The organism is Pedobacter sp. KBW01 (genome assembly GCF_003852395.1).
GTDB lineage: Bacteria > Bacteroidota > Bacteroidia > Sphingobacteriales > Sphingobacteriaceae > Pedobacter.
Genome location: NZ_QAJQ01000020.1, coordinates 173,014 through 215,128, shown reverse-complemented (window position 1 = coordinate 215,128; position 42,115 = coordinate 173,014). Strand labels below are relative to the sequence as shown.

The following is a 42,115-nucleotide window of genomic DNA, read 5'->3' as shown; positions in this document are numbered from 1 at the left end:
AAACTTTTGGGTTCAGTCTAGGTTGGTTAGTTTATTGCCCATAAAACTATATTTATCATAAAGTGCGGTTTGTGTTATAAAACTGTTATCGTAACTGCTTTGGTAAGCAACAGTGCCTACACCAAACTCATTTTTAGTATACTGCAAAACCAGGCTGTAAGTGCGCTGAGTTAGGCTGTTTTTGTTTTTAATTTCTGTTGGTGTCCGGTGTAAGCCAGTTTGATTAATGGTAGACTGCTCAGGCTCGCCCAGCTTATTTTCTTTTTGGCTGGCATCTAAATGCCTGAAGGAAACAAAAGGAGTAATGTCGAAATATTTATATAGGTTAATGGTAGCCGCCGCACCTCTGAAGAATGAATATTCGTTGGCTGAAGTATAAGGGCTCAAACCTAAATCCTTTTTGGCAACGCTGGTTACATCAGGACCTTGGCCAAAAGAAAAAGCCTACCATAAAGTCAATCCCTGGCCAAACTGCAAAGTATAATCGCCCAGAACCAACTTTTTTACCTTGTCCAATTTGGACAGTGTTACGTTGGCAGAAAAGAAATCGAATGGTTTGCCTATAAATTTTTCGCCTGCATCTTTATCAAATGTTAAGGCAGCCGAAATTATCGAAGCATAGTTATAAGGGCACCGTGTTTGAAAGCGTTCAGGCGTACCTAAATAACGGTTCCCTGGCAAATCTGTAAAACCTTTTTGTTTTTCTAAGGTTTGAGCAAACCGCATCATGATATCGTGCTCCCCAGCACCAAACAGCTTGCTTAACTGCAAGCTTTCATATTCAGCTATTTTATTTACGGTAACAAATGGAATTAAATTTTCAATTGTTTTAACATCAAAACCATGAATGATTTGCAATTCATGCACGTCCAGCAACCTTCCATTCTCTTTGGAATAGGCAAAGAAATTGTTGATTTGGAGTGGTGAAATAAAAATCAATGTTTTCAATTCCTCAACCGAGGTATTATTTAAATTAATGGGGTGCTTGCGGTACCTGGTTAATACTTCAACCAGTTCGGTTATATCGTAATCATCAGGAAGGTTTTCGGCAACGTTTTCTACAATATCGCGTATGGCTCTTCCTGTTCTGTTGTTTGTGCACTTGCAATAAATCCGATCATTACAAATACAATGCTTAAAATTTTAAAACGCATAATAAATTGTTTTTCAAGTAAATTGCTTAGGAAGGTAATAGGGGATAACCGGACGATTTTTGTAATTAGGAGCCATACCTACATCACACTTGTATAGCGTACGGTGGGAGTCATTTACTGAATTGGCCCTAAAAGCCAATGTAATAGAAATAACTATTTGATTGCGATTGGTGAGCGCTAAAAGATTACGCAAATAATCTTGATCAGATACATAGCGAGGAAAAAAGACACGTAACAAAAAATACCATACTTTCATAAGCGAGCGTTAATCGGTTAAAGAAAATAGAGGTGATTTTTTGTTCTGTAGAACTAATATAGAAAAAATATTTTTAAAACTACAAGGAATGTAATTCTAAAAATACTTTTAAGTAAGGTTTTATGTTTTAAAGTTCCTGAGATAGATTAACCAGAAAACCTTTTAGCTTTTCTAAAGAATCAATAATTTTCTGATTTTCTTTTACATCAGATTTATTGTTTTTCAGGTAATCTTTAGCGCCCTTTAAAGTGAAGCCTTTTTCATCGACAAGGTTGAAGATGATTTTCAGGTTTTCTATATCTTCTGGAGTAAAAAGACGGTTGCCTTTTTTGTTTTTCTTAGGTTGAAGGATATCGAATTCTTTTTCGTAAAAACGAATCTGTGAAGCGTTTACATTAAACATTTCAGTCACTTCGCCCATGGTATAATACATTTTATTAATGTCTCTTTCTTTATACGGCATATTTTGAGCTTGATTATGAGTGTTTTATATCGATTAATTAAAGTGTTCAAATGTAGCTCGATTTTTCCTTAATAACGCAATAAAATTTTAATTTTGTTCCCTCCAATATTATTGAAATGACAGCAAAAGAGATTAGACAGGCATTCCTTAGTTTTTTTGAATCGAAACAGCATCATGTTGTTCCTTCCGCACCGATTGTGGTTAAAAACGACCCAACCTTAATGTTTACCAATGCGGGTATGAATCAGTTTAAAGATTTATTTTTGGGAGAGGCTGCCATCAAATATTCTCGTGTTGCAGATACTCAACGTTGTTTGCGGGTTTCGGGTAAACATAACGATTTGGAAGAAGTAGGTATTGATACTTACCACCACACCATGTTCGAAATGTTGGGCAATTGGAGCTTTGGCGATTATTTTAAAAAAGAAGCCATTGCCTGGAGCTGGGAACTACTAACCGAAGTTTATAAAATTCCAAAAGAAAAATTATATGTTACCTATTTTGAAGGCGACGAGAAAGAAGGTTTAGCTAAAGATCAGGAAGCTTTTGACCTTTGGAAACAATATGTAGATGAGAGCCATATTTTACCAGGAAATAAAAAAGATAATTTCTGGGAAATGGGCGATACAGGACCATGCGGCCCTTGCTCAGAAATCCATGTTGATTGCCGTACCGATGAAGAAAAAGCATTAGTGGATGGCGCTACGCTGGTAAATGCAGATCACCCTCAGGTAATCGAAATCTGGAATAATGTATTTATGCAGTTTAACCGCTTAAAAGATGGTTCCTTGCAAAGTTTACCAGCCAAACATGTGGATACCGGAATGGGTTTTGAACGTTTGGTACGCGTTTTACAGGAAAAAACATCTAACTACGATACCGATGTTTTTCAGCCAATGATTCAGTTTATTTCTGATAAAGCAGGAATAAAATACGGTGCAGACGAGAAAACCGATATCGCTATGCGTGTAATGGCCGATCATATCCGTGCCATTTCATTTGTTATTGCAGATGGTCAATTGCCTTCTAATAATAAAGCTGGTTATGTAATCCGCAGGATTTTACGCCGTGCAGTACGTTATGCGTACACTTTTTTAAACTTTAAAGAGCCTTTCTTAAACCAATTAGTGCCTTTGCTGGCCGAACAGTTTAAAGGTGTTTTCGATGAGTTGGTTTCGCAACAGGATTTTGTACAGAAAGTGGTTTTGGAAGAAGAAGTTTCTTTCCTACGTACACTATCAACAGGAATTCAGCGTTTTGAGAAATATCAGGCTGTAAATAATAGCGTAGAAGGTAGTTTTGCTTTTGAACTTTCTGATACTTTCGGTTTCCCGATCGATTTAACAGAGCTGATGGCAAGAGAAAAAGGCTGGTCGGTTGATTTAAAAGCCTATGAACAGGCATTAAAAAAACAAAAAGACGATAGCCGCGCCGCTACCGCTATTGATACCAGTGACTGGGTAATTGTAAATGCCGATGATCAAAGCGAGTTTGTAGGTTATGATGACTTAGAAATTGAGACCGAAATTTTAAAATACCGTAAAGTAAAAGCTAAAGGCAAAGAGCAGTTTCAGCTGGTTTTACGCCAAACACCTTTTTATGCAGAAAGTGGTGGTCAGGTAGGAGATACCGGCCGATTAGAGGACCACAGTCGCCAGTTTTGGATTGATATTACCGATACCAAAAAAGAGAATGGCTTAACAGTTCATTTTGCTGATATATTGCCAGATAATCTGGAAGGTAAGTTCTGGGCTGTTGTAGATGAAGATAAACGTGTTTTAACCGAAGATAATCACTCGGCTACACACTTATTACATGCTGCCTTAAAACAGGTTTTAGGTCAGCACGTTAACCAAAAAGGATCACTGGTAAATGCTGATTACCTGCGTTTCGATTTTTCTCACTTTGCAAAGGTAACCGATGAGGAGCTGGCGCAGATTGAAGTGATTGTGAACCAGAAAATCAGACAAAATATTAAGCTGAAAGAGCAACGAAACGTGCCTTATCAGGATGCTATTGAAAGTGGGGTAACCGCTTTATTTGGTGAAAAATATGGTGATTTTGTTCGGATGATTACTTTCGACGATCATTTCTCTAAAGAACTTTGCGGTGGTACGCACGTAAAAGCTACCGGTCAGATTGGTTCGTTTAAAATTGTTTCAGAAAGTGCAGTTGCTGCCGGTGTTCGTCGTATAGAAGCAATTACTGCTGATAAAGCAGAACAATATTTCTTAGATCAAAGGAAAGAATTAGGACATTTAAAAACATTATTGAACGGTAGTAAAGACTTGTCGGCTGCTGTACAAGCTTTGCTTGACGAAAATGCGAAACTGAAAAAGGAGATTGAAAAATCGACTATTGAACGGGTAAATACCTTAAAACATGAAATTGTACATCACGTACGCGGTATTAACGGAATTAATTTAATTGCCAAACATATTGATATACAGAGTGCTGAAGCAGTTAAAAATCTGGCATTCTCTTTAAAAGATATGGTTGATAACCTGTTTTTGGTTTTTACTACAGAAATTGAAGGCAAGCCTGGTATTACGGTTATGCTTTCCGATCATTTGGTTAAAAAAGGATTAAATGCTTCTAATATTGTTCGTGAGCTTGGAAAAGAAATTCAGGGTGGCGGAGGCGGACAGCCATTTTATGCAACAGCTGGTGGTAAGAATCCAGCTGGTTTAAAAGCAGTATTAGAAAAGGCCGAAACTTTTATTCCACATGCACATTAAGCATAGTATAAATGCATAAAAAAAGAGGCTTAAAGCCTCTTTTTTTATTTTAATGTCTGCCATGTTTTTCACGGTGTCCTCTCGAGAATAAACTCGCATTCACATTTCTATCGTGGTGTCTGTTATCTTCCCTGTAGCTTCTATAGTTATTTCTTGATGGATTGTATCTGATTCTGTCGCCACCGCCATAAGATGAACGATAATAGTTTTGATGACTGGCGTACCTTACCCTGTGGTTATTATAGCTGCGATAAGGATTATCACCATACATTACAATTTTTCTACCGTGGTTCAGGTTATAGCCTCTATATCTTGCAGGTAAATATCTTGATCTGGTCCATCTGTTTCCACTTAAGTAAACAAACTGTCTTTGCGGAACACAATAGTAAGACTGTACTTCGGGGAGGTAGTAGTAATTAACATCCTGATAGCCTGCCGGGATCCATGCAGGTTGTGAACCAATATTTACATTAATACTTACCTGAGCGTTAGATTGATTAGACGTTAAAGCCACGATACTTAAAATCGCGGAAAGGAGAAATAACTTTTTCATAATAATCTATTAATTTGTGTGTGTTTAATGTAATTCAAACGTTGTGCCAAAAAATCTATTGTAACAGCTATATAAAAAAAGGAGCGCCTATTCTGGCACTCCTTTAATTTAACTAAATGCTCATATTAGTATTTTTCTTTGTTTTTTTCTTTTCCATGACCTTTTTTATGGCCTTTTCCGTGATCTTCCCCGTTATCTTCTTTTCCATACATTTTTTTAGCCTGACCTGGAGGCATGCCATGCGGGTGTCCTTTTACAACATAATATCTACTATCACGGCTGTCTCTGATAATCAACTGGCCTTTATTACCTTTATACTTTGCATATTTTACTTTATCATTTCTGAAATTTAAATAGGGTTTTGGCGAATTGATCACAACCTTGTAACCGTTGTATAAATCATAGTTACCGTATCTGGACGGCAAAGAGTTGGCAAATACCCAGTCATTTCCATTTAAATAAACAAACTGCCTTTGCGGAACGTAATAATAACTCTCTACATCGGGTAGGTAGTAATAATCTACATGGTCGTATCCCGTTGGACCCCATAAGGGCTGAGAACCGATATTAACGTTAATATTTAACTGGGCTTTTGCCGGCATGCTGAGCAATGAAACCATCATAACTACCGCGACTAAAAATAATTTTTTCATAACAGATTTAATTTATGTGTGTTTAAGTGTTATTTAAAGTATCCAAACTACGTGCCAAACTCATTAAATAAATAAGGAGCATCTTTTTGGGATGCTCCTCTACACGACTAACTAAATATTTTGATTAATGGCGTTCATTTCTTCGTTCGCCACCATTTCTTTCTGGTCTACCATTATCGTTTCGTTCTACCCGCTTAACTACTTTTATATTTCGTGGTCTATTACGTTCGGGACGTACTACAGTTACCTGTTTCTGAGCATAGTTGGGATGGCCTTTAACTACATAGTATTTAGCTTCGCGACTATCTCTTATTACCGCCTGGCGACCACCATAGTTTTTATATGGGCTATACCTGGTAACATAAAAATTGTTTTGCAAATAAGGTTTTGGCTTGTTAATTACCACTTTATAAGAACGATATAAATCGAAGTTGCCATATTGTGCAGGCAAATTGTTCGCCCATATCCAGCGGTTACCATTTAAATAAATGTACTGGGAAGAAGGAACATAATAGTAAGCATCTATATCCGGGAAATAATAATAATCTACATGGTCGTATCCGGTTGGACCCCAAACAGGTTGTGAGCCTATATTTACATTTAAACTAACTTGTGCTTTTGCATAATCTACGCCGAATAATGAAACCATCAGGACTGCGGCAAATAAAACTAACTTTTTCATAATCTTAAATTAAAGGTTTTGTGTGTGTTAATTATTAGGATAGACGGCGCAGATAAAGAGTAGTTTAATTAGGTGATTTGGATTTAACATTCTTTAACGGATTCGTTTTACTCAATACACCGGAGTAATTTTACTCAGTGTATTGAGTAAATTGCCAGTTGTCTTGTATTTTATTGATTGTCAGCTGTTTATTTGTTAGTTAAAGAAAGGTTGTTTTGATAGGGATTTTTAAAAAATTCTCCATCAAGCCTTTTTTAACGAAAGACTAAATAATAACTATATTTGCCTGTAATTTTAACATATAAAGCTTTAATGTCTTTACAAAATAGCAATTTCGAACTCGTTTCAGGACTGGAAATCCACGTTCAGTTAAATACCAATACCAAAATATTTTCTGCTGATAGTGCTGCTTTCGGTGCTTCGCCTAATCAAAATATATCAACCGTTTCGCTGGCCTTGCCCGGTGCTTTGCCAAAGCTAAATAAAGAAGTGGTAGCTAAAGCGGTTCGCATTGGCCTGGCGTTAAATTGTACCATCAACCAAATCAATCATTTCGACAGGAAGAACTATTTCTATGCCGATTTACCTAAAGGATATCAGATTACGCAGGATAATCAGCCAATTTGTGTTAACGGTTTCCTGGAAGTTGAACTTGCTGATGGATCGACAAAGAAAATCGGTATTAACCGCATTCATTTAGAAGAAGATGCAGGTAAAAGTATCCACGATCAGGATGATCAATATTCGTTGGTTGATTTGAATCGCGCTGGAGTGCCTTTAATTGAGATTGTTACGGAGCCTGATATCCGCAGTGCGGAAGAAGCTTCGGCTTTACTGAGCGAAATCAGGAAACTGGTGAGGCATTTAAATGTGAGCGATGGAAACATGGAAGAAGGTAGTTTGCGTTGCGATGCCAATATTTCAATCCGTCCGGTGGGCACAACTGAATTTGGTACCCGCTGCGAAGTGAAAAACCTAAACTCCATGCGCAACGTACGCAGGGCAATGGATTTTGAATTTGGCCGTCAGGTTGAAGTGATTAGCAACGGAGGAAAAATTATTCAGAGTACGCTTAATTTTGATGCTGAAAATGGTACTACTTCACCTATGCGTACCAAAGAAGAAGCAAACGATTACCGTTATTTTTCCGATCCGGATTTACAGCCTATTCACATTTCGGATAGCTGGCTAGCTGAAATTAAATCGGCCATGCCTGCTTTGCCAAATGAGATTTCGAAAAAGATGATTGCGGAGTTTAGCATTAGTAAGGCCGATGCAGCCTTGTTTGCAGAAGATTTAGCTTTACTAACTTATTTTAATGCTGCTTTACCACTCGTAAATACCAAAAAAAGTTTAATTAACTGGCTCATTGGTCCGGTTAGGGCTATTTTAAACGAAAAAGCTATTACCATTGATGTTTATAAGGTTAAACCTGAACAGCTTGCGGTTGCAGTTAATCTTGTTGATGATAAAAAGCTAACTCAACAAATTGCCATACAACAACTATTGCCTGCAATTGAAACCAAAGCGGATACGGATGTAGCAGAGCTTGCCCAGACTTTAAATCTTTTAATTACCGAAAACGGTGATGAACTGGGAAGTTTTATTGATGAAGTGTTAAATAAATACCCGCAACAGGTAGAAGCATATAAAAAAGGTAAAAAAGGCGTTTTAGGCTTGTTTGTTGGCGATGTAATGAAACTTGCCAAAGGAAAAGCTGATGCAAAAAAATTAAACGAATTAATACTTGAAAAACTGAAATAATGAGAATAAAACAATTGAGCCTGATTGTGCTGATTGCAATTGCTTTCACCGCATGTAAACCAAAAGATAGCTTCACGATTGACGGAACTTTCCAAAATCCGGGGGCAGAAAAAAAGGTGTTTTTGTATGGTATGCAAAATAGTAATATGGTTGCAATCGATTCGACTAATTTATCGGAAAAAGGCGAATTTAAGTTTATACGTAAAACCCCTTCTGTAGATTTTTTCAGGGTATCGGTAGGTAACCATGAATTTATGCTGATTGCTAAAAACGGCGATGCAATTAAACTGGAAGCTGATTTGGCTGATAAAACCATGGCGTACAAAATTTCGGGTGCAAACGAGGTAGATAAATTATCGGAGCTTAATGGTATCAGAAATACCTTTGCCAAGCAAGTTGAAAAACTACAGGCTGATTTTGAAGCGAAAGTAGCTACGCAACCGCAAAACAGGGCGACCATTTTAGAATCGATGAAGCCTCAGTACGAATCTTACATCAATCAGTTAAATACGCAGATCTTAAAATTTGCTAAAGACAATAAAGGTACGTTGGCAAGTTTTTATGCCATGAACACTTTAAGTCCGCAGGAATTTGAAGCTGAACTGGTAAAATTTGCTGATGAGGTTAAACAAGATATTAAAGGTAATGCCACTGTAGATGCTTTCGTTAAGCAAATGGCGCAGTTAAAAGCAGTGCAAGTTGGCGAAATAGCACCAGCATTTACCATTAATACTGCAGAAGGTAAACCCGTTAGTTTAGCTGATTATAAAGGAAAATATGTATTGGTAGATTTTTGGGCATCGTGGTGCCAGCCTTGTCGCCAGGAAAATCCGAACGTGGTAAAAGTTTACAATCAATACAAAACTAAGAATTTTGACGTTCTGGGTATTTCGCTCGATACCGATAAAGCAGCCTGGTTAGGTGCAGTTAAAGCCGACGGATTAACCTGGACACATGTATCGGAATTGAAAGATTTTAACGGTGAAACGGTAAAAAAATATCAGGTGCAAGCGATTCCTACTTCATATTTGATTGATCCGGCAGGGAAAATTGTAGCTAAAAACCTTCGTGGAACAGCGCTGGAGGACTTCTTAGCCAAAACGTTACGTTAAAACAAATTTCATGTTAAACTAATTTAAGTAATTAACAATTTCTTAACTTAGGCTTAACTAAATATTGCATCATAGACAGTACTTTCGTAACAAATATTTAACTATGAACAACGCAGGTCAGAAAATATTAATTGTTGATGATGAACCAGATATTCTGGAGCTTATTGAGTACAACCTAAAGAAAGAGGGGTACCAGGTTTTCACCGCAACCAACGGTCAGGAGGGAATTACAGTTGCAAAGAAGGTTCATCCTGATTTGATTATCCTGGATATTATGATGCCTAAAATGGATGGGATTGAGGCTTGCCGTTTAATGCGTGCAATTCCTGAATTCAAAAATACATTTATGGTTTTCTTAACGGCCAGAAGCGAGGAGTATTCGGAAATTGCCGGTTTTAATGTGGGTGCCGATGATTATATCGCCAAACCAATTAAACCAAGGGCTTTAGTAAGCCGCATCAATGCAATTTTAAGAAGAAATGCAGGTACAGAAGAAGTATCAGAAAATAAGCTTGAAATTGGTGATTTAGTAATTGACCGCGAAGCATACCTCGTTTTTCAAGGTGGTAATAAAGTGGTGCTGGCTAAAAAGGAATTCGAATTATTATATCTTTTAGCTTCTAAACCAGGTAAAGTTTACACCCGCGAATCGATCCTTAAAAATATCTGGGAAGACTCTGTAGTGGTAACTAACCGTACTATCGATGTACATATCCGTAAACTGCGCGAAAAATTAGGCGAAACCTATGTGTCGACGGTTAAAGGTGTGGGATATAAATTTGAGCTATCTTAATTGATATTGACCTAAAAATATAAGCCGTCCTAATCTCGCATTAGGACGGCTTTTTTGTTTTGGTTAAGCAAAGTGTTGCTCTTTTTATATTGAGATCTGCGTCTTTATCCATGAGACCCCGAAATAAATTCAGGGCGACGGGTGGCTTAAAAAATAAAATCGTATTTTTGCGCTTCATTAATCACAGCACAGTTTGAAGTTTCCAAATTTTAAAGACCTTATCCTTTTCGAAGACAACGATTTTATTGTCATTAACAAACCTCCGTTCTTAGCATCGCTTGATGAAAGAGGCGCGGCTGGCGAAACCAATGTTTTGCGTTTAGCCAAGCAGTATAGCTATGATGCACAGGTATGTCACCGTTTAGATAAGGAAACTTCTGGAGCTTTAATTATTGCGAAAAATCCTGAAGGCTATCGTCATGCTTCTATGCAGTTTGAAAGAAGAAAGGTAAATAAAACCTATCATGCTGTGGTAGATGGTCATGTGATTTTTGATGAGCTAATGGTCGATTTACCAATCTTAAACGATGGAAATAAGAATGTAACCATTGATAGGGTTGAGGGAAAACGTGCCGAAACCATTTTCGATTCGCTAAAATATTATAAACACTATACTTTGGTTGAGTGCAAGCCTATTACTGGCCGCATGCACCAAATCCGCATCCATTTAGCCACACAAAGGGCTGCCATTGTTGGCGATGATATGTATAAAGGAAAACCCGTATTTCTTTCTTCGATCAAAAGAGGTTACAGGTTAACCAAAGGAGAAGAAGAACAACCCATCATGAAACGTTTTGCACTACACGCTAGGCACCTGGTGTTTAAAGGGCTTGATGATAAAGACATTGTGATCGATGCGCCATATCCAAAAGATTTTGCCACCTTAATTAAGCTTTTGGACAAATTTGACGCTTAACCTTCGTTTTTCTGCTGAAAAGTAAAAATAGAACTAAATGTATATCCGCTTTGTAAATTACCTTGATCAGATTAACCAATACCGGAAATCAAAGATATCAAACCGTAATTTCTTAGTAGTTCTGGCTATTATAGTAGGTGTTTTGGCCGGACTTGCGGCGGCTGCTTTAAAAAGTTTAACCCATCATATCGAAGAGTTTCTTCAATCAGACTGGCATTGGAAATATAAATACTACCTGTATTTTATTTTTCCGATGATTGGGATCCTTTTAACCGTTTTGTATATTAAGTATTTTATACGAAGAACAAAATTCGAAACCGGTTTAACACCTTTGTTATATGCTATTTCGAAGAAATCGAGCAGGGTAGAACCCCACAACATTTATTCGCAGGTAATTACAGCTGCAGTTACGGTTGGTTTTGGTGGCTCTACAGGCCTGGAGGCGCCAATAGTTACCAGTGGTTCGGCCATTGGTTCAAATTTGGGCCGTTTTCTGGGGCTTTCCTATCGCGAAATTACCATGTTGGTGGCTTGTGGTGCGGCCGCAGGTATTGCAGGCGCTTTTTATAGTCCGGTGGCAGGTATTGTTTTCGCAATAGAAATTCTGCTTCCCGAGTTTACTATTCCAGCATTTATTCCGCTGCTTTTATCGGCAGCTACCGCAGCCGTGGTGGCCAGGGCATTTTACACGCAGCAGTTGTTCTTTTTGGTAACTGAGGGTTGGAAAATGGATGCATTGGTTTATTATGTGCTTTTGGCGGGCTTAATTGGCTTGTTTTCCATTTATTTTACCAAAGCGAATTATGCCATTAAAGGCCTCTTTTATAAAATAAAAGATCCTTACACCAAGGTAGTTGTGGGCGGTTTAATGCTTGGCGCTTTGGTATTTCTTTTTCCAACATTATATGGCGAAGGCTATATTACGATGAAAGGCTTACTAAAAGGCGATTACCTGGCCGTAATTAACAACAGTATTTTCGAAGATTACAATAATATCCCTGCGATTGTAGTGTTGTTTACTGTGGTCACCATTTTCATGAAATCCCTTGCTACCCTCATTACCTTAGGTGCCGGTGGTAATGGCGGAACGTTTGCGCCAAGCTTAATCATGGGTGGATTAATCGGATTTATTTTTGCCTATACGGTAAATTTATCCGGTATGGCGCAGTTAAACGTGTCGAATTTTATTGTGGCGGGTATGGCCGCTGCTTTGGGTTCCATCATGCACGCGCCTTTAACGGGTATTTTCCTTATTGCCGAAATTACGGGAGGCTATATTTTAATGGTGCCGTTAATGATTACTACGGCTATTTCTTACGCCATTAACCGTGGTTCGCAAAAACATTCTATTTACACCAAAGTATTGGCTGATAAAGGTGAGCTTTTATCTCACGAGGATAAGGATACTACGGTTTTGAACCAGATGAAATTAAAATATCTGATTGAGAAGAGTTATCCCCAGTTACAACTGAATGATGTACTCTCGCTAAAGATGAATGAAATTGTACAATCGGGTAAAAATATTTGTGCGGTTACCGATGAGACGGGCGATTTTAAAGGTATCATTTACATCGAAAAGCTGTTTAATGAGATGATGGGCAATCCGGATAAGGAAAACTTACTGGCTGCAGATTTGGTACAAGCTGCACCAAACACACTTACCGAGGCCGATGATCTTAAAATGGTACTGGAAAAGATGGAACAGGAAAATGTATGGATTTTACCGGTACTCTCTGAACAAAACCGTTATCTGGGGTTCGTTTCTAAGACTGCAATCTTTAACAAATACAGGGCCTTGCTGATGCGGCAGAATGATTATATGGGTTAGAGTCAATTCATCTTCAGTTATCGTCATTTCGAGAGAAGTGGAGAAATCTTTTGGTGAATATTCTTGATAGATCTCTCCGTTCCGTTGCACTTCAGTCGAGATGACGATTGGTTTATTGACATAAAAAAATTGGAATGCTATCCGGCTAATCTTCAAACATTCCAACTTCAAAACTTTTCAACTTATCGTACTACTCAGCTCTTTTTAAACCAAATTTCTCAATTTTACTGTATAAATGGCTACGCTGAATGTCGATTTCATCGGCCGTTTTAGAAACATTCCAATTGTTTTTCTCGAGCTTGAATTTAATAAACTCGCGTTCTGCATGATCTTTATAATCCTGAAAATTATTAAACGAATCGAAAGTAGAAGCAAGGCTTGAGCCGCCTGAGCTGGCAATCTGAGCACTGGTTGCAGCACCAATGTTTGTTCCACCGCCAGGGTTGGCAAAAGCACGCACATCATTTTCAGTAATTACTTTATCGCTCAAAATAATCAAACGTTCAATCATGTTGTGCAGCTCACGTACGTTACCTGTCCATGGTAAAGCTTGTAAGGCCGACATTCCGCCGTCGTTTATCTTTTTAACCGGCATGCCGTAATCGCCACAAATACGCTCTAAAAAGTTTTGCGCAATTACAGGGATGTCATCAGTACGTTCGGTAAGATGAGGCACATGAATATTAATTACATTTAAGCGGTGGTACAAATCCATACGGAAATTACCATTCTCAATTTCTTTTAATAAATCTTTATTTGTTGCGGCTAAAACACGCACGTTTACATCAATTTCCTTTTCGCCACCAACACGGGTAATTTTATGTTCCTGTAATGCACGAAGCACTTTTGCCTGAGCCGAAAGGCTCATATCGCCAATCTCATCCAAAAATAAGGTGCCGCCGTTAGCCAGTTCAAACTTACCAATGCGTTGTTTTACCGCAGAGGTAAACGATCCCTTTTCGTGACCAAATAGTTCGCTTTCAATTAGTTCTGAAGGAATAGCGGCGCAGTTTACTTCAATTAAAGGGCTTTCTGATCGGTTCGATTTTTCGTGTAACCAGCGGGCAACCAGTTCTTTACCACTGCCATTTGCGCCTGTAATTAATACACGGGCTTCGGTAGGGGCAACACGTTCGATGGTTTCTTTAATTTTCGAAATACTTTCCGATTCGCCCAGTATTTCGCGTGTTTTACTTACTTTACGCTTTAATACCTTGGTTTCTGTTACCAAAGTTCCGCGATCTAAACCATTGCGTACAGTAATTAGTAAGCGGTTTAAATCAGGTGGTTTGGAAATAAAATCGAAAGCGCCTTTTTTGCTGGCTTCGATAGCGGTTTCTACTGTACCGTGACCAGATATCATAATAAAAGGTAAATCGGGCTTAATGGCCTGGGCTTGTTCGAGCACCTCCATACCGTCCATCTTGTTCATCTTGATATCGCAAAGTACGAGATCATAATTCCCTTTTTTGATCATCTCGAGGCCATCAATACCATTATCGATATCTTCAACTTCGTAATTTTCGTATTCCAGAATTTCGCGTAAGGTACTTCTTATCGCTCGTTCATCGTCAATTATTAATAGTTTAGCCATTAGTGCTTTATTCTTTTATTTGAAATGCGAATATATTATTTTTTAATTAATGTATAGTTTTTTGTACAATTTATACGCTATAAACCCAAAAAGCTACGAAAGGTTTTACTGTTTAATGCTTATAATCGAGTTTGAACTTGCTTAAATCGGGCTTATGTTTTTTGCTTCTTTTTAATTCCACTTCATAAATACTTTTGCCCAGGTTTTTCATAAATGGAAAACAAACGGTATCGTATTCATATTTATTGTCGTTAAATATGCCGTCTTCATTACTATGTACGACTGCGGTTAAAAAATATTCGATGCCGTTTTTAAAATCAACGAAGTAAGAATTGTCGATAATATAACCGTAGCTGTCGCCATATTTATTAAAGATCCTGATGTTTGGATCCGGACTAATGTTCTCGCGGCCGTAATAAAGCATTTTAGCATAGGTAGGCCAAAATTCTTTCTGATCATATTTAGGAAAATCGCTTTCTGTTGGATATTTACTCATGTAGGTGTAAATGAGTTTATAATTATCAGCAGTTAATTTAAACCGTTCTTTTGCAGGAAATGCTTCCGGAAAAATCAGTTTTTGCATCAATTTCTGCTGATCGTTAATCGCGAAGGCATTTTTTCCGGCCAGGCTAAAGGGTTTGTTTACCAGTTTATCGGCGCTATCCAGGTAACCTTTTCCCATAGTGAGATTGGTTAAGCTCAGTTCATAATCTTTGGGGTCATACTGTGCCTGCTGATTGTACACCAGTTGACTGCTGTTATAGAATTTAACCGGATTGGAGTGTTTAGTTGATTCGCCTGCATCGCCTATGGCTAAACGGTTTAATATCCGGCTGTCGTTAAAGCCATATGCTTTTAGTTTCTGGTTAATTTCTGCACGACCAATAAATTCAAATAATCGGTTAAATGCATCATTATCACTGGTGAGCAAAATCTTTTTAACGTAATGAGCAACAGATGGCAAACCATTACTGGCGCTCGTATCTTTTAGTACTTTGGTTTGACCTTTAAAAGCACTATCTGTAACCATAATACTTTGTGCGGTTAAACAAGTGCTTTTTAAACGGTTTACTTTCTCCAGCGCAAAAATTACAGCCGCAAGTTTAACGGTACTGGCCGGATAAAAATAGTGATGAGGATCTAAATTATAACTGAAGGTTTTAAAGCTGGGCTTGTTTTGGGCATCGCGGTTAACCTGTGTGTACATAATTTGTATTTGGTTTTTATTCGGATGATTGAGCACAGCCGAAAAAAGTTCGGGTTTCGACTCCATCAGTTTCCTGAGAAACACGGTATCGGTTTTTTGCGCCATGGCAGATAAGCTGATTAACGAAAGTACAACAGTTAAAATTTTTCTCATGTGTTATAATGTGATTCCTAATTTAGCCTTTTCTGTTAAAACGACCATTTTCCATCATCCATTTTACATGTTGGTTAATTTTCTTACATTTGCGGCGCTTTTGGTTTCCGGCATTACGCCCGGAATTAAAAGGGAATACAGTGTAAATCTGTAACTGTCCCGCAGCTGTAAGCTCCTTAACGGGTTTCCAATCATTTGCCACTGTGCCGACTTGTCGGGATGGGAAGGCCGGAAAACCGGGAGTAAGTCAGAAGACCTGCCTTAGCATTATATTTCATAGCTTTCGTGGATTGAAGCTAGGGGTGAGGTACTTACGTTTTTCGTATTTTCATTTCTTTTCTATCTGTTGGCTGTGGGTTAAACTCACAATCAAATGATCAAAATTAAAGGTGTTTTACTAAGCACCAGGTTTTTCTTTTTGCTGGCACCGCTATTGGGCACGGGCATTCTTTTGCCTGCTATTTCAGTCGCGCAGATTGATACCGCAAAGGCCAATCAATTGCAGGATGTTAAAATAACAGAGTATAAAAACTCAAAGGTAAATTTATCGCCAACTCCGGTACAAATACTCATAGGGACGGAATTAAAACGCCTGAACAGTCTTTCGGTTGCCGATGCCATACGCTATTTCGCCGGTGTACAATTAAAAGATTACGGAGGTGTTGGCGGTTTAAAAACTATTAATGTAAGGAGCATGGGCAGCAACCATACTGCTGTTTTTTATGATGGTGTGCAGCTTGGAAATGCCCAAAACGGCCAGGTAGATTTAGGCAAGTTTTCATTAGATAACCTCGAAGAGATTGCTGTTTATGTTGGTCAAAAACCCGAATTACTGATGCCAGCCAGAAGTTATGCAGCAGCCAGTGCACTTTACCTTCGAACAGCACAACCTGCTTTTAATGAAGGGAAAAAGTATGCGTTGGGCGTTGGTTTAAAAACCGGCTCATTCGGATTGATTAACCCGAATATCAGTTATAAACAAAAAATCAGAAATAAAATCTCTCTCCTTTTAGATGCCAGCTATTTAGAATCCAACGGCAAATATAAATTCAGGTATAAAGAACTGGCTTACGATACCACCATTATCCGGAATAACAGCGATGTTAAATCGGCAAGGGTAGAAGCAACGCTGTTTGGCTTATTGCCTGATAGCAGCAAGTGGAACCTTAAATTATACAACTACAATTCGGCACGCGGACTGCCCGGGGCTATTGTTTCGAACAGGTTTACCTTTACACAGCGCCAGTGGGACGATAATAGTTTTGTTCAGGCTTCGTACCAGAATAAAAGAAGTGCCCGCTATAATTTTATGTTCAATACGAAGTATGCATATAGTTTTATACGTTACCTCGATCCCGAATTTAAGCAGCAAAACAGCTTTTTAGACAACCGCTTTACCGAAACGGAGTGGTACATCTCTACTGTTAATCTTTATAAAATATCCCGCATTTGGGAGGTTTCGCTGGCTACTGATTACAGTTTGCAACAGCTAGATGCCAATTTGTACGATTTTGCTTACCCTAAACGTAATACCGGTTTAGTAGCACTTGCGAGCGCCTTAAACCTAATAAGATTGAGTATACAAGCCAATGTTTTAGCAACCCTGATTGCAGAGCAGGTTAAAAATGGTAATCAATCAGCCAACAGGCAGGAATATACTCCGGCTTTAATGGCATCGTGGCAACCTTTTCAAACCAAAGATTTCCGCATTCGCAGTTTTTACAAATCCATTTTCCGGATGCCCACTTTTAACGACCTCTATTACACGTTTATTGGAAACTCCAAGCTAAAACCCGAATACACCAGTCAATACGACCTGGGTTTTACTTACGGACATACTTCAAACGGGAGGCGCCTTGCTTATTTATCCCTTCAGACTGATGCCTATTATAATCTGGTAAAAGATAAGATTGTAGCCATTCCAGGTAATAATTTAGGCAGATGGACCATGGTTAACCTCGATCGTGTGCGTATCAGAGGCTTCGAAACCAATATTCAAACGGTTTGGGATTTAGATTTACAGTTGAAGCTGAAGGCAAGTGCGAATTATACCTTCGAAAAAGCAGTAGATATTAGTACCACAGCCTTCAGGTATGGCGATCAGATTCCCTACATCCCTGTACATAGCGGATCGGCAAGATTTGGAATTGATTATAAAAACCTGGTGTTTAATTATGGTTACATCTATACCGGCGAACGATATAGCCAAAAGGCCAATATAGCCGCGAACTATGTTAAGCCATGGTACACCCACGATTTAGCTATTGGTGCAAATTTTTCTTACCACCAAAGCAGATTCTTCATCAATGCCGAAATCAATAATGTTTTTAACCAGTATTACGATGTGGTACTTAACTATCCAATGCCTGGTCGTAACTACCGACTTACTTTATCCGCTAATTTTTAAACCAATTTAAAATCACGATATGAAATACAAATTACACCACGTTTTAAAACTAACCGGCTTTTTGCTTTTAACAGCCCTGGCATTTGCCTGTAGAAAAGATACCCCGGTAGATGAAGACGCTGAACAGGGAGCCAAAACCCCATCATTAACCGTAAAGGGCTTATATGTTTTGAATGAAGGCAACTGGGGTTCTAACAAATCATCTTTAGATTACTATAGCTATGATGATGGGAAATACACGAGGAATATATTTGGCGCAGCCAATCCGGCTGTTACTTTAGGCCTGGGCGATGTGGGTAACGACATCAAAATTTACGGCGCTAAAATGTATGTTGTTGTAAACGGAAGCAATAAAGTAGAAATTTTAAATGCCAGCAACGCAAAGCAGGTGGCTAAACTGGATATCAACAACCCGCGTTATGTTACCTTTTATAAGAATTTCGCTTATATCACATCTTATGATGGCTATGTAGCCGTAGTAGATACCACTGCTTTGAGTACCATTAAAACTAAAATAACGGTAGGTAATCAACCCGAAGAAATGGCGGTTGTAGGTACCAAACTCTATGTGGCCAATTCTGGTGGTTACAACTATCCAAACTACGACAGAACTGTATCGGTAATTGATTTAACAACCAATACCGAGATTAAAAAAATTGATGTTGCCATTAACCTTCACCATTTAAAAGCCGATAAGTATGGTGATGTGTATGTGATTTCGAGAGGTGATTATGCAGCCATTGCTTCGTCGCTGTATGTAATCGACACCAAAACCGATGCTGTTAAAAAGAACTTCAATGTTCCTGTTAGCGACTTCTGGATTAATGATGATGACGCTTACCTGTTTTCTTACAGCTACGCTACCTCAAAATCAACCTACGTGAAACTTAACGTAAAAGATGAAACAGTTGCAAGTAATAATTTTATAACCGATGGTACTGAAGCTTCAATTACACTCCCTTATGGCATTGCAGTAGATCCAACATCAGGAGATATTTTTGTAACCGATGCCAGGGATTATGTTACTCCAGGTACCATTTACTGTTTCGATAAAGCAGGCAAAAAGAAATTTACGTTTACCACCGGCGATATTCCGGCACACATTGCATTCTTATTTAAATAACATAAACACACACAAAATGAAAAAATCAATAAACTATGCCATGGTTTTCTGTCTGTTCTTATTCAGTTGTAAGAAAGATAACGTACTCGGGCCTGATGTAAATCTACTGGTTAAAACAGATGCAGTACAAGCTAAGGTAGCGGTAGCAACCAATTTTAGCGCAGGTACAAACAATGGCCAGGCTTTTCAGCACGAATGGAAATTAGATGGCAAAGTGGTAAGTACCATTTACAACTATAACTTTACTGCCACAAAAGCCGGTACTTATGTTTTAGCGTACAAGGGTTATAACGAAGCTGGCGAATTTACACATACTTACACCATTACCGTTCCGGTTCCGGTGGTTGAGATTACACCTGCAAGCAGCAAATTTATTAGCCGGATTTTAGATTATTTACCTGCACCAGGGCAATTTGTAAACGAAACTTTAGGTAAACCAGAACAGGCGCAGAAATTAATTGGAAGTACCACTAACTTAATCTCTTTAGGTGGCTTTGGTGGCTACATTATTTTCGGTTTCGACCACTCGGTAGTTAATAACACAGGTAACGATCTTGCCATTTATGGTAACCCATCAGGTGCTCCTTATCATTTTTCTGAACCAGGCGTTGTAATGGTTAGTCAGGATAGCAATGGTAATGGCCTTGCTGACGATGAATGGTATGAATTGGCCGGAAGCGAGTACACCAAAGCTACAACCATTAAAAACTATGAGATTACCTATACCAACCCTAAAGCGTTTGCAAATGTAACCTGGAAAGATAACCAGGGAAATAGCGGCGAAGTGAAGGTTAATAATTTTCACAAACACAATTTTTACCCTGAATTTGCTGCAAATCAGGAAACAATTACGTTTAAAGGTACCTTATTACCGCCATCAACAGGTAAGGTAGGTAGTATTGTGATCAGTTCTCCTTTTGATTGGGGCTATACCGACAGTTATTCTACAGGCGATGATTACAAAACCAATCTGTATAACAGCTTCGATTTATCGTGGGCGGTTGATAAAAGCGGAAACAAAGTTGATTTAAAAACAATCGATTTTGTTAAGGTGTATACTGGCCAAAGTGCCGATGCAGGTAGCCTTGGAGAAATTTCTACTGAAGTTAAAGGTGCAGTTGATTTAGGGATCAAATAAATACGAGCATCTACCTATAAATAACGTCTCAATAAAAGAAGGCCTGCCTGGTGCAGGCCTTTTTCGTTTACATCGTTTTTAATAAATACTAACAAGAGTTAATCTGCATCTGGTTAGTTTAAAATATTTTCTTGCAAGACTCAAAACGTATCGAATTACATACAAATCATATCAAAAAAGACTGAAATCATGTCATGCAAGACCCAAAGCGTATTTAATTACATACAAAAAGTATCAAATTACACTGAAGAAGTATCATGCAAGACTCAAAACGTATCGAATTACATACAAATTATATCAAAGAAGACTGAAATCATATCACGCGACACTCAAAATGTATTGAATTACATACAAAACATATCTAATCATAATGAATTTGTATCAGGCTAGTTGGTTTCGGTAATTCGCCTGATACGTTTAATATTTAGTCATAAGCGCTTAGTCTTTATTTTATCTGCGTTCATCATTAAATCTGCGCGAAAATGGTTAGCGAATATTTCCCGCTGATTACACAGTAAAGGTCGCAGATTTAAAAGGTGATCGTCATTTCTCGATAACGGAAAAATTGCTCGTTTAGATCACAGGAAAAGCCCTGGTGCTAATAAATTTTACATTCTATTGTTGTTGTATTTTTTTTATTACATTTGCGGCGCTTTTGGTTTCCGGCATTACATCCGGAATTAAAAGGGAATACAGTGTAAATCTGTAACTGTCCCGCAGCTGTAAGCTCTGTAACGGTTTTTCTATTCTTTCGCCACTGCTCCGGCTCGCCGGAATGGGAAGGCAGAAAACCGGGAGTAAGTCAGAAGACCTGCCTCTAGCATTAATTTCGTAGCTTTCGGGGATTGAAGCTGGGTTTTGAAGTACTTAACGTTTACGTATTTTCATTTCTTTTTACAATCTGTTGGCTATAGGTAAAACTAACCATCAAAATGAACAAAACAACAATTTTAGCCGCTGCTGGTTTAGGTCTGGCGCAGCTAATGATTAGCCAGTTGGCTAATGCGCAGCAAAAAGACACTTTGCAGCTTAAAGATGTGGTAATTTCTGCCACCAAAAACGATCAAAAACAATCACAAACCGGTAAAGTGGTTAGCATCATCAGCAGAGAGGTGTTGGAGCGCAGCAACGGAAAATCATTACCCGATTTATTGAATGAGCAAGCTGGTATCATCATCAGCGGTGGAAACAGCAGTCAGGGTAAGGATAAGAGTATCTTTTTCAGGGGCTCGGCTAGCGGTTATACGTTGGTATTAATTGATGGAATTGTACAGAACGATCCTTCAAGTATCAGCGGAACATTCGATTTACGTTTATTCTCAATCGATCAGATTGATCATATCGAAATTTTAAGAGGTGGCCAGTCTACCATTTATGGTTCAGATGCAGTAGCAGGGGTAATTAATATTGTAACCAAAAAAGGCGGACCAAAAGGAAATACCATTTATGGTGTAGCCAGTGCCGGAAGTTTTGAAACGTATAAAGGAACAATTGGCTTGAATGGTGGTGTTGAAGGTTTTTCTTACAACATTAACTATACACACCTTAAAACCGATGGTATTTCGGAAGCGGTAGCGCCGGCAGGCAGCACAGCCGAATTTGATAAAGATGGCTTTAAAACGGATGGGGTTAATGCTAATTTCGGTATTCAACTGGATAAGCGCCTTTCTGTTAATCCGTTTTTACGTTATTTCTATGGTAACTATAAAATAGATGAAGGCGCTTTTGCTGATGGTTTACCAGCCAATAATTCGATATTGAAGCAGTTTAGCGGAGGTTTTAATGCCGAATACAAACTCAATACCGGAAAAATTACTTTAAACTATAGTCACGAAAGCAACTCGAACGATGTAAATTCGAGCTTCATGGGCTTTGCCAGTAATTTTGTAAATTACGGTAAAATGAACCTGATCGATTTATTCTACAATCAGAAATTGGGTAATAAATTAGATTTATTAGTAGGTATCGATAACCGCAAAACAAAACTGATTACCAATTCAAGCAATCCGACAACCAACATTTTTGCAGCTTATGGATCGTTGTTTTTACACGATTTAAGTGTGTTTAACCTTGAGGTAGGCGGCCGTTACAACAAACACGATCAATATGGCGAAAACTATACTTACTCGGTAACCCCAACCATCAATATCATTAAAGAAGTGAAGTTGTTTGGAACGGTATCTACAGCGTTCAAAGTGCCTAGCTTAAACATGCTTTTCGGACAATATGGAGCTAATTTAAACCTGAAGCCAGAAAAATCGCAGAACTACGAAGCAGGTGTAAACCTGAGCTTTGCCGATGATCAGTTTAGCTTGCGTGTAGCTGGTTTTAAACGCGATTTAACCGATGCTATTGTTTACACTACAGGTTATATTAACCAGGGAAACCAGAAATTTAAAGGAGTAGAGGTAGAGCCGGCAGTTAAGTTTAGTGTATTTAATGTTAATGGTTATTATGCTTATGTTGAAGGAAATACCGGAACTGTAGATTTCCTGATCCGCAGACCGAAAAATACTTTTGGTATTACAGCGGGTGCACAGGCAACTCAAAACTTATACATCAGCGCCAATTACCGTTACTTTGGTAAACGTTTCGATACCAATTTTATATCTTATTTAAACGAAGAGCTGCCATCGTATAAATTGCTAAATGCTTACGTAGAATATGCTTTGGCTAAAAAACGCGTAAAAGTATTCTTTGATGCCAAAAATATCCTGAATGCAAAATACAGTGAAATTATTGGCTACAATACACCTGGCTTTAACTTTAATACAGGCGTAAGTTTTAATATACGCTAATAAAAAATTAACTTTGCTTAAATAATAACCAAAATACAATGTCTCATTTAAAGTTTAATCCGCGCACCTTAATACTGCTATTAATGATATTGGTGATTACGGCTTTCCGTTTACTGGTAACATTTAATTCAGATGAACTGAAATTTGCTAATTTCTCCTCAATCGGAGCGGTTGCCTTATTCGGTGGTGCCTATTTTAAAGATCACGCCAAAGCTTTTGCTTTTCCGTTGTTGAGTTTGTTTTTAAGCGACTTTATTTTAGCTTCAACCATTTTCAGTAAATACAGTGGGGGTTCATTTTTGTACCAGGGCTGGTATTGGACCTATATTGCTTTTGCGTTAATGGTTTTAGTAGGTAGAATTCTGCTTAAAAATGTAAACGTGGTAAATTTATTGGCCTCAACATTAACTATTGTGCTTATCCACTGGTTGGTTACCGACTTGGGTGTTTGGATTAATAATCCGGCATATACCCAGGATTTAGCAGGTTACTGGAACTGTTTGGTTAAAGCTATTCCATTCGAAATTAGATTCTTAGAAGGAACAGTTATTTATGGAGCCTTACTTTTTGGCGCTTTCGAGATTTTAAAAGCAAAATATCCGGTATTAAAATTAGAAGCACAAGCTGCATAATAATACCTTTTAAAAATAGAAATCCTCTTTTGACTCAGTTCAAAAGAGGATTTTTTTTAACTTAGAATATTCAATTACATTTTACCTTTTCCATTTTACATCAAATGAAAGTCGTTTCTTTTTTACCCGCTGCCACAAAAATGATTTACGATATGGGCCTTCAGGATTACCTGCATGGTGTAACCTTCGAATGTCCGAAAGAAGCAGCAGATCAACCCAAGGTAGTACGCTGTATCCTGGAAGGTAAAAACTATTCGAGTATAGAAATCGACCGGATTTTTTCTGCATCCAAAGCACAGGGCAAAAGTCTGTATTGGGTAGATGATGCACTTCTGGAAAGCATTGCGCCTGATGTTGTATTTACGCAGGATATTTGCGAAGTATGCAACATAGATACAGTTTGTACCGAAACTGCAGTAATGAAACTGAGCAAGCAGCCAACTTTGGTGCCGCTTTCGCCCAATAACCTGCAGGATGTTTTCGAATGCGCCATTACCATTGCCAGGGCATTGGGAAAAGAAGAAGTAGCTTTTAGCTATCTGGCAGGATTACAGCAGAAAACCGATCAGATTTTAGATAAACTGCGGGAAAGCAAATCACCTTTGAAGCGTGTGATGCTAATGGAATGGATAGAGCCTATATACAATTGCGGGCACTGGATTCCCTTTCAGATTGCAGCAGCAGGAGGGGTTGATATGCTTTCTAACCCTGCAGGCGATTCGATTGTTACCCCATGGGAAAAGATTGTAACGTATAATCCTGAGGTTTTGATTATTGCACCTTGTGGCTTCGATCAAAAACGCAGCCTCGAAGAAATGAGTTTGCTTACAACTAAAACGGGCTGGAATGATTTGGAAGCTGTAAAAAACAATCAGGTGTACATTGCAGATTTTGATATGTTTACCCAGCCTAGTGTAGGCACTCTGGTAGAAGGTATTGAAGCTTTAGCCTGTATGTTTCATCCGCAGATCTTTAAAGCAGATGAAAGGATAGCTAAAAAGTTTATCAATTATGCTCAATCACTTCAATCCGTATAATCATTAAATCAGTGTAATCTATTAATCGGTGTAATCATCTTATGAAATTAGTTGTTTTAACAGGAGCGGGGATTAGTGCCGAAAGTGGATTGAAAACTTTTCGGGATTCGGACGGTTTGTGGGAAGGATATAACGTGTACGATGTGGCTACTCCCGAGGCTTGGGAAAGAAATCCGGAGTTAGTACAGGAGTTTTATAACGAAAGAAGACGGCAGGTGGTAGCGGCTCAACCCAATGCAGCGCATTACATACTCGCGGAACTGGAGAAAGATTTCGATGTAGAGATTGTTACCCAGAATATAGACGATTTGCATGAGCGTGCCGGATCAACTAAGGTTACGCACCTGCATGGCATCATAACCCGTTCGCAATCGAGTTTGCGGCCCAGTTTAACTTACCCCATTGAGGGAACAGAAATTAAAATGGGCGAACGCTGTAAATTAGGTTCTCAGTTACGGCCTCATGTAGTATGGTTTGGCGAAGCTGTGCCGATGATTGAAGTGGCTGCTAAAATCTGCAAACAAGCTGATTTATTTGTGCTGATTGGGACTTCACTGGCAGTTTATCCCGCAGCCGGACTAATCGATTTCGTTCCGCGAGAAGTAAAAAAATACATTATTGATCCTAAAACCCCTGATGTTAAACGATATCAGCATGTAATTACCATTGAGCAAAATGCCGTAAACGGGATGGAGCAGCTGAAAAGTATTTTAACAAATGGATAAGAAAATCTGCATTTTCAACTGGAGTGGCGGTAAAGACAGTACACTGGCACTCCACTATGCCCTTCAGGACCCCACAATCGAAATCAGGTACATGGTTACTACTGTTACCGAACAATACAACCGCGTTTCGATGCACGGTGTTAGAGAGGCTTTGCTGATTAGACAAGCCGAAAGCATTGGTATTCCTTTATATCAGATCCGTTTGGGAGAAATGCCCGATATGGAAACTTACGATAATACCATGCGTACCCACCTCAGTAAATTTAAAGCAGAAGGTATTACGCATTCTATTTTTGGTGATATTTTTCTGGAAGACCTTCGTTTATACCGTGAAAATAAGTTGGCAGAAATTGGTCTCAAAGCTATTTTTCCGCTTTGGCAGAAAGATACAAGGCGACTGATCAGCGAGTTTATAGGTTTGGACTATAAAACCATCATTGTTTGTACGCAGCAAAACCTAAAAGATATATGTGGAAAAGTAATCAGTGAGGATTTGATTAATAGCCTTCCCCTTGAAATTGATCCCTGTGGCGAAAATGGTGAATTTCATACTTTCGCTTTTGAAGGGCCTGTGTTTAAACAAAAAATCGCTTTTTCAGTCGGTGAGCAGGTTTTTAGGACTTATAATGCGCCTGCAAAAACTGCTTCAGAAAGTGATTCTCCCTGCTCGACTACGGAGCTTTCGGGCTTTTGGTATACCGATTTAGTTGAATAATTTTCTTTTATAAAACATTTTGGCATCATTTTTTCTTTAGTATCTGTAATTAACTAAAATCGCACATGCAAATGAAAATTGTTTGGCAGGTTAGGGGCCAGACAAACGTCATTTAAAACTAAAAGTTATGAAAAAGATATTCGTGGTAATCGCACTAAGCTCAGTAATGTTTGCCTGTAACAATAAGGCCAAAGAAGAAGCAGCATTAAAACAACAACAGGCAGAAAAGCAGTTGGCTATTAAAGCTGTAAAGGATAGTTTAAGATTAGATAGCTTTAAAAAAGCAGAAGTAGCTAAAGTAGAACAGGAAAAAGAAGCTAAACATCAGGCAGAACTTGCAGCGGCAAGAAGGGCTGGAGCTAATTCTTCAAGGTCATATGCAAGCTCAGGTGGTAGTTCGAGCGGTGCTTACGGTGGTACACAACCAACAGCTAAGAAAAAAGGCTGGAGTGATGCTGCTAAAGGCGCTGTAATTGGCGGTGCTGCCGGTGCTGTTGGTGGTGCTTTAATTGATAAGAAAAAAGGTCGTGGCGCCATTATTGGTGGCTTAGTGGGCGCTGGTGGTGGTTATTTGATCGGTAGAGGGGAAGATAGAAAATCAGGTCGTGTTCAGCCTAAGAACTAACAGGTTACTTAATATAATAAAAGCGTTGCGATGTAAAAATCGCAACGCTTTTTTTGTGCACCATAAAATCATTTCTATATTGCGCAAAAAAAAAAATCCTCATGACAGACCAAACTTTAGCTGATAAAGGCCAGATTCAACATTTTGTAATGTTCTGGTTAAAACCACAGTTAACCAAAAGTGAAATAGCCGATTTTGCCAATTTCTTCGAAAGCCTGAAGCCCATTAAATACATTAAAACTTTAAGTTATGGTTTGGCCGCAAATACACCCGTACGTCCGGTTACCGATAATTCGTTTACTTACTCTCTAACCATAACCTTCGCAAATATCGAAGATCATAATGCTTATCAGGAAGATAAGACACATCTTGATGCTGTAGAGAAATTCTCGAAAAACTGGTACAGGGTAGTGGTACACGATACGGTGATTGCTTAAGATCAAACCCAACCTATATTTCGGTAATCGTCATCTCGACTGAAGCGCAGCGAATGGAGAGATCTTTAAATATAAACCCAATAATATCATTGTCATTTCGATCTGATAGCTATTGAATAGAGCCTGCCGGTTCTTCGGTTGCGAAGTCGAGAAATCTATCTATACAGATTTCTCGACTTCGTTACACTTCGAAATGACGTTTCTGTACCAAACCTCCCATATATTTGGCAAAATAAGCAGTCGGAATTATATTTTGTGTATATTGTTAATTGTCATTATATCAGTATTTTAAATTTGTTTAATTAAACTAAATGCTGACTTAAATGTAGTTTTGTTTCTCTGAAACAGCTTAAATTTCAAAATATAATTTTGATTTATATATTAATAATCAGTAAATCAGCTATTTACGTATTTAATATTGATGCCTGTTATAAGCGGCTGTAAAATCGCTCCGCATTAATTTAAAGCGTTCAATAACTGTTGTGATAAATGCTTCGTCAAGTATTTCGAATACATCATTTACACCCCCTCCACTCAGGTCGAGTTCGGCTAATTTATAGCTTTGCTCGAAGGAGCCTTGTTCAAATTTCACAATGTATTTCTGGTTCATAGAAAAGATGGTGATTTTACACTCAGGGTGTGGTAATTCTGCTATAACTCTCATTTTAAATAATTTTAGGTTTGGTGGGGTTAACTTGTGGTTGGTAATCGTTAATCGGTATGCCGTTTAGTTTACCGTAGCTGGTTATGATTTCAAAACGCGCAAATAGTTCTTCTTTGTACCATTGGCGTGCTCTGGTTAGTTTAATCACATCGGCATGGTCAAAAGTTTTGTAGGCATAATTTTTTACGCTTTCGGCATTTTCCCAGATGGAGAAAGTAGCCTGATCCAGAAAAGGATTTTCTCCAATGCCTGCAGCGAGGATAAATCCGGGGGCAGTCCTCATGGCATCGGAAGCTCTTTTAATGTTTTGCCTGAACTCTTTCAGACGGTTAAACCGGATCGCAGCCCGCGTAATCACAGCAATTTTTCCGTTGTATTCGTTATTGTCTTTGTCACTCTTAAAAGGTTCTTTTTTAGACCATAAGCCATGGCTTGATAAAGGTTTTAATAAGGTGGTGCAGCTTTCCAGACCAAAGAAGTTAAACCATTTTGTTACCAGCGAATTGCGGTAAAAAGCTTCGCAATCTTCCTGGTACTCCCAGGTGGTAAGTAATGCCCAGTGTTTGAAATCGGTAGCCAGATCAATCTCTGCATTTTTGCCACTACCCATTAATTTCCAGAACCTGCATTTTTTGTTGAGCCACAAGGGTAAACGCAAAACAGCCATGCCTATAAAAGCAAAGGGAATGGTAAGGCCACGAAATTTTGTAATGGTTAAGGCTGTAATCAAAGCAGTCGAAGTTTTAACTGCCAAAACTAATGAATTTAAGGATAGGTTATCGTTCAAAATTTCGTCATTAAATCTGCAATAGCATTGCTTATTGCAAATCATCATTAACTTTGGTTATAGAATTAGTAAGATGGCAGAAGATTTAACAATAACCCGAAATACCTCAAAAGAGGAACAATATCAATCCATTATTCCTCAAATAGAAGCTTTACTGGATGGCGAAACCGACTTTGTAGCCAATATGGCTAACGTTGCTGCTGCATTAAAAGAACAGTTTGGGTGGTTTTGGGTAGGTTTTTACCTGGTGAAACAGGATGAATTGGTTTTGGGGCCATTTCAGGGACCAGTTGCCTGTACTCGCATAAAAAAGGGAAAAGGCGTTTGTGGTACTTCATGGGCAAAGGCCGAAACCATTATTGTGCCTGATGTGGAAGAATTTCCGGGGCATATCGCCTGTGCTTCGGCGTCAAAATCTGAGATCGTGCTTCCTTTAATTGTAGCAGATGAAGTAATTGGTGTGTTAGATGTAGATAGCGAAGTATTGAATAAATTTGATGATACAGATCGACTTTATTTAGAGCAGGTTATTGTTGTTTTGTTAAATAATTTATCGATATAATTTTTGAAACTGGAAACCGAATATTACCTGAATGAAGATGTGGTTGCGCTCGCAAAAGATCTGTTGGGTAAGGTGTTGTACACGAAAGTTGATGATCAGATTACCGCAGGCATAATTGTCGAAACGGAAGCTTACTTTGGTGTAAAGGATAAGGCGTCGCATGCATATAGTGGCCGTAGGACAAACCGCACCGAAACCATGTATGCGAAAGGCGGGGTAGCTTATGTATATCTTTGCTATGGCATGCATCACTTATTCAATATTGTCACATCTGTAGAAAACGAACCGCATGCTGTGTTAATCAGGGGTATCGAACCACTGGTAGGTATTGATGTAATTGAAGCGCGCCGCAAAATGCCTTATACAAAAGGAGCAATAGCGGCCGGTCCGGGTTCTGCCGCAAAGGCATTAGGGATTGATAAAGGTTTTAATGCAAAACACTTAGGTGGTGACGAAATCTGGGTAGAGGATCATAATATCCGGTATGAAGAAGCAGAAATTGCGGCTTCACCAAGGGTTGGTATCGCCTACGCGCAAGAACATGCTTTATTGCCGTGGCGCTTTTTTGTAAAAGGCAATAAATATGTAAGCAAGCCAAACAAAGTTTAATAACATAGATACTTCCTAAGGTATTAAGCAATAATTGCTAGCAGGACTGGAAACATTACTTGCTTTTTTTGTAATATTGAGAAGGTGAATTTCCCTAATAACGACGTGCTATCTAATTAAAACAGCTGAAATGATTAATTACAACCCTAAAGATTGGTTTACTTTTATTTTTCATATCCATAAAGCCGATACCTTCCGTAAACTATGGCCTTTGATGTTAAGTGTGGCTGCGTTTTCGGGTTTGGTTTCTTTTCTGGAGCTCAATATTTTTAAGTTATCCAAAAGCGATTATGTGAGTAACATCGGTATGATGCACAGCTTACTGGGGTTTGTAATCTCCATGCTGCTCGTATTTAGAACCAATACTTCTTACGACAGGTGGTGGGATGGTAGGAAGTTACTTGGTGGACTAACCAATGTAAGTCGCAATTTTGCAATGAAGATTAAAGCGTTAAAATTACCGGAAGAAGATTTAAAGTTTTTTGAATATGGTATTCCTAAATACGCATTTGCCTTAAAAGAGCATTTAAGGGAAAAAAAGTATTTTGGCAAAAACAGCTTTTTGATCGAGGTTGAGGAGCATAAACATATTCCTAACCAGATTGCTAGCAGTATGATTTCGAGACTTTATAATTTGCTCGAAAGAGGGTTGGTTTCGCAGGAGCAACTAATTGTGCTTACTAATGATGTAAACCAGTTTACTGATATTTGTGGTGGTTGTGAAAGGATCAAGAATACGCCTATTCCGTTTTCATACAGTGTGTTTATCAAGAAGTTTATTTTTGTGTATGTGCTTACCATTCCAATTGGCTGGGTATTTAGTTTAGGCTATTACCTGGTGCTGATTGTTCCCTTTATTCTCTATGTATTAGCGAGTTTGGAGTTGATAGCTGAAGAAATAGAAGATCCATTTGGTCAGGATGCGAACGATTTGCCGGTTGATCAGATTTGCACCAATATAGAAAAACATGTAGAGGAGATTTTAAGCTAATGATTAAAATTGCCTGGCATCAATTATATGCGCATCCTTTACCGGAAGGGCACCGTTTCCCCATGCTAAAATACGAGTTGATACCCGGTCAGCTTTTGCATGAAGGTACCATATCGCAGGCCAATTTGTTTCATCCCGATTGTGTTGATGAAGCCACAGTTCGTTTAACCCACCAAAGGGAGTATTGGGAGCAATTGCGCGATTTAACCCTTTCACTCCGCGATCAGCGAAGAATTGGTTTTCCGCTAAATGCGCAGCTGCTGGAGCGCGAACTCCGTATTGTACAAGGCACGATTGATGGTGCGCATTATGCCAAAGCGCATGGTATAGCTTTTAACGTAGCCGGCGGAACACATCATGCTGGTAGTAATTGGGGCGAAGGTTTTTGTTTGTTAAATGATCAGGCTGTTGCTGCTAACTATTTATTAGATAGTAATTTGGCTAATCGTATATTAATTATAGATTTAGATGTGCATCAGGGAAATGGTACTGCCGAAATCTTCCAAAATGAGCCTAAAGTATTTACCTTTTCCATGCACGGCGATAAAAACTTCCCGTTCAGGAAAGAGCTGTCTGATTTGGATATAGCCTTGGAAGACGGTCTGAAAGACGAAGCTTATCTTGCACTTTTACATGCCAGCCTAAAAAAGGCTTTTGAAAGATCAAAGCCCGATTTTGTTTTTTACCTTTCGGGGGTTGATGTACTCTCTACCGACAAACTGGGGAAGCTGGCTTTAAGTAAGGCCGCCTGTAAAGAACGAGACAGGGTGGTACTGCAGGCTTGCAAAGATAAAGGCTTGCCTTTACAGGTGAGTATGGGTGGTGGTTATTCGGCAGATATTAAAGAAATTGTAGATGCACATTGCAATACCTACAGGCTGGCTTTTGATTTATTTGCCTAGGCTGTTACGCCAAAACTATAATATCCTTATCTTCGCGCCGATATGTTGGAGATTATTTACGAGGATGAAAACCTGATTGCAATCAACAAACCACACGGCTTGCTGGTTCACCAATCGTCTATTGCGCGTGATGCTACCGAGTTTGCCTTGCAGATGCTTAGGGATCAGGTGGGTAAACATGTAAGTCCGGTACACCGGCTGGATAGAAAAACAAGCGGAATCTTATTGTTTGCTTTTGATAAGCTATCTGAAATTACTATGCATCAGCAATTTATGAATGCTAAAACCGATAAAAAATACCTCGCCATATTAAGGGGCTTTACACCTGATATGATGGATATAGACTATCCTTTAGCTAAAGAGAATGGAACCATGCAAGATGCCTTTACCTCTTTTAAAACATTGCAAAGGGCAGAAGTTGATGTTGCTTTTGGTAAACATCCTACCTCACGGTATTCGCTCGTTGAGGCATGCCCTAAAACAGGACGGATGCATCAGTTGAGGCGCCATTTCAGCCACATTTTACATCCCATTATTGGCGATAGGACGCATGGCTGTAATAAACAGAATAAGTTTTTTAAAGAACAGTGGGATATGACCACCATGTTGCTGCACGCCTCTGAGCTTTCATTCATTCATCCGGTTAGTCAGAAACAAATACATCTTAAAGCTGGTTTACACGATGAATTTAAAAGGGTGATGGATTTTATGAAAATGGAACGCTAGCACAATTTTTGCCTTCAAAATCAGTTTATATAGCATCTATGATTAAATACTTACGTTTTTCCCTTCCGGTTTTAGCACTTTTTGTAGCCAGTTGTTCTTCAGTTTACATGCCCAACGTTCCAAATACCCCGATGCTTAGTAAGCAGGGAGAGTTTAGCGGAGGCGGTCACATTTCTTTAAAGGGTAATGCCAGTATTAATGGTGCCTATGCGGTTTCCGATCACATTGGTGTACTTTTTAGTGGATCAACCATGAACAGTGAAAGAAAAGCCAAAGATTTCGGACATAAACTGATTGAAATTGGAGGAGGGTATTTCGATACTTTTGGTCCGGATAATAACCGCATTATTGAAATTTACGGCGGTGTTGGAAAAGGCTGGAGTGATATTACTTTCCGTGATTTTAAGGATGATGTTTTAGTTAGCAGCGAATTACAGGAGGTAGATTACCGCAAAGCATTTTTGCAGGTTAATTACAGTTCTAAAAAGAAAAATAACCTGCATTTGTTCGGAAAGGATTTTCCAATCAATTATGGGACAGCGTTGAGGATTAGTCACGTAAAAATGGATCGTTTCTTTTTAAACGGAGTAGTTCAGCCAAAAGAAGATAATATTTTCTTTGAGCCTGTTTTCTTTACGCGTATGGCTTTAAGTAAAACTTTCCAGCTCCAATATACAACAAGTAGTAATATTGGCTTAAAGAGTCGCAAATACATGTCGGCGGGCAATTCTATCTTTACTATCGGAGTTGTGGTTAATGTGGGTGGGAAGTAGGTTGGTTTATTAGTTCATTTGTCAATGGTTCATTGGCTGCAGTGAGCTCATTTTCAGGTTCTATTCTTATGGTCTGTCATCCTGAGTCTGTCGAAGGACTGTATAATCAGGTTCATTAGTCATTAGTTCATTGGTGTGCAGGGAGCTAATTTTTGATTTTTCCTATAGTTTGTCATCCTGAGCCTGTCGAAGGATTGGATATGCAGGGTGCTTAACATAACTCTTGCTCATTGTAGTCAGATTATTGGTTATTTAGCGCCTTCGTTTTATTCTGAAACCGTAAAAACAATAAGATAGAAGCCGTTAATAAACCAAAAGTTAAACCATACCAGATTCCGTTTACGCCCAGATTGAATTTAAAGCCCAGCAAATAACCTACAGGGATTCCAACTACCCAATATGCCAGAAAGGTGATAAAAGTGGGTATATTAACATCGCCCAGCCCGCGCAATACGCCGAGGCCTACCACCTGAGTCCCATCAAAAAGCTGAAAAAAGCCTGCAATAATCAACAATTGAGCTGCAATGGCTACCACGGATAGATCTTCGGTATAAATAAAAGGCATAATGTTATGCGCCAGCACAAAAATTATGGCTGTACAAGTCATAAATAGTAATATAACATGGTAACTGGCTATGGCTGATTTGCGCAGATCATCAAAATTTTTCTTGCCTAAATTGGTGCCGGTTTTAATGGTAGCGGCTGAAGCTACACCACTGGCCATCATGTAAGTCATTGCAGCTAAGCTAATGGCAATCTGGTGTGCAGCTTGCTCTACTGCGCCGATGGTTCCAATTAATACTGCCGCGCCACTAAAAGCACTGATTTCGAAAGAATATTGCATGGCTACCGGCGCACCAATTTTAATAATTTTTAGCGCACGTGCCTTATCAATAAAAGTAGCTTTAAAATGAGTCAGATATTTTTTGAAATGTTTTGACCTTAAAACATAAAAGCACATCACTGTTGCCATTAAAAGCCTGTCGATTAGGGTACTCCAACCCACACCACTTACCCCCATAGGTTTGATGGCGAACATTCCTTTAACAAAGATAATTCCCAGGGTAATGTTTAAGGCATTGCCCCATATCGATACGAACATGGCCTGTTTGGTAAAGCCCAAGCCTTCTGCAAACTGTTTAAAGGTCTGGAATATCAGCAATGGAATGATGGATACAGAAAGCAGTCCTAGGTATGGCTTGGCATATTTTACAACAGCTGGTGTTTGATCGAGGTGATCGATAACCAATAATACGCCGAAATGTACCAGGCAATAAAGCACGACACCAATTAAAATATTGATGATTAAGCTGTTTGATAATAAGCGGCCGCATTCTTCGTAATTCTGACGGCCGTTTTCCTGCGCAATCAGGGGCGTTAAACCATACGAAATGCCCAGGCCAATTACGAGAATTAGAATGAAAATGCTGTTTACAAGCGATACGGCAGCGAGTTGAGTAGTGTCTGTAAAATGGCCTACAATAATACTATCTGCCATGTGCACCAGCGTATGTCCAACCTGTGAGCCTACAATAGGTAAGGCAAGATGGAGATTTTCTTTATAGTAGGGTTTATATTTTTGGTAAATTTTAGAAAACATAGGTAGACAAAGGTCGGGTTTTTAAACCTCAAAAAATAGGAGTGTAGAAAAGTTAATATACACCCCTAGGTTAGCGTCCTTTCGAGCGGAGTGCAACGCAGTCGAGAAATCTATCGAGCTAGATCTCTCCATTCCACTACGTTCCAGTCGAGATGACGCCTCTTTTTATTTACGTCAATCAATAATAGAGGAGTGTAATGTGTTTGAAAAACCTACCGTACCGCTGTAAAATATTCCTCCCGCTCGGTAGTATGCGATTTGATTACGTTCGTGAGGATTAAATTAACCAGTATCTTTTGGGCTTTGCGGTAAGAACTGCGCAACAGTTTACTAAACTCTTTAAGCGTTATCTTTTCGTTTTCTTCCAGATATTCGAGCAGTTTCTTTTCGTTATCCGAATAAGAAATCAACACGCCTTTATCTTTGTAGTCGTTTTTTAATACTTCTACAATAATTTTACTGGCGAGCACACTTTTATCATCGATACGGATATAGGCCCACCATTTTTTCTGGTCATCGAGCGCATAGTGAGGTTTAGTATCACTTTCGGGAATGTTTACCACCAATACCAGTTTGTCGTCAACATAAATCTCTTCAAAATTGGGTTCTATTGCAGGTTTGCAAAACTGGTGCGCCGAAGTAAGGATCATGTATTTTTCCTCTTCTTCCGATTTCACACCTTTAATCGAACCATCATCGGCAACGCCAACCAGCAATTTACCACCTTTATTATTGGCAAAGGCCACAAGGCTTTTCGCAATTTTCTCGGTATTATTAATGGTTTTCTTAAAATCGAGCATAACACCTTCGCCCTGCATAATTAAACTCTTGATACTCGGCATAATCTAAAAATTAATAGGCAACACGGGGAGTTTCGCCCTGGTGCAGGTTTCTTACATATACTTCATTCATTACAGTAGCACACAATTCGCCGCTTTTGGTGGTAATTTCCATCGGATAGGCTTTTACAAACTTTCCGGTGGTTTTTAGCGCATGTGTAGCTTCTACAAGCATTTCGTCGGTTATGGTGATGGTAAAATATAAAGTTGAGCGTCCGGGTTTTAAATATTGTATAGAAGCGCTTTTAAGCCATACACGTACTTTAAATCCTTCACGCTGCATCAACTGATCAAATAATAAAGCGTAAAACGGATCGGTTGCTGCATAAATTGTTCCACCAAAAATAGAGCCATTGTAATTCTTATTCAGGAAACTTTTACTCAGTTTAACCGTGCAGCTTCTAAATTCATTTTCAAATTTCTGAACCCAAATGCGCTGAAAAAATAACGGAGGGTAAAAGCGCATTACCCATTTAAGGGTGTTTTGAGAAATAATCATACTTACTAATATCAGAAAGTTTTAGCACCTTTTAAAGTTTTATAGCGGTTGATTTGGTAATATTTGCGTAAATTAGGTTATGCATGTATACGACACCATTACCGCCGCTTTAAGCGATTTAGACCACCGGGGTTATAACCTGGATTTTAATTTAACTGCTGTTGGACTGGAATGCAAATCGATTAATTTGTTTCTGATGCCGGAGGAGTTTGAAATTGAAGAAGTTTACCGTTTTGAAGGCATGACCGATCCGGCAGATAGTTCGGTGGTGTATGCCATTTCATCGAATACCGGAAGTTTGAAAGGCGTTTTGGTAGATGGTTATGGGGTTTATGCCGAAAACGTTTCTCCCGAACTGCTGAATAAGCTGAAAATACACCATGCATAATTTTATGTCGTTGCAGTTTATAATTTGATAATCAGTTTGATGCCTTTAAACAATAATGTGGTTAGTGAAGAAAATTAAAACCAAATGATTATAAGGTTGTTAGAATTATAGATAACAATAAAAACTATGAAAAAAACAATTTTAAGTCTTGCTTTTGCTGGTTCTTTGATAATAGCCACCTCAGCATGCAATTCGTCTAAAAATATGGCTGGTTCCTCAGATAGTACGAAGACGGATTCTACCAAAGTGATGGATACCACTAAGAAAATGACTGACACAACGAAAAAACTTCCTGATACCACAAAACAGATGTTGCATTAAGCACATAAAAGCCACACTACAGAAAGTGTGGCTTTTATTTTAAAATCTATTTTAATTTATTTGTGTTAATGCGTACTTTCAGCGACTAAACCCAAATATTTAAATGGACCAGCAAGCCCAAACCAACAAACGTAATATAATTTTCTTAGTTATTGTAGCCGCCCTGGGCTATTTCGTTGATATTTATGATCTTGTTTTATTTTCAGTAGTCCGCTTAAAAAGCTTTACCGATATTGGTATTTCGGCCGAGCACATGCGTACCGAAGGAGAATATGTGCTTAACATGCAAATGTTTGGTTTATTGCTTGGTGGGTTATTATGGGGGATTATTGGCGATAAATTTGGCCGCATTAAGGTATTATTCGGATCTATATTGATGTACTCACTAGCCAATATAGCCAACGGTTTTGTTACTGATATACATGCTTACGCTATTGTGAGGTTTATTGCAGGTATTGGTTTAGCAGGAGAGCTTGGTGCAGGGATTACCCTGGTTACCGAAACCATGGATAAAGAAAAACGTGGTTACGGAACAATGGTTGTGGCCGGAATAGGCTTATTGGGTGCCGCTGCTGCTGCAACAATTGGGAAACATTTCTATTGGCAAACCTCATATTTCGTAGGTGGTGGTATGGGCATATTATTATTGTTTTTACGGATAGGTACCTTCGAATCGGGGATGTTTAAAAATGCTGAGCAGGATAAAGCGGTCTCAAAAGGTAACTTTTTTATGCTATTCTCCGATCGTAAACGGTTCTTGAAATATCTGGCTTGCATTTGTTTGGGGCTTCCGCTTTGGTTTATTGTAGGTATCCTGGTTACACAATCGCCCGAAATTGGTAAGGCTTTGGGCGCTAAAGATATTTTGAATGCCGGCACAGGAATTATGTACACTTATTTTGGTATTGCCATTGGTGATGTAGTTTGCGGTGTACTGGCTCAGGTTTTAAGATCGCGCAGGAAAACTGTGCTTATTTTTCAGGGTTTATCAGTAATTACTGTTATAGTTTATCTTACCAGTACCGGTTTAACTGAAAGTAACTTTATCCTCATTTGCTTGTTTATGGGTTTTGCTGTTGGGTATTGGGCTACATTTGTTACTATCGCAGCCGAACAGTTTGGTACCAACATCCGTTCTACCGTAACCACCACCGCACCCAATTTTGTACGTGGCGCATTAATTCCGATTACTTTCCTTTTTGAGTTTTTTGTACACCGTTATCACATCATTCCGGCAGCATTTATTGTAATGGGGGTTTTAACGGCAATTGCCATGATTTCTGTATTGTATTTAAAAGAAAGCTTTAGTAAAGACCTCGATTACCTGGAGGAATAATCAAAAGCAGGCTGGTCGAATCACAGTCAATGTCAATAAAATGTACTATCTAAACATAAATCAGTATAGCTATTTTAATAGCCTTAAATTTGTATGGAAATAGAAAGAGCCATCATGTTGAAAGAAGAAGTAGCAGCGCGTTATAAGCAAATACAAGATGAGATTTGCCGTGGATTGGAAATTGCCGATGGCAAGGGGAAGTTTGAAGAGGAGCTTTGGGAGCGAAACGGTGGGGGAGGCGGACGTACCCGGATTATGCAGAACGGTGCGATTATCGAAAAAGGTGGCGTAAATTTTTCGGCTGTACACGGCAAACTACCCGAAGCCGTTAAAAAAGCTTTCAATGTAACCGAAGACGATTTTTTTGCAACAGGTGTTTCCATTGTAATCCACCCGAACCATCCGCTGGTACCGATTATCCACATGAATATCCGTTATTTCGAACTTAATGAAAACACACGCTGGTTTGGTGGCGGAATTGATTTAACGCCACATTATGTTTTTGAAAATGACGCCAGGTTTTTTCACCATAAATTAAAAAATGCCTGCGATGAGTTCAGTGCAGATTTTTACCCGAAATTTAAAACGCATGCCGACGATTATTTCTTTATTAAACACCGCGAAGAAACCCGTGGTATTGGCGGCATTTTTTATGATCGGTTAAAACCAGAAAATACCAATTTAAGCTGGGAACAGATTTTAGATTTCTCTATCAATGTTGGCGAAACTTTTCTGCCGATTTATACTGAATTAATTGACCGTAACCGCGATAAAGAATTTACTGAGCAACAAAAAGAATGGCAGTATCAGCGCCGGAGCCGTTATGTAGAATTTAACCTGGTTTACGATTCTGGAACTAAATTCGGATTGGAAACCAATGGCCGTATCGAATCAATTTTGATGAGCTTACCGCCACAGGCCAATTGGGGTTATAATGTACAGCCAGCTGTTGGTACTGAAGAATATGAAACTGTGCAATTGCTTAAAAAAGGCATAAACTGGGTGTAGGTTTTAAACTTAAAATCGTCAATGCTGAATTTATTTCAGCATCCCTATGCTTTATTCGCGATAATTAAAACAGCGTTAAATCTGGTACAACTTCATGAAAACCGGCTTTGAGTTTGCCAGTTCTAAAGTCGTTGACAATGTTATGCGCCAATCTTGTTGGCTCTGGAATCCGGTAGTTTCCAATACAATTTTTAATTACTTCGAGGCTTTGTTCCTGCGTAATTAAATGCCCGGCCGATACGTAAACCGGCGCACAATTATTTTTGGTACGGAGTGCAAATCCAAGCGTTTCGCCATGGCTTTTAATTACTGTTGTGCTAAATTTATTGGGTTCAGGCACATGATTTTCGCCATACAACAGACTTTTGGCGCAACCAATTGTTGCCTGATTGGTTAAAATACCAAAATGAGACGCAACACCCATGCGCCTCGGGTGCAGAATTCCATTGCCATCAAGCACCACAATATCCGGCTTATCTGCAATTAATTCCCAAACTCTCAGCAAAGCCGGAACTTCTTTAAAACCTAAAAAACCAGGCTTGTATGGAAAATTGGTTTCGAAAGTGGCTAAAGCAAAAGATTTTAATACCATAGCCGGATATTCAAGCATCACAATTGCAGCGTACATGGTTGTACTGTTTTTGTTGAACGAAATATCAGCACCAGCAATGGTTTTAATTTTATCTACCTGCGCAAATTTTAATTGTTTTGCAAGCTCAATTTGGTAAGCGGTTGCTTCCTGAAAGCTATAATGATCGTACATATTTGAAGTACAAGTTTGGAGATAAATAGTTTTTATCAATCATGTTCCAACAGTAAATCATATATATCGAGAGGATCATTTCCTGGGCATTTCCAAAATCAAATTGTAATATCAGGATCAAACGGAGATTTTTTAATCCCTGTAAAAGAAGTTCCACACGACCAGGTTGATAGTTATATCAAATCTCAGGCTGAAGAAGCTGTTGGTGTGTAATTAAATAAATTTAAACGATATTCCCATTTGATGCATAATATCAAATGGGAATTTTTTGTCAAAAGGGAAGAAGGGGGATTCCTATCAGATAGTCGTAACAAAAATCCGCATACTAAAGTCCTTTTATTTACATCTTAGTTGTTTTATTTAGCTAAATTGGTTCGGAAAACAAATAAATAGCGGTAAACAACCTAAAATGGTTTTAGTCCAAATTTTAATGCTCACTTCATCCTATGCCATTGCTAAAATTATCGGCGTCGTATTCATCTATTTTTTTACCCGACAATTAAACCGAAGTTTTAAGCGAGAGCATGGCATTATAGCATATTCAGCGCCAGAGGAAATTCAGGAAAGCATGGATGAAATAGAGAAAATAGTTGCAATTGATTTTATAGCAAATTCGGATGAAATTGCACTCGTTAAAGGGGTGGGTAATCAGAGCCTATTTATAGAAATTGTTGATGCCGACCTTAATCACAAAGAAACCATCAGTTTAGCCGATGAAATTTTCAATACTCATAAATTCAATAAGTTTCAATGTTTGCCAGATCGTCATTTTTATTTTAATATGTCTGTTTTCCAAGCTGAAAAATGGAATAAATGGCACTTGAAGATCGATTTTTATGGAAATATAATACAGAAAGTTATTGATGATCTGGAGGAGAAATACAAATATTCATACGATAGAAATTTAGTTTTTTTTGATATTAGAAAGTTCAAAGAAATTAATCTGATAAATTTCTTTGATGATTTTTTTGAAGAAGACAGTTTTGATTATAACCGAAGCATGGGTGATCCGATAGATCTGTTTTGCTCTTCAGATTACAAGCGCCTGAGCCTTTGTTATTTTTTTAAGGATGAAGAAGAACCACGCGGAAATTTTTCTGTTTTTAATATAGAAGATTATGAAAATCCGGAATTAATATCTTCTTTGAAAATCGATAGTTATGGCAATGATATTAAATTCAGTAATGATCATACTAGAATTGTATATTGGCGTTGGGAATGCCAGGATAAAAAAGGATTTGTAATTCAATATGTAATTCTAAAGCTTGAAGAATTAAGTAAAACGGAGGTTACAGGGATAATATCTTAGATTATTAATTTGTCATATAATTAATAGTATGAAAACTAGCAAGTGTCCCTAGTACGAGACGAAGAATATTCAAAAGTACTCAACTATGAGACTTTTCCAAATAGTTTTATTTTTCATGACAAAAATATGACAAAAATAGATAAGGCATAAAAAAACCTCGCAAAAGCGAGGTTTATATTCTTAAAGCGCTTTAAGATTGAATGTCTTTTCAATCTTTCCGTCTATCTCAAATTCAAGTGTAGGTGGGGCGCTACTATTAGCGCCATCATTAGTAACAAGAAATATCTTCAATCCAGAAACTTCTTTGTTATTTGGTAATATAGCAGAAAAAGCATAACTAATATATCCCATATTCATATGACTGCCTGTTGACTTCAGCTTGTAATCTATCTGTCTTTTACCATCCCTAAAAGTTAGATAAAATTGAGCCCCATAATTGACATAGATAATAGCCGGTTTGTTGTTCACTAATTCTTTACTTATAAGAACGTGATTAAAATCCTGAGCATTTACAAAAAATGCTACAAGAACGAAA

General features: G+C 38.5%; 42 protein-coding genes and 2 riboswitches (1 of these 44 cut by a window edge). Of the genes, 27 read left to right on the top strand and 15 right to left on the bottom strand.

Translation table 11 applies throughout. The features are described 5' to 3' along the window. Positions 1–12: 12 nt before the first annotated feature. From DBR40_RS19920 to DBR40_RS19910, 3 genes are all read right to left on the bottom strand, one after another. Positions 13–387, bottom strand: a complete 375-nt coding sequence (locus DBR40_RS19920) for a hypothetical protein (protein ID WP_124561504.1) — start codon at positions 385–387, stop codon at positions 13–15. A 57-nt stretch (positions 388–444) separates the two neighbouring features. Next, positions 445–948 carry a hypothetical protein gene (locus DBR40_RS19915; RefSeq protein WP_158674089.1) on the bottom strand — a complete coding sequence of 168 codons (504 nt, stop codon included), beginning with the start codon at positions 946–948 and terminating at the stop codon, positions 445–447. A gap of 589 nt (positions 949–1,537) precedes the next feature. Then, positions 1,538–1,873, bottom strand: coding sequence for a MerR family transcriptional regulator (locus DBR40_RS19910; protein WP_124561502.1), 336 nt, complete (start codon positions 1,871–1,873; stop codon positions 1,538–1,540). A 116-nt stretch (positions 1,874–1,989) separates the two neighbouring features. Here DBR40_RS19910 and alaS point away from each other — a divergent pair, with 116 nt between their 5' ends. After that, positions 1,990–4,611, top strand: a complete 2,622-nt coding sequence (gene alaS / locus DBR40_RS19905; RefSeq protein WP_124561501.1) for an alanine--tRNA ligase — start codon at positions 1,990–1,992, stop codon at positions 4,609–4,611. A 49-nt stretch (positions 4,612–4,660) separates the two neighbouring features. Here the strand turns inward: alaS and DBR40_RS19900 are convergent, their stop codons facing one another. The 3 genes from DBR40_RS19900 to DBR40_RS19890 all read right to left on the bottom strand — a co-directional run bounded on the left by DBR40_RS19900 (position 4,661) and on the right by DBR40_RS19890 (position 6,499). Next, the gene (locus DBR40_RS19900; RefSeq protein WP_124561500.1) at positions 4,661–5,164 is read right to left on the bottom strand and encodes a hypothetical protein; all 504 of its coding nucleotides are present in this window, start codon (positions 5,162–5,164) and stop codon (positions 4,661–4,663) included. A 125-nt stretch (positions 5,165–5,289) separates the two neighbouring features. Next, positions 5,290–5,817: a hypothetical protein gene (locus DBR40_RS19895; RefSeq protein ID WP_124561499.1), complete on the bottom strand. Its 528-nt coding sequence runs from the start codon at positions 5,815–5,817 to the stop codon at positions 5,290–5,292. A gap of 124 nt (positions 5,818–5,941) precedes the next feature. Next, on the bottom strand, positions 5,942–6,499 hold the full coding sequence (locus DBR40_RS19890; protein ID WP_124561498.1) for a hypothetical protein: 558 nt from the start codon (positions 6,497–6,499) through the stop codon (positions 5,942–5,944). 312 nt (positions 6,500–6,811) lie between these two features. Here DBR40_RS19890 and gatB point away from each other — a divergent pair, with 312 nt between their 5' ends. The 5 genes from gatB to DBR40_RS19865 all read left to right on the top strand — a co-directional run bounded on the left by gatB (position 6,812) and on the right by DBR40_RS19865 (position 12,912). Beyond that, positions 6,812–8,263: an Asp-tRNA(Asn)/Glu-tRNA(Gln) amidotransferase subunit GatB gene (gatB, locus tag DBR40_RS19885; protein WP_124561497.1), complete on the top strand. Its 1,452-nt coding sequence runs from the start codon at positions 6,812–6,814 to the stop codon at positions 8,261–8,263. After that, positions 8,263–9,375 carry a TlpA disulfide reductase family protein gene (locus DBR40_RS19880; protein ID WP_124561496.1) on the top strand — a complete coding sequence of 371 codons (1,113 nt, stop codon included), beginning with the start codon at positions 8,263–8,265 and terminating at the stop codon, positions 9,373–9,375. The genes gatB and DBR40_RS19880 overlap by 1 nt, the downstream gene beginning before the upstream one ends. A 103-nt stretch (positions 9,376–9,478) precedes the next feature. Further along, the gene (locus DBR40_RS19875) at positions 9,479–10,168 is read left to right on the top strand and encodes a response regulator transcription factor (protein ID WP_113951181.1); all 690 of its coding nucleotides are present in this window, start codon (positions 9,479–9,481) and stop codon (positions 10,166–10,168) included. 193 nt (positions 10,169–10,361) lie between these two features. After that, positions 10,362–11,084, top strand: a complete 723-nt coding sequence (locus DBR40_RS19870) for an RluA family pseudouridine synthase (protein ID WP_124561495.1) — start codon at positions 10,362–10,364, stop codon at positions 11,082–11,084. A 37-nt stretch (positions 11,085–11,121) separates the two neighbouring features. Then, the gene (locus DBR40_RS19865) at positions 11,122–12,912 is read left to right on the top strand and encodes a chloride channel protein (protein WP_124561494.1); all 1,791 of its coding nucleotides are present in this window, start codon (positions 11,122–11,124) and stop codon (positions 12,910–12,912) included. Positions 12,913–13,102: 190 nt separating this feature from the next. On the opposite strand, the gene DBR40_RS19860 is transcribed toward DBR40_RS19865, so the two are convergent. Continuing rightward, the gene (locus tag DBR40_RS19860) at positions 13,103–14,506 is read right to left on the bottom strand and encodes a sigma-54-dependent transcriptional regulator (RefSeq protein WP_124561493.1); all 1,404 of its coding nucleotides are present in this window, start codon (positions 14,504–14,506) and stop codon (positions 13,103–13,105) included. A gap of 112 nt (positions 14,507–14,618) precedes the next feature. Further along, positions 14,619–15,866 carry a serine hydrolase gene (locus tag DBR40_RS19855; RefSeq protein ID WP_124561492.1) on the bottom strand — a complete coding sequence of 416 codons (1,248 nt, stop codon included), beginning with the start codon at positions 15,864–15,866 and terminating at the stop codon, positions 14,619–14,621. 84 nt (positions 15,867–15,950) lie between these two features. Beyond that, positions 15,951–16,145, top strand: a riboswitch (cobalamin riboswitch). 94 nt (positions 16,146–16,239) lie between these two features. Between DBR40_RS19855 and DBR40_RS19850 the strand changes: the two genes are divergently transcribed. The 10 genes from DBR40_RS19850 to DBR40_RS19805 all read left to right on the top strand — a co-directional run bounded on the left by DBR40_RS19850 (position 16,240) and on the right by DBR40_RS19805 (position 27,503). Beyond that, positions 16,240–18,273, top strand: a complete 2,034-nt coding sequence (locus tag DBR40_RS19850) for a TonB-dependent receptor plug domain-containing protein (RefSeq protein WP_124561491.1) — start codon at positions 16,240–16,242, stop codon at positions 18,271–18,273. A gap of 19 nt (positions 18,274–18,292) precedes the next feature. Beyond that, positions 18,293–19,396, top strand: coding sequence for a YncE family protein (locus tag DBR40_RS19845; RefSeq protein ID WP_124561490.1), 1,104 nt, complete (start codon positions 18,293–18,295; stop codon positions 19,394–19,396). A gap of 16 nt (positions 19,397–19,412) precedes the next feature. Further along, positions 19,413–20,534: a PKD domain-containing protein gene (locus DBR40_RS19840; RefSeq protein ID WP_124561489.1), complete on the top strand. Its 1,122-nt coding sequence runs from the start codon at positions 19,413–19,415 to the stop codon at positions 20,532–20,534. 639 nt (positions 20,535–21,173) lie between these two features. Next, a riboswitch (cobalamin riboswitch) is annotated at positions 21,174–21,368 on the top strand. 98 nt (positions 21,369–21,466) lie between these two features. Next, positions 21,467–23,332 carry a TonB-dependent receptor plug domain-containing protein gene (locus tag DBR40_RS19835; RefSeq protein ID WP_124561488.1) on the top strand — a complete coding sequence of 622 codons (1,866 nt, stop codon included), beginning with the start codon at positions 21,467–21,469 and terminating at the stop codon, positions 23,330–23,332. Between the two features lie 38 nt (positions 23,333–23,370). Next, on the top strand, positions 23,371–23,964 hold the full coding sequence (locus DBR40_RS19830) for a DUF6580 family putative transport protein (protein WP_124561487.1): 594 nt from the start codon (positions 23,371–23,373) through the stop codon (positions 23,962–23,964). A gap of 104 nt (positions 23,965–24,068) precedes the next feature. Further along, positions 24,069–25,001 (top strand): ABC transporter substrate-binding protein, encoded by a 933-nt coding sequence (locus DBR40_RS19825; RefSeq protein ID WP_124561486.1) that lies wholly within the window; start codon positions 24,069–24,071, stop codon positions 24,999–25,001. Between the two features lie 41 nt (positions 25,002–25,042). After that, positions 25,043–25,726: an SIR2 family NAD-dependent protein deacylase gene (locus DBR40_RS19820; RefSeq protein ID WP_124561485.1), complete on the top strand. Its 684-nt coding sequence runs from the start codon at positions 25,043–25,045 to the stop codon at positions 25,724–25,726. Beyond that, positions 25,719–26,441 (top strand): diphthine--ammonia ligase, encoded by a 723-nt coding sequence (locus tag DBR40_RS19815; RefSeq protein ID WP_124561484.1) that lies wholly within the window; start codon positions 25,719–25,721, stop codon positions 26,439–26,441. Before DBR40_RS19820 ends, DBR40_RS19815 begins: the two co-directional genes overlap by 8 nt. A 127-nt stretch (positions 26,442–26,568) precedes the next feature. Further along, positions 26,569–27,066 carry a YMGG-like glycine zipper-containing protein gene (locus DBR40_RS19810; protein ID WP_124561483.1) on the top strand — a complete coding sequence of 166 codons (498 nt, stop codon included), beginning with the start codon at positions 26,569–26,571 and terminating at the stop codon, positions 27,064–27,066. Positions 27,067–27,167: 101 nt separating this feature from the next. Continuing rightward, entirely contained in the window at positions 27,168–27,503 is a 336-nt protein-coding gene (locus DBR40_RS19805; protein WP_124561482.1) for a Dabb family protein, read from the top strand. A 412-nt stretch (positions 27,504–27,915) separates the two neighbouring features. On the opposite strand, the gene DBR40_RS19800 is transcribed toward DBR40_RS19805, so the two are convergent. Together DBR40_RS19800 and DBR40_RS19795 are read right to left on the bottom strand one after the other, a co-directional pair. Continuing rightward, a complete protein-coding gene (locus DBR40_RS19800) occupies positions 27,916–28,167 on the bottom strand; it encodes a hypothetical protein (RefSeq protein ID WP_124561481.1) in 252 nt (83 codons plus the stop codon). A gap of 1 nt (position 28,168) precedes the next feature. Further along, positions 28,169–28,921 (bottom strand): DUF3291 domain-containing protein, encoded by a 753-nt coding sequence (locus DBR40_RS19795; protein WP_233603942.1) that lies wholly within the window; start codon positions 28,919–28,921, stop codon positions 28,169–28,171. A 106-nt stretch (positions 28,922–29,027) separates the two neighbouring features. Between DBR40_RS19795 and DBR40_RS19790 the strand changes: the two genes are divergently transcribed. From DBR40_RS19790 to DBR40_RS19765, 6 genes are all read left to right on the top strand, one after another. After that, positions 29,028–29,516 carry a GAF domain-containing protein gene (locus DBR40_RS19790; RefSeq protein WP_124561480.1) on the top strand — a complete coding sequence of 163 codons (489 nt, stop codon included), beginning with the start codon at positions 29,028–29,030 and terminating at the stop codon, positions 29,514–29,516. A 3-nt stretch (positions 29,517–29,519) separates the two neighbouring features. Further along, a complete protein-coding gene (locus tag DBR40_RS19785) occupies positions 29,520–30,125 on the top strand; it encodes a DNA-3-methyladenine glycosylase (protein ID WP_124561479.1) in 606 nt (201 codons plus the stop codon). Positions 30,126–30,255: 130 nt separating this feature from the next. Next, on the top strand, positions 30,256–31,116 hold the full coding sequence (locus tag DBR40_RS19780) for a bestrophin family protein (protein ID WP_124561478.1): 861 nt from the start codon (positions 30,256–30,258) through the stop codon (positions 31,114–31,116). Then, positions 31,116–32,018 (top strand): histone deacetylase, encoded by a 903-nt coding sequence (locus DBR40_RS19775; RefSeq protein WP_124561477.1) that lies wholly within the window; start codon positions 31,116–31,118, stop codon positions 32,016–32,018. The genes DBR40_RS19780 and DBR40_RS19775 overlap by 1 nt, the downstream gene beginning before the upstream one ends. A 42-nt stretch (positions 32,019–32,060) precedes the next feature. Beyond that, positions 32,061–32,744, top strand: a complete 684-nt coding sequence (locus DBR40_RS19770) for a pseudouridine synthase (protein WP_124561476.1) — start codon at positions 32,061–32,063, stop codon at positions 32,742–32,744. A 38-nt stretch (positions 32,745–32,782) separates the two neighbouring features. Further along, a complete protein-coding gene (locus DBR40_RS19765; RefSeq protein WP_124561475.1) occupies positions 32,783–33,517 on the top strand; it encodes a hypothetical protein in 735 nt (244 codons plus the stop codon). Positions 33,518–33,758: 241 nt separating this feature from the next. Here the strand turns inward: DBR40_RS19765 and DBR40_RS19760 are convergent, their stop codons facing one another. The 3 genes from DBR40_RS19760 to DBR40_RS19750 form a co-directional block, all read right to left on the bottom strand. Next, positions 33,759–35,117 carry an MATE family efflux transporter gene (locus DBR40_RS19760; protein ID WP_124561474.1) on the bottom strand — a complete coding sequence of 453 codons (1,359 nt, stop codon included), beginning with the start codon at positions 35,115–35,117 and terminating at the stop codon, positions 33,759–33,761. Between the two features lie 212 nt (positions 35,118–35,329). After that, complete coding sequence (locus DBR40_RS19755; protein WP_124561473.1) at positions 35,330–35,959, bottom strand: helix-turn-helix domain-containing protein; 630 nt, start codon at positions 35,957–35,959, stop codon at positions 35,330–35,332. A 10-nt stretch (positions 35,960–35,969) separates the two neighbouring features. Further along, positions 35,970–36,455 (bottom strand): DUF4442 domain-containing protein, encoded by a 486-nt coding sequence (locus DBR40_RS19750; RefSeq protein ID WP_124561472.1) that lies wholly within the window; start codon positions 36,453–36,455, stop codon positions 35,970–35,972. Between the two features lie 79 nt (positions 36,456–36,534). On the opposite strand from DBR40_RS19750, the gene DBR40_RS19745 reads away from it, so the two are divergent. The 4 genes from DBR40_RS19745 (at position 36,535) to hemF (ending at position 39,508) form a co-directional block, all read left to right on the top strand. Then, positions 36,535–36,843: a phosphoribosylpyrophosphate synthetase gene (locus tag DBR40_RS19745; protein ID WP_124561471.1), complete on the top strand. Its 309-nt coding sequence runs from the start codon at positions 36,535–36,537 to the stop codon at positions 36,841–36,843. Positions 36,844–36,969: 126 nt separating this feature from the next. Then, on the top strand, positions 36,970–37,164 hold the full coding sequence (locus DBR40_RS19740; protein WP_124561470.1) for a coproporphyrinogen III oxidase: 195 nt from the start codon (positions 36,970–36,972) through the stop codon (positions 37,162–37,164). A gap of 103 nt (positions 37,165–37,267) precedes the next feature. Continuing rightward, complete coding sequence (locus tag DBR40_RS19735) at positions 37,268–38,500, top strand: MFS transporter (protein WP_124561469.1); 1,233 nt, start codon at positions 37,268–37,270, stop codon at positions 38,498–38,500. A gap of 93 nt (positions 38,501–38,593) precedes the next feature. Next, entirely contained in the window at positions 38,594–39,508 is a 915-nt protein-coding gene (gene hemF, locus DBR40_RS19730; protein WP_410522640.1) for an oxygen-dependent coproporphyrinogen oxidase, read from the top strand. Between the two features lie 64 nt (positions 39,509–39,572). Here the strand turns inward: hemF and DBR40_RS19725 are convergent, their stop codons facing one another. Beyond that, positions 39,573–40,271, bottom strand: a complete 699-nt coding sequence (locus DBR40_RS19725; protein WP_124561468.1) for an endonuclease V — start codon at positions 40,269–40,271, stop codon at positions 39,573–39,575. Between the two features lie 430 nt (positions 40,272–40,701). On the opposite strand from DBR40_RS19725, the gene DBR40_RS19720 reads away from it, so the two are divergent. Then, positions 40,702–41,580 carry a hypothetical protein gene (locus DBR40_RS19720; protein ID WP_124561467.1) on the top strand — a complete coding sequence of 293 codons (879 nt, stop codon included), beginning with the start codon at positions 40,702–40,704 and terminating at the stop codon, positions 41,578–41,580. A 180-nt stretch (positions 41,581–41,760) separates the two neighbouring features. Here the strand turns inward: DBR40_RS19720 and DBR40_RS19715 are convergent, their stop codons facing one another. Next, on the bottom strand, positions 41,761–42,115 hold the 3' portion of the coding sequence (locus DBR40_RS19715; protein ID WP_124561466.1) for a hypothetical protein. Its footprint extends 26 nt past the window's final position; only the last 355 of its 381 coding nucleotides appear in the window; its start codon lies beyond the right edge, outside the window; it ends in the stop codon at positions 41,761–41,763.

Bases quoted from the DNA above. Each gene is read 5' to 3' on its own strand.
- DBR40_RS19910 (WP_124561502.1), bottom strand. From the start codon at position 1,873: ATGCCGTATAAAGAAAGAGACATTAATAAAATGTATTATACCATGGGC.
- alaS (WP_124561501.1), top strand. From the start codon at position 1,990: ATGACAGCAAAAGAGATTAGACAGGCATTCCTTAGTTTTTTTGAATCG.
- DBR40_RS19900 (WP_124561500.1), bottom strand. From the start codon at position 5,164: ATGAAAAAGTTATTTCTCCTTTCCGCGATTTTAAGTATCGTGGCTTTA.
- DBR40_RS19895 (WP_124561499.1), bottom strand. From the start codon at position 5,817: ATGAAAAAATTATTTTTAGTCGCGGTAGTTATGATGGTTTCATTGCTC.
- DBR40_RS19890 (WP_124561498.1), bottom strand. From the start codon at position 6,499: ATGAAAAAGTTAGTTTTATTTGCCGCAGTCCTGATGGTTTCATTATTC.
- gatB (WP_124561497.1), top strand. From the start codon at position 6,812: ATGTCTTTACAAAATAGCAATTTCGAACTCGTTTCAGGACTGGAAATC.
- DBR40_RS19880 (WP_124561496.1), top strand. From the start codon at position 8,263: ATGAGAATAAAACAATTGAGCCTGATTGTGCTGATTGCAATTGCTTTC.
- DBR40_RS19875 (WP_113951181.1), top strand. From the start codon at position 9,479: ATGAACAACGCAGGTCAGAAAATATTAATTGTTGATGATGAACCAGAT.
- DBR40_RS19865 (WP_124561494.1), top strand. From the start codon at position 11,122: ATGTATATCCGCTTTGTAAATTACCTTGATCAGATTAACCAATACCGG.
- DBR40_RS19860 (WP_124561493.1), bottom strand. From the start codon at position 14,506: ATGGCTAAACTATTAATAATTGACGATGAACGAGCGATAAGAAGTACC.
- DBR40_RS19855 (WP_124561492.1), bottom strand. From the start codon at position 15,866: ATGAGAAAAATTTTAACTGTTGTACTTTCGTTAATCAGCTTATCTGCC.
- DBR40_RS19850 (WP_124561491.1), top strand. From the start codon at position 16,240: ATGATCAAAATTAAAGGTGTTTTACTAAGCACCAGGTTTTTCTTTTTG.
- DBR40_RS19845 (WP_124561490.1), top strand. From the start codon at position 18,293: ATGAAATACAAATTACACCACGTTTTAAAACTAACCGGCTTTTTGCTT.
- DBR40_RS19840 (WP_124561489.1), top strand. From the start codon at position 19,413: ATGAAAAAATCAATAAACTATGCCATGGTTTTCTGTCTGTTCTTATTC.
- DBR40_RS19835 (WP_124561488.1), top strand. From the start codon at position 21,467: ATGAACAAAACAACAATTTTAGCCGCTGCTGGTTTAGGTCTGGCGCAG.
- DBR40_RS19830 (WP_124561487.1), top strand. From the start codon at position 23,371: ATGTCTCATTTAAAGTTTAATCCGCGCACCTTAATACTGCTATTAATG.
- DBR40_RS19825 (WP_124561486.1), top strand. From the start codon at position 24,069: ATGAAAGTCGTTTCTTTTTTACCCGCTGCCACAAAAATGATTTACGAT.
- DBR40_RS19820 (WP_124561485.1), top strand. From the start codon at position 25,043: ATGAAATTAGTTGTTTTAACAGGAGCGGGGATTAGTGCCGAAAGTGGA.
- DBR40_RS19815 (WP_124561484.1), top strand. From the start codon at position 25,719: ATGGATAAGAAAATCTGCATTTTCAACTGGAGTGGCGGTAAAGACAGT.
- DBR40_RS19810 (WP_124561483.1), top strand. From the start codon at position 26,569: ATGAAAAAGATATTCGTGGTAATCGCACTAAGCTCAGTAATGTTTGCC.
- DBR40_RS19805 (WP_124561482.1), top strand. From the start codon at position 27,168: ATGACAGACCAAACTTTAGCTGATAAAGGCCAGATTCAACATTTTGTA.
- DBR40_RS19800 (WP_124561481.1), bottom strand. From the start codon at position 28,167: ATGAGAGTTATAGCAGAATTACCACACCCTGAGTGTAAAATCACCATC.
- DBR40_RS19790 (WP_124561480.1), top strand. From the start codon at position 29,028: ATGGCAGAAGATTTAACAATAACCCGAAATACCTCAAAAGAGGAACAA.
- DBR40_RS19780 (WP_124561478.1), top strand. From the start codon at position 30,256: ATGATTAATTACAACCCTAAAGATTGGTTTACTTTTATTTTTCATATC.
- DBR40_RS19775 (WP_124561477.1), top strand. From the start codon at position 31,116: ATGATTAAAATTGCCTGGCATCAATTATATGCGCATCCTTTACCGGAA.
- DBR40_RS19770 (WP_124561476.1), top strand. From the start codon at position 32,061: ATGTTGGAGATTATTTACGAGGATGAAAACCTGATTGCAATCAACAAA.
- DBR40_RS19765 (WP_124561475.1), top strand. From the start codon at position 32,783: ATGATTAAATACTTACGTTTTTCCCTTCCGGTTTTAGCACTTTTTGTA.
- DBR40_RS19760 (WP_124561474.1), bottom strand. From the start codon at position 35,117: ATGTTTTCTAAAATTTACCAAAAATATAAACCCTACTATAAAGAAAAT.
- DBR40_RS19755 (WP_124561473.1), bottom strand. From the start codon at position 35,959: ATGCCGAGTATCAAGAGTTTAATTATGCAGGGCGAAGGTGTTATGCTC.
- DBR40_RS19750 (WP_124561472.1), bottom strand. From the start codon at position 36,455: ATGATTATTTCTCAAAACACCCTTAAATGGGTAATGCGCTTTTACCCT.
- DBR40_RS19745 (WP_124561471.1), top strand. From the start codon at position 36,535: ATGCATGTATACGACACCATTACCGCCGCTTTAAGCGATTTAGACCAC.
- DBR40_RS19740 (WP_124561470.1), top strand. From the start codon at position 36,970: ATGAAAAAAACAATTTTAAGTCTTGCTTTTGCTGGTTCTTTGATAATA.
- DBR40_RS19735 (WP_124561469.1), top strand. From the start codon at position 37,268: ATGGACCAGCAAGCCCAAACCAACAAACGTAATATAATTTTCTTAGTT.
- hemF (WP_410522640.1), top strand. From the start codon at position 38,594: ATGGAAATAGAAAGAGCCATCATGTTGAAAGAAGAAGTAGCAGCGCGT.
- DBR40_RS19725 (WP_124561468.1), bottom strand. From the start codon at position 40,271: ATGTACGATCATTATAGCTTTCAGGAAGCAACCGCTTACCAAATTGAG.
- DBR40_RS19720 (WP_124561467.1), top strand. From the start codon at position 40,702: ATGCTCACTTCATCCTATGCCATTGCTAAAATTATCGGCGTCGTATTC.